Here is a 57,671-nt window from a genome sequence, read left to right on the forward strand (position 1 = left end):
CTCGCGGAAGACCCAGGGATTATCGGCGTCCCGGACGGCGTCGAGGGTGGCGAGCCCGGTCGCGCGGTGATCGGCATGGTTGAGTCCCCAGGCCACCTCGAGCTCCCAGGTCTGGGTCAGCACCACCTCGGGGCGCAGCTGCCGGATGCGCCGGGCGATCTGGCGTCGGGCGTCCAGGGAGGGTTCCAGCGTCCCATCCGGGAGATCCAGGATCACCAGGTCGGAGACGCCGACCAGCTCACAGGCCCGCCGCTGCTCCTCGGCGCGGATCTCCGCGGCTTCCTCGGGGTCTCGGCTGCGCATCCCGGCTTCCCCGGCGGTGAGAAGCAGATAGGAGACCTCGGCGCCGCGCGCGGTCCAGCGGGCGACGGCGGCCGATCCGCCGTACTCCATGTCGTCAGGGTGCGCCACCACGCACAGCACCCGGCGCAGCTCGGAGTCCTGATAGGTGGGCAGGGGAGAGGAGTCTGGGCTCATCGGCCCAGTCTAGAGGCGGACGGCGCGGTGCGCAGGGGCTGGAGCTCTTGGCACCCACGTCCCTGAATCGGCCGCCTGAGAAAGCAGGCTCGCCGTATGATGCCCCTGATGCCCGAGAAGATGTCGCCTCGTCGATCACCGGTCGGAGGAAAGAACATGACTCACAGGATGCTCAATCGCACGTCGTTGGTTCGAGTCATCGCTGCGGTGGCACTGTCAGCGGAAACGCTGGCAATCGTGGGGTTATACGCTGCGTCGATGCTCCTCGCCGGGGGGATCGGGCCTGAGGATCCTGGGACGGAGACGGTAAGCACCTTTGGTGTTCGTGTGTTCACGACCGCGATCTTCCTCCCGTTAGCGGTGGTGTCGGCGCTCACCGCAGTCGCGGTTGTTCGCGAACCAGCCAGGAGGTGGAAGAGAGTGGCCACACTGGTCGCACTGGTGTTGATCACTCTGGGCAACATGGTCCTTGCCGTGTTCGCAATCACCGCTGGCCACCTGGGGTGGGCGCTCTCCCTGGGAGCGGCAACAGTGGTTCTCTCAACGGCTCTGTGGCAGTTGTTCAACTCACATCGGAATCACTCGAACTCGAGATCAGAGGGCGAAGTCGCGGCCCGGAGCTGAGTGATCGTCCTGCTTACGTCACTGGAAGTTTCTGCGGAGCTACAGCCGTCCGCAACGAATCTTCCACGCTGCTTCTCCGTGGACTTTTCCCCACCTCGGGTGAGATCCCGCTCTCCGATGGAGCGGCCCACAGCTCGGCAGCCCCGGCGGACCCCAGCCACAACCCGCGGCAGGGTGAAGGCATGGACCCTGAACCTCGCCTTCTGCTGATCACGGCGAACCGTGTGCTGCGTGACGACGTCGCACTGATCGCGGCCACCGTGGGAGCTGCGCTGGAGTGCCGTGAAAGCTGGGATGCCGTGGCGCCCCGGGACTGGGCGGTCCTGATGTGCGGTGCTGACTCCCCGCCCGCGTCGGCCCGTCACGGGCGCGGCGCGCTGCTGCTGGGAGACCCAGGCGGGGGCCCCGGAGAGGAGCAGCGGCTGTGGAAGATCGCGGCAGAGCACACCGGGCTGCGGCCGGTCCCGCTGCCCGCCGCAGAGGGATGGCTGGCCCGGCACCTCAGCGAGCAGCTCCTGGACCGCAGCCCTGGCCGGGTCGTGGCGGTGGCCGGCGTCTTGGGCGGGGTCGGAGCCAGCACCGTGGCGTATCTCCTGGCGGCGGAGCAGGCAGTGCGCGGGGCGTCGGTGCTGCTCATCGATGCTGACCCGGCGCCGGGGTCTGGGATCGCAACACTCTCAGATGCCCGGTCACATCGGATGGCAGCTGGGGCGGGGATGCCCACCCCAGATGCACGTCGCAGGCCGGAGCCCGTGCCCAGCGCAGAGGGCGTCGCAGAATTCGGGTGGGAGGCGCTTGCCGACCTGGAGGGAGAGATAGCCGCCACGCAGCTGGCCGCCGCGCTGCCGGTTCGGGACGCAGTGCATGTGCTCAGCGGAGCTCCCGGTCGCCAGGTGCGGCAGCGGATGCTGGAACCGGTGGTGCGTGCGGCCCGCAGAGCCTTCGACACCGTGCTGATCGACCTCGGACGGGATCCCGAGACAGAGTCGCTGGTGCGCGAACACCTGGATCAGCTGCTGCTGGTCACCCCGTGCAGCGCACGCGGCGCCGCCGCGTCCCGGCAGCTGGGCGACGCAGACGGAGCCCCGCGGATGCTGGTCGTCAACGGAGCCGCGCAGGCTGGGTGGGATCTCAACGATCTGACGCTCGCCGCGGACCTTCCACTGGCCGGAGCCATCCCCGAACAGCGCTGGCTCCGCCGCGAAGAGGACCTCGGTGCAGCCTATGAGTTGCTGCGCTCGCGGCGAGGCGCCTCCTGTATAGGAGCGCTGCTGGAGGTCCTGGACCTGGAACAACGGGTCCGCCATGAGTGATCAGCAGCTTCAGGCCCTCCGGGAGAAGCTGACCAGCTCTCCGGAGCCGGTGACCGCCGCGCGCATCGCTGAGGCGGTCCGCGCCGCAGGGTTGGCGCTGGGAGCTCGAAGCACCGGTGAGCTGGTCAGGGCGCTGCGCGATGAGCTGGTCGGGTTAGGGCCGCTGCAGCCGCTGGTCGACCAGCCCGGTGTCACCGATGTGCTCATCGATGGGCTCCGGCAGGTCTGGACCGACGGGGAGGCCGGACTGAGGCTGACCGCGGTGAGCTTCGCGACGGAGGCGCAGGTGCGCGGTCTGGCGCGGCGACTGATCGCACTCTCGGGCGGTCGGCTCGATGAAGGCCAGCCCTGCGCCGACGGCCGGATCGGGGACTGCCGGATCCACGCCGTGATCCCGCCGGTCGCGGTGGAGGGCACGATGATCTCGGTGCGCATCTCCCGCGGTTCGACCTCGAGCCTGGATCACCTCGCGCAGCAGTGGGACGCCCCGGAGGTGTGGCTGCCGGTCCTGCGTGGCATCATCGAGGCCCGGATGAACTGTCTGATCTCCGGCTCCACCGGCTCCGGGAAGACCAGCCTGCTGGGAGCGATGCTCGCCGAGTGCCCGCAGCAGGAGCGAATCATCATCGTGGAGGACACCACAGAGCTGCGCCCGGACCACCCGCATGTGCTGCACCTGCAGCAGCGCCGGGGCAACGTTGAAGGAGCCGGTGCGCTGGGAATCGGCCAGCTGGTCCGAGAGACGCTGCGGATGCGCCCGGACCGACTCATCGTCGGGGAGTGCCGGGGCAGCGAACTCAAGGACTTCCTGGCGGCGATGAACACCGGGCACCAGGGGGCGGTGGGGACGGTCCACGCGAACTCTCCTCAAGCGGTGCCAGCCCGGCTCACCGCGATGGGCGCGCTCGCCGAGCTCTCACCGGAATCGGTGGCGCTGCAGGCCGGGGCCGCCCTGGACGCTGTCATCCACATGGAGCGCCGCCGTGGACGTCGGATGCCGGTGGCGATCTCCCTGGTCCATTGCCGAGAACGGGTGCTGCAGATGGTGCCGGCGCTGGTGGGCGGGCTGCTCGGTTCGGCTGGCCGAGCGGACGTGCAGACCCAGAGCGGATGGGACGAGCTGACCCGCCGGATCGGTCTGCGATGACCGAGCCGGCGCAGCTGCTGCTGATCTGCGCTCTCGGGACGGCCGCGGCGATCGCAGGTCTCCTCGGGGTTCCGCCGTCTCGCCGGGCGTCCGATGGCCTGCGCCGCCGGGTGCTCGGAGTGATCCCGCTGGTCAGCGGGATTCTGCGAGGCAGCAGATCTCATGGTGGTGGCGAGGATGAGCTGCGCGGCAGCGCCGAGGTGCTGCTGCACCAATACGCGGCGCTGCTGCAGTCGGGAAGGTCGCAGGCGCAGGCCTGGGCCGACCTCAGTTCACACTGGCGCTCGCGGGACACCGAGCACCCGCTGACCCGGGTCTGTGTGCTGGCGGCCGCGGCGGAGCAGGCGGGACTCGGTGCCGTGGTCGGGCTCCGGCGCAGCCTGGACTCGCTGAGTATCCCGGGGTCTCCGGCCCGGGGGCGGCGCCTGTGGACTGCGGCGGCCACTGTGCACTCCCGGGTCCTCGGGTCCGGTGGCTCGCCCGGCGCTCGGGGGGTCCTCGCAGAGGTCCTCGAGAGTCTGATCAGCAGCCATGCGCTCTCTCAATCCACGGGTGCGCCACTGGCGGGGCTCTGCCGCAAAGCGGCCGACTCCATGGAGGACTCGGCTGCGCTGGAGGCCGCCGTGCGCGCCGCGGCGGCTGGTCCGCGTCTGACCCAAGGCATCCTCGCCGCGCTGCCCGTGGGCGGAGTGGTGCTGGGAGCGCTGATGGGGGCTGCTCCGCTCGCAGTCCTGTTCGGCTCGGTGCTGGGCTGGGGGTGTCTTCTGCTGGGCCTGGGGTGCATGCTCCTGGGCTGGCACTGGAGCAGCGCCATGATCCGGTCGGTGGCGCGGCATGGCTGAGGGGCAGCTGCTTTCGGGACTCTTGTGCGCGCTGCTGGTGGGTCTCCTGGTGCTGCTGGTGTCGGTCCCACCAGTGCCTCACCAGCGACGAACCCCCGCAGGCGGCTTCACCGCGCGGAAGTCCCCCGCGCAGAAGTCCACCGCGCAGAGATCCTCCGCGAGATCCCCAGCGCAGAGTTGCTCCGCGGAGAGATCCGCGCCACCGCGCGCCCCCGAGGCGGCGACGCTTCTGGACCTCACGGCAGCGATGCTGCGCGCCGGTGTCGGGATCGACGCTGCTGTCCAACGGCTGGCCGAGGACGTCCCGGGTTGTGCTCCGCTGGCCCGGGTGCATCGTGGACTGGCCGCAGGTCAGCAGTGGAAGCACGCCTGGTCCTGCGTAGCCGGTGACACCCCGCTGCGCGAGTACGGGCAGGAACTGGCCTTCGCCCACGCCACCGGTGCGCCCACGGCAGAGCTGCTGGAACTCACCGCGACCCAGGCGCGCAGACGGCGCAGACGCGCCGTGGAGGAGCAGGCCGCTCGGCTGGGAGTGCAGATGGTGCTGCCTCTGGGGCTGTGCTTCCTGCCGGGCTTCATCCTGATCGGCGTGATCCCCGTGGTCCTGGGCATGGTCCAGGAACTGACGTAATCTGTGACTCATGTTGGCAGCCTTCTCCGTCGCGCCCGTCGCCGTGGACACCCCCGACGGGTCGCTCAGCGCGGCCGTGGCCGAAGCCGTCCGTGTGGTGCGTGAGTCTGGGCTGCCGCACGAGACCACGTCGATGTTCACCACCATCGAAGGCGACTGGGACGAGGTCTTCGATGTCATCCGTCGCGCCACCGAGGCCGTGGCCGCGGTCAGCTCCCGGGTCAGCCTCGTGGTCAAGGCGGATATCCGCGAGGGATTCACCGGACAGCTCACCGAGAAGGTGACCCGGCTCGAGCAGCGCCTCAGCGGCGACTGAGCTGCTCGAGCTCGCGCGTCAGATTCACTCGAGCCTGCGGCTCCCACCGCTGGACCCCGGTGGCGGTGCGGAACAGCGACGGCGCTGCGAGCAGCCGCTGCAAGACCTGCGCCCTGCCGCGACGGAAGTCCTCCTCGTCCACGTGGCTGTAGTCCGCACGCACGGCTGCGACGTAGCGCGAGTAGTGCTCCGGCGCCTGGGCCAGCACTGCGAGATCGGCGTCCACCAGCACCGCCCCTGAGCGGTCCCCGGTCTGAGGGTCGTGGTGCGCGGTGAGCCGCACCAGCCGTGCGGTCTCCGCCACCGCGCTTGCGGGGAGCAGCGCCTCGAGCCGTTCCTCCGCGAGCCTCGCAGAGAGCTCCTCATCGGTCTCGGGCGCCCCGGCGTAGACGGCGTCATGGAACCAGGCGGCCAGCGCGACGACCGGGCGCTGCTGTGACGTCAGTTCTCCGGCCCGCTGGAGCGCACCCACCCCGTGCAGCACCGAGCCGAGATGGGTCAGTGAGTGGTAGTTCCGGTGTGGCTCGGACCAGCGGCCGAGCAGCTCCTCGCCCAGCGCCAGCCACGGCTCGTCTGCGCCGGCGAGCCGGGAGGCTGGGCCGTCGTCGTCGGTCTCGTGGTGCCCGGCGGAGGGAGCGCTGCGCCGGGCCTGGTCCCACTGCGCGCCCAACCGGTCCCAGGCGCGCGTCAGGTTCCGGCGCAGCTTCTCCGGGCGCTGCGCGGCTGGGATCCGCAACCCGCAGCCGAGCAGGATCCGGGTCAGCTCGCGCCCTGAGACCGGCACCGCCCCACGCCCCACCAGGTCATCGAACCGGTGGGCCGGCACATCATAGTGATCCCGATCGAAGGCGCGGATGCTCACACCTGCGGCCTGGGCGGCCCCGTGCAGCTCCTCGAGCGAGTGATCCGAGATCAGGTGGGAGAACACGGTGCCGTGCGCCGGCCAGGTCGGCGGGTCGATATAGATCGTCATCCCGGCTCCTCCTGACTCTCGACGCCTCGGCGCGTGGATTCCACGCTGCGAAAAACACGAAACACCCTGATCATCCGTATGGGACAGTCTAAGGAGGGTCGCCATCTACCCACTAAAGTGTCTTGCACCACGGTAAAGTGGCTGACTACACATCGCACCGTGTACTCAATCCGTGGGCTGCTCAACGCATCTCGGGACATCCCACGCACCTTGATATCACTCGACTGAGGAGAAGACTCATGAAAATGCGTCGAACAGCAATTGCGGCGACCGCCGCAGCCGCACTGGCCCTGTCCGCCTGCGGAGGGGACGACGAAGGTGGGGACGCAGAGGTCCAGACCGGCGACGAGGACAGCTTCACCAATGAGCTGACCTTCGGCACCGGAGGCACCGCCGGCACCTACTTCCCGCTCGGGGACGAGCTGGCCGCGATCTTCGAGGACAACATCGAGGACGTCTCGGTCACCGCCATCGAGACCGGCGGATCCGCAGACAACCTCGGCGGGATCTATCAGGAGGAGATGCAGCTCGGCCTGAGCCAGAACGACACCGCCGCCAGCGGCGTGGCCGGTGAGATCGAGGACCTCGACGGCATCGAGCTGGACAACTTCGGCTGGATCTCGAACCTCTACCCGGAGGCCGCGCACATCATCGTCCGCGAGGACTCCGGCATCGAGTCCATCGAGGACCTCGAGGGTCAGACCATCGCCGTGGGCGACGTCGGCTCCGGCACCCGCGCGATCTCCGACGCCATCCTGGCCGCCCACGGCATCGAGGAGGGCGACTACACCGCAGAGGTCGCCGACTTCGGCACCTCCACGGACATGCTCGCGGACAGCCAGATCGACGCCTCGATCTTCGTGGTCGGCACGCCGGTCGCCGGTCTGACCCAGCTGGCGGCCTCCACCGATGTCTCGCTGCTCGGTATCGAAGATGAGATGACCGAGACCATCGCCGGTGAGTCAGGGGCCGAGGCCTATGGCATCTCCGCAGACGCCTACGACTTCCTCGACGAGGACGTCACCACCGTCTCGGTCTTCGCCGCGCTGGTCGCCTCCACCACCCAGGTCAGCGAGGATCTCGGTTACGAGATCACCGCCGCCACGCTGGAGAACGCCGGCGACATCACCCTCGAGGTCGGCGAGAACATCACCGAGGAGAACGCCCTGACCGGCATCGGCGACATCCCGCTGCACCCCGGTGCGCAGCGGTACTTCGAAGAGCAGGGCATCGAACTGCCGTGACACGCAGCACCGCTGAGAATCGCTCCCCGGCTCCTGCGGATCAGCAGGAGCCGGGGGTCGGTGCGGAGGAGCGGGCGGCCGAGGTTCTTCGGCAGCACGACACCTCGAGTCGATTCCGGACGGACCTGGGATGGTGGACCTGGCTCGTCGGCGGGCTCTCCGTGGCCTTCACCCTGTACCACCTCTACTACGCTCTCGAGCGGCCCTTCACCGGCTGGATCCACGGCGCCCTGCACCTGGCAGGCGCCACCTCCCTGGTCTTCCTGCTCTACCCAGCGAGCAAGAAGCTGCTCAACGTCCCGCCCAGCGGGGTCCTCTGGAAGGACCTGCTGCTCGGTCGTGGCCGCGGTGTGCCCTGGTATGACGCCGTTCTCGCGGCAGCTGGCATGGCCGTGAACCTCTACATCGTCTTCCGCTACGACTACCTGGTCGGCAACGCCGTGCAGATCCTGGGCTTCAGCGCCCTGGACTACACCGTGGCTGTGGCGGGGACCCTCCTGGTCCTTGAAGCGACCCGCCGCTGCGTGGGTCTGCCGATCGTGATCATCGCCAGCGTTGCCATCGCCTACGGCATCTGGGGCAACATGAGCCCGATCTTCCCGCATCGCGGGCGATCCTGGGATGCCTTCGCCGCGGAGACCTTCCTCTCCACCCGTTCCATCTTCGGCACCCCGCTGCAGGTCTCAGCAAACTTCATTTTCCTGTTCCTGCTCTTCGCCGTGGTCCTGCTGCGCACGAACATCGGCCAGTTCTTCAACGACCTGGCCTTCCGGGCCGCGGGCAAGTACACCGGCGGCCCGGCGAAGGCCGCCGTCGCGGCCTCAGGTCTGCAGGGCATGGTCTCAGGGTCCTCGGTGGCCAACACCGTCGCTTCGGGCTCCTTCACGATCCCGATCATGAAGAAGGCCGGGTTCAAGCCACACTTCGCCGCGGCCACTGAGGCCACTGCCTCCACTGGCGGGCAGCTGATGCCTCCGATCATGGGTGCTGCGGCGTTCATCATGGCGCAGAACGTCCCGAACGTGGAGTACAACGACCTGATCGTGATCGCGATCATTCCCGCGCTGCTCTACTTCCTGGGAGCCTTCCTCTCGGTGCACTTCGAGGCGAAGCGTCAGCAGATCAAGGGACTTCCGGTGGAGGAGCTTCCGAGCATCCGGTCCCTGCTGACCCGGGCGGACCTGCTGCTGCCGCTGGTGGTCATCATCGGCACGCTGATCTCGGGGCTGACCCCCACGCGGGCGGCGCTGCTGGGCATCGCCACAGCCATCGTGCTGAGCTTCTTCCGTTCCTCCACGCGACTGAACCTGCGTGGCTTCGTGGAGCTCTTCATCGCGGCGGCACGGACTGCGCTGCCGGTGATCGCCGCCTGCGCCACGGCAGGCATCGTGGCTGGCACCGTGACGGCGACCGGACTCGGTGGTCAGCTCGGCCGCGGGCTGGTCTCCATCGCCGGAGGCAGCTTCCTGCTGGTGCTCTTCTTCGTGATGATCGCCTGCATCATCCTGGGCATGGGCCTGCCGACCACCGCGAACTACGTGGTCACCGCCTCCGTGGCGGCGCCGATCCTGTACAACAACTTCGACGTCCCGCTGATCGCGGCGCATATGTTCGTGTTCTTCTTCGGCATCCTGGCAGACATCACGCCACCGGTCTGTCTGGCCGCCTATGCCGGTGCCGGCATCGCCGGGGCGAACCCGATGGCGGCCGGTGTGGCGGCGGTGAAGATCGCGCTGGCCGGGTTCCTGATCCCGTACGTGTTCATCCTGCAGCCGGCGCTGCTGCTGCAGGGCACCTGGGACGAACTGGCAACGTCTCTGCTCACCGTGATCGTGGGGATGATCGCGCTGGCCGCAGGCCTTGCCGGGTATCTGCTGCTGCGCGCGAACGTCGTCGAGCGGGTGCTGCTCATCCTGGGCGGTCTGATGCTGATCTACCCGGATCTGTTGATCTCGGTCGGCGGCATGGCGGCCCTCGCGGTGGCCGTGGTCCTGCAGGTCGTCCGGCGCGGCCGCGGGGACGGGTCGTCTGAGACGACTGAGCCCCAGGACGACGGCGCACGGGTCACCGCCCGCGGCGGTGGCTCCGTGGAGAACCCCGCACCGGGGATGGCCTGAGTCCAGGCGCCGCGGTGGAGTCCCTCAAGCGCTGCACGCGGGATGCTGAACCCGCTGCGCTGAAGGCCTGAAACGCTCTACTCCGAACAGACACTGAGGGCCCGACCGGATTCCGGTCGGGCCCTCAGCGTCTGAGGAGAACCCGGGCTACTCTCCGCCCAGGCTGAAGCTGGCTTCGAGCTCCTGATCCGAGTAGGTGCGGAACGCGACCATGGTCTCGGTGTCATGGACCGTGGCCACCTTGGAGATCTTCGCCGGGACCAGGTCGCTGAGATCCTCCAGGTTCGGAGTCTTCACCATCGCCACCAGATCCCACTTCCCGGTGACCGAATACACGGCCTGGACCTCGTCGATATTGGCGATGTCCTGCGCGGACTCGGGGATCCGGTGCGGATCGGTCTTCATCATCACGAATGCGGTGACCATGGTCTTTCTCTGCCTCTCAGTAGATGAGACGTCGCGAGCACTGCCGACTCTTCAGGGTACTGATGTCAGGATAGTGCGCCGCAGGCACGGGTCAGGCCCGGAAGCGCTCCTGCCTGGTGGCATGGGCGTCGATGACCTTGCGGCGCACGCCGTGGCCGAGCCCTGGTGCGGTCGGGACCTGCACCACTCCCTGGTCCGCGGTGACCGGAGGATCGATGATGTCTTCCGCGTAGTACTTCCCGGAGGCTGACACATCTGAGGGCAGCGTGAAGCCGGGCAGTGAAGAGATCGCCACATTGGCCAGCCGGCCGACGCCGAACTCGTGCATGCCTCCGCACCAGACCGGCCAACCAGCCTCGGAGGCGAGGCGATGGGCGTCTCGGGCTGCACTGAGCCCGCCCATCCGGGAGACCTTGATGTTGAGCACGTTGCCCGCCTTCAGGGCCAGCGCGGTGCGCAGGTCATCGAGGGTCTCCACCGACTCGTCCAGGCAGACCGGGGTCTCCAGCGCGGCGGTCAGCCGCGCGTGATCCAGGAAGTTCTTCGGGGCGAAGGGCTGTTCGATCATAGTCAATCGGTAGGGGTCCAGGGCGCGGAGCACCTCGAAGGCTGCCTCACCGCCGGGTTCGGTGGATCCCGGGTAGGCCCCGTTGGCGTCGACGTGGACATCGAGGTCGGGGAAGGCTTCGCGCACCGCGCGCACCGGCTCCACATCCCAGCCCGGGGCGATCTTCAGCTTCACTCGCGGGTAGCCCGAGTCGACATGCCGGGCCACCTCGGTGAGCAGCGCCTCGATGCTCGGCTCGATGCCCAGGGACACCCCCGCGATGACGCTGTCGCGTTCACCGCCGAGTGCTGCTGCCAACGGGATTCCCTGCGCCTGCGTCCACAGGGTCCAGGCGGCCATCTCGATCCCGGCCTTGGCGAAGTAGTTTCCGCGGACCTTGGCGTAGAGTCCGGCGATCTCATCGGGGTGCTCCCACTGGGCGCCGAGCACGGCGGGGATCAGATGCTCGACGGCGGTCTGCCACGCCGTCGTCGTGGTCTCGGGGGCGTAGAAGGGTCCAGCGGGTGAGGCGATCTCACCCCAGCCCACGGATCCGTCCTCGGCGATCATCTCCACCAGCAGGTGACGCAGCGAGGACTTCCGGTGCGAGCTGGTCTCGAAGGCATGCCGCAGGGGGAGCTCGACGTCATGGAGCACTATCTCGGTGGCGCGCATCAGATATACAGTCCCATCTCTTGGATCAGTGATTCCCTCTCGGTCAGCCGGCGTCGGCTTCCCTTGGCGCTTGCCGTGGTCAACGCAGTGAGCAGGTGGATCACTGCGGCGACGCCGGTGGCGGAGTCCGTGACGGAGGCGGAGTCGGTGGGCACGATCACTGCTTCGCTGGCCGGTTCCACCACGGGTGCCTCCGCTGAGTCGGTCACCACGACCACCGTGCCACCGCGCTGGGAGAAGGCCTGCACCAGCTCTGCAGTCTCGCGGCGGTAGCGGCGCATCGAGAACGCGACCAGGACATCGGTGCCGCGCACATCGGTGAGCACGTCGAGTCCGCGGGTGCTCTGGCCATCGATCAGCCAGACCTGCGAGAGCCCGTGAGAGAGATCCAGATCCAGCAGGTGCGCGAAGGCGGCGGACCTGCCATGACCGACGATGAACCGACGGCGGGCCCCGGCGATCAACGCGGCGGCTCGGGCGACGGAGTCCTCGGTCTCGAAGCTGGCAAAGACCCGGTCCAGGTTCTCGCGCTCCTTGCGGATCAACCTCGCCTGCAGGGTCTTGGCCGAGGCGCGAGGAGTCATGCTGGCTCCGAAGCGTGCCGCGGGATTATCCGGCCCCCGAAGCTCCTCCGGCACCTGCTCCTCTGGCACCTGCTCGTCCGGCGCCGTGCCCGGGTCCTGGCCCGGCACATCGTCGCGGCTGTTGCTGGTTCGGTTGCTGCTCACGATGGCCTCGTGAAGCTGTAGACGGCCAGATCCTCATCTACGCGGCGGCAGGAGACTGCCACGAATCCCTGGTCGAAGATCTCGCTGAAGCGGCTCCGGAGCGTCTCGACGACTGCCGGATCGGTGGGCTGCTGGGCGGGAACGGCGAGCGCCATCGAGTCGCCATGAGACCGGGTCTCTCCGGGAGCGGTGAGCGGCTGCTCCGCCAGTTCGGCGTCGAACTCATGGGATGCGCCGGGCAGCCTCGGGGCGCTGTCACCCCCGAGGCGCCATTCCACGGTGATGCGATCGGTGCCCGGGCCGGCCAGGGCGTCCCGGGTGAACCAGCGGCCCTGTGCACCGAGCACGTCCAGGTTGAAGTGCGCGTTGCGGCTGATCATCGGGTTATAGGTCCAGCGCATCCGGCTTGAACCCTGCCGGTGCGCGACGGCGGCCTGGACGTTCTTCAGCGCACGGCCCACCCCCTGTCCCTGCAGGTCCTGGGCGACCACCGCGGCCTGGGAGAAGTGATAGATGTGCGGGTCTTCCGGATCGGTCTCCACGGCGGTCCAACCGAACGCCATCCCGCGCACGGCGCCCGCGGCGTCGAGCGCGCCGACGACGGTGCCCCCGTAGGTGAGCAGGTTCTTCAGCAGCCGGGCGTTGATGCCCTGATCCTCCCCGCTGTAGGAGAAGACATCGCGATAGAGCCTGCAGGCAGCTTCCAGCTCGGCGACTTTGGTGAGGCCCCTGACCTGAACCCCGTCTGCCAGGCTGACCGATTCCGGCATGGCGGGGGCAGCGGGTGCGACGGCATCCTGGTCTCTCATGCGGTCCTCTCGAAGCCTGGTCAATGTTCTTACGTTGCGTATCATAGTCCCATGGATACCCCTTCTCCCACTGCTCTGCTTGATCTGGCGAGGAATCGCTACGAGAACACCCTGGAACTTCTGGAACGCATGGTCGGAGTCGAGTCTCCCACCGGCGACGCGGCGGGAGTCACTGCCGTCGCGGATCAGGTGCGCGAGCTCTTCGCCGAACATGATGCCGAGGTCTCTGCCCAGACCGGGGAGTGGGGGACCCACCTGGTGCTGGACATTCCGGGAGCCGGGGAGCAGCGGGATGCTGCTCCGGTGCTCTTCGTCGGGCACTCTGACACTGTGTGGCCCACCGGAACGCTGCAGAACATGCCGTTCCGCGTCGAGGATGGCATCGCCTATGGGCCCGGGATCTTCGACATGAAGTCCGGGCTGCTGATCATGCACCAAGGCCTGAGCGTGAGCACCGAACTGGGGCTCTCCCGGCCGCCGGTGCGCGTGATCGTGGTCGGGGATGAAGAGATCGGTTCCCCCAGCTCGCGGGAACTGCTGCTGACCAGTGCGCAGGGGGTCAGTGCGGTGCTCGGCTTCGAGTCGCCACACCCGGGTGGGGCGCTGAAGGTGGGTCGGCTGGGCAGCACCAGGCTCCGGCTGCAGATCACCGGGCGCGCCTCGCATGCCGCACTGGACCCCGAGGGTGGGATCAACGCGATCGAGGAGCTGGTGGATCAGATCCTGGCGCTGCGGAGGATCATCGGTGCTGCCCAAGAGGCCGCCCCGGGAGACGTGCTGTGCAATGTCGGCACCATCACCGGGGGAGGGAAGACCAACGTGGTGCCCGCGGCGGCATCTGTGGAGGTGGGACTGCGGTTCCGCACCCCCGAGGTCGAGGAGCAGGTGCTGGCGGCGATCCGGGGACTGGCTCCGGTGCGTCCAGATGCCCAGCTGCAGGTGCACACCTTGTCCCAGCGCCCCGCCTGGCAGGCCGACGCCGCGGATGAGCAGCTGCTTGCCGCTGTGGAGGCCGCTGCCCAGGACGCCGGACTTCCCGGCGTGGGCGGTCGTCCCGCGGCTGGCGCCGGAGACACCAATTTCCTCGGTTCAGGGCTGCCGACCCTCGACGGGTTCGGTCCTGACGGTGCAGGAGCCCACGCCGATCACGAACAGGTCCGGCTGGAATCGATCCCGGAACGGATCGCGCTGCTGGCGGCGCTGCTGTCCCGGCTCTGATCCAGGCTCACCCGGGAGGCCCGGCGCGCGCCGCACCACGACTGAGCAGTGCGGAGAGGTCCACGCCACCGGGGTCGATCAGTCGTTCGGGAAGGATCGGCACTGCGGTGCGCACCAGCACCTCGGTGCCGTGTTCGCCGGTCACGGTGCAGCTGGTGAGCTCCACCGCATTGTGCAGGGCGACAGTTTCCGCCACGGTGCACGGGCTGCCGGTGCTCAGCCCGCGTGCCGCATCGGCTCCGGCGAGCGCCGCCAGGTCCGCCCCGCGGGCAGCCTGCGCGGAGGAGACCGCGACCAGGCTCGCAACCTGCGCCGCCGCGAGCAGCAGGAGCAGCACCATGATCAGCCCCAGCGCCGCCACCGTTCCCGAGCCGCGCTCCCCGGTGGTGCGTCTGAGGTGTCTCACGGAAGGGTCTCGACCCGGGCGGTGGCCCGGGCGTCCTGGGTCATCGCGACCTCGATCCCTCCCAGGATTCGCACGGGACGTGTCAGCGAGACCGTGACGAAATCCTGGTCGTGGCTGAGCGCGAAGGACGCCTCCTCGCCAGCGATCCGTCTGGCGGTCCGTTGCGCAGCCTCCGGTCCCTGCCCACGCGCGAGCTCGCGGGCCGCGGCGCCGGCGCCAGCCTCCAGGCTGACCTGGGCCGCTCCGTGCAGCCCGAGTGAGAGCACGAGCAGCAGCACCAGCACCACCGAGGGCAATGCGAGGGCGAACTCGGCGCTGATCGAGCCGCGCTCAGAAGGAGAGCGCACGTTCGATGATGCCGGTGAGCAGTCCACGGGCCGTGCCGGAGCTCAGCACCGCGACCAGCAGTCCCGCGAAGCCGACTGCGGCGAGCATGACGATGCCGTACTCGGCAGTTGCGAGGCCGTCTTCCTCCTGATGCAGCTGCCGCGCCCACAGGGCGGACTTTATCGCGGGAGTGCGCGTAGGATCCATCTCCCTGGTGACGCGTGTGATGACCGTGGCTTCCATGACTGTGCCTTCCGTGATGGGTGAGAGCTGCTGACTGCAGATGCTCTCCAGTGTGGGAGGCCAGATCAACCATCTTCTATGGGAGCTTGAGGCTGTGGAGAGGTCTCAGGTGGCGGCTGAGATCACGGTCACTGGGGTAAAGGACGTGGCGCCACCGGTGCGGGCACTGAGGGACCGTCGCTGCCGCGGTGCGGCCCAGCAGTCCTGAGCATGCTCACCATAATGCCGCCACCGACCAACAGCCCCAGAAGACTCGTTGACCTCAGCCAGCCTTCGACGAGGCTGGCGGAGATGTTCATCCAGAGCAGCAGCAGCGCTGTGGTCATCAGAAGAACCCCGACCCACACCGCCGCCACTCCAAAGGCCGTGCGGCCGGTGACGGTGACTGCGAGGTAGAGGTAGTGGGAGAGCACCAGCCCCGCCGCGGCGAAGAACGTGATCTCCGTCAGCACCACGCGAAACACGCCCATCTCATCGGGCACGGGTGCGTTTGTGTCGGTGAAGATGGGAAAGAACAATCCCAGCAGCACCAGCAGCAGAGGGCCGGTGACAGCAAGGTGAAGAAGCTTCATCGGGTAGGTGCGGTATTGGGACTTCAGCATGTTTGTCCTGGGTCGGGGCGGACCGAATGCGGCCCAGCTTCGGCGGTGGTCCAGTGCTGGTCCTCTCGACAGGGGCACCTCACAGGCGGACCGACCGAACCCTACGAGATCCTTCAATCTCTCACCAGCCTCGACTCCTCCGTGTGGCTCCGGATGCGCTCACCGGGGAGCGCATCGATCAGACGCCGTGTATAGGGGTGTTGAGGAGCCTCGAACAGATCCGCGGTGGGCGCGGTCTCCACGATCCGTCCCTGGTCCAGGACAGTGACGCGGTCGGCGATCTGTCGGACCAGGCTGAGATCGTGAGAGATGAAGAGGAAGGTCAGTCCTTCGGCTCGCTGGAGCTCCATCAGCAGGTCCACGATCTGGCGCTGGATCGACACGTCAAGGGCGCTGGTAGGTTCATCAAGCACCAAGACGCCCGGCAGATTTACCAGCGCCCGCGCGATGGCCGCCCGCTGCCGCTGACCTCCCGAGAGCGCCTCGGGGCGCCGCTTCCAGAGCTCCGGCGCCAACGCTACCTGCGTCAGGACTTTGCGAGCGCGCCGCGAACGTTCTGCGCGGCTGAGTCGGTGGTGGATGCTCAGAGGCTCCTCGACGAGTTCCTGCACACTCATCCTCGGGTTCAAGGCAGCCAGGGCGTTCTGGTAGATCAGCTGCAGCCGCTGCGCCTGGGGGTTCGTCGGCGGTGGACGATGCTGCAACCTCTGGCCACTCACGCGGACGGACCCGGAGTCGAAGGAGCTCAGCCCTGCGAGGATCCGTGCAAGGGTCGTCTTGCCGGAGCCGGACTCCCCGACCAGGGCGTGGATCTCTCCGGCACGGACCGAGAGGTTGACGTCCTCAAGGACGGGTGTGGAGGCTCCTGGGTATATCTTGTGCACGCCGCTGATCTCCACGGCGGGTTCCCGGGTGAGGCTCTTAAGCTCGGCGTCGAGATCCTCTCTGGTGGGTGACTCGAGGCTGGTGGGGAGTGCCTGCTCGTAGCGGGGTCCCGTGGCGTAGCGGTCGGGGGAGAGTACTGGCACGTCACGGAAGAGCTGCCGGGTGTATTCGTGCCGGGGCCCGGCATGGAGCTGATCGACCTGAAACTGATCCACAATCTCACCCTGGTTGATCACCGCGATGTCATTGCTGTGGTCGGCAGCCAGTGCCAGATCGTGAGTGATCAGCAGGACCGAGAGTCCGTGTTCCTCCTTGAGATCATCTAGGAGTCGAAGAATCGTGCCTTGGACGGTGACGTCCAACGCGCTGGTCGGTTCGTCGGCGATGAGCAGCTTCGGGTTTCCGGAGATGGCCAGTGCGATCAGGATCCTTTGGAGCTGACCTCCGGAGAGCTCGTGGGGGTAGCTGCGAAGCTTCGTCGCCGGGTCCCGGATGCCCACCCGATCCAGCAGCTCCTCCGCCGCGTCTCGGGCTTGGTTCTCGGGCATCTTCCGGTGCAGTCGAAGGTCGGAGACCAGCCGCGCCCCGATCCGCTGCACCGGGTCCAGGGAGCTGAGAGGGTCCTGCGGAATGTAGCCGAGCTCGGATCCGCGCAGCTCTCGCCACTGTCGTTCCGTCTTTCCCCGCACGCTGTGACCGGCAAGTCGAATGTCGCCGCCGAGGATCTCCCCGTTGCGCGCCAGCAGACCCACGGCGGCGGCGGCGAGGGTGCTCTTTCCAGACCCGGACTGCCCCACCAGCGCCAGAGTCTGTCCTTGTTTCAAGCTGAACGAGGCGTCGGACACGACCGCCGCGGCGGCCTTCCCACGTCGCCTGTACCCGATGCTCACCTGGTCGAATTCGAGGCTGTAGGTCATTGGACTGCCTTTCGCTGCGCGGAGAAGATGACGGCGATCCGGCTGATCGCCAGAACTGTCACGACGATGACGACGCCGGGAAGGACGGTCATCCACCAGGAGGAGGCCAGATACTCACGTCCCTCTGAGACGAGGAGGCCCCATTCGGGCTGTGGCGGCGGAGCCCCGAATCCCAGGAAGCTCAGCGCGGTGATCCAGAGGATGGCGGCGCCGAACTGCAGCGCCGTCATGGAGAGCACCGGACCATAGGAGCTCGGCAGGATATGGCGCACCAACAGTCGACCGGGCCGCACCCCGAGGTGTCGGGCGGCCTCCACGAAGGGAAGGTTGCGTACTCGCAGAACCTCGGAGCGCATGAGCCGTGCGAAGGTCGCTACCGAGGCGATGCCGACCGCCACTGCCGCGTTGAGAGTGCCGAAGCCCAGCGCGACGATCACGACCATGGCCAGCAGCAGTCCCGGAATCGAGAGCAGCACGTCCACGATCCGGCTGATCACGGAATCCAGGATGCCGCCGAAGTACGCGGCCAGCAGGCCCAGTGTGGATCCGATGCTGAGGCCCACCAGGACAGCCACGGAGGCGCCGAAGAGGGTCTGCTGGGAACCGAAGACCACTCGAGAGAGCAGATCGCGCCCGAGGTAGTCGGTGCCGAACCAGGCAGTGGAGCTGGGAGATTGGAGCACGCCTACTCCCGAGACCTCATAGGGTGAGCCCGGTGCAAGGACTCCAGGGGCAACGACGGCGACGCCCAGCAGCGCGAGGAACAGCACCGCCGCTGTGTCGCCGAGGCGCGCCACACTCAGGTGCGCGGGCACGCGTCGTCGGACGAATCCGCGGTGAGGTGCGTTGGATGCTCGGGGGAGTCTTGGACGGGAGTCGTGCTGGGTGCTCATGACCGGGATCCTGTCTTGTCCGTGGTGGGAAGCCCGCTCGCAGACTCCAGCCCCGTGTTCTCTGTCTTCGTCCTCGGGCTGACCCGGGTCCGGGGGTCTAGCAGCGGGTAGGTGAGGTCGGTGAGGATGTTGACTACGGTGAAGATCACCGCGACCAGCATGACTACCGCGAGCACCACCGGACCATCCTGGGATCGCACCGCCTGCTCCGTCACGAATCCAAGCCCGGTGCGATTGAAGACGGTCTCGACGATGACGGCACCGGTCAGCAGCTCTCCGATCGTGAGCCCCAGCAGGGTGATGGCAGGAATGGATCCGTTCTTGGCGATGTGTCCGAAGATGATGCTGCGCGGTGCATAGCCGCTGGAGCGCAGGACGTTGACGAAAGGCTCATCGGAGGCTCGGTCGAGGCCTTGGATCAACACCTGCGCCACTGGTGCGCAGGCACCTGCCGCCAGGGTGACAGCGGGCAGGATCAGGGACTTGAAGCCCTCATCTCGAATGGAGGAGAACCAACCGAGGTTGTAGGCGAAGACCTGCAGCAGGACCAGCGCCACCAGGAAGTTCGGCGTGGACAGAGAGACCACAGGGAGATTCCTGACAAGGGTGCGCAGCGTCTGCCACGGGGCGAAGACCGCGGTGAAGGCGAGACCGAACGCGAAGATCGCGGTCAGCAGCAATGCCAGCGAAGCCAGTGCGGCGGTCTCCGTGATGCCCTGGGCGATCAGATCCGTCACCCGGCGCCCGGTGCTCAGCGAGAACCCGAGGTCTCCTTGGAACACCCGGCCGAGGGAGACCGTGAACTGCTCGTACCAGGGCCTGTCGAGGCCATAGTAGGCCAGAATGCCAGCGGCCTGATCCTCCGGAATAGGGTTCTGCGGGTTGTCGATCCGGCTGCGGATCGGGTTTCCCGGCAGTAGGAACAGGACCGTCCAGACGAATACATACGTCGCGAAGATCACCAGGACCCCTTGGAGGCTGCGGCTGATCACGGTGCGTGAGGTGAGGTTCACAGGTCAGCGCCCCTCAGTCATCGATCCACGTGGAGTAGAAGACTGGCCGGGCCTCGGAGGTGAACTCGAGGTCCTGCACGTGCGGCTGAGCGCCGAAGACCTGAGAGTCATCGAGGATCGGGAGCAGGAAGGCGTCGTCGATGAGCGTGTCCTGGATCTCGGCCAGCACACCTTCTCGGGCTGCGGGGCCGGTCTGGTGCAGCTGGTCCTGATACAGCTCACCGAGCTCCTGGGCCGCTGGATCGTCTTCCTCCAGGAAGAGCGCGTTTGACTCATCGACCGTGTAGTTGACGGTCTGCCGCACCCACGGGTCCGCCTCGGGCCAGCCGTTCCGACGAACCGCAATCTCTGGGTCAAGGATGACGTCGGAATAGGAGGAGTAATCGGTCTCCTCGATCTGCAGCTCGACACCGATCTCAGCCAGCTGAAGCTGGATCAGCTGGAACAGCGGACCGGCAGTGGCGTCGAACACATCAATGTAGGTCACTAGGGAGAGCCGTTCTCCGTCCTGATCGATGCGGTACCCCTCCTCGTCGAACTCCTCGAAGCCGGCGCCGTCAAGCAGCTCTGCCGATCGCTCGGGGTCATAGGCCAGGGACTCAGACTTGTCGATGAACCCGAAGGTGTCCTCGGTGACCACGCTCTTGGCAGGCCTCCAGCTCTCGGTGTAGAGCTCGTCGATGATCGCTTCACGGTCGATCCCCGACTGCAGTGCGCGGCGAACGTCGACATCGTTCACAAACGGAGCGGACTGGCGGATGTCCCAGACATTCGAGTTCCCGGTTCCCTGCTCTGAGATGATCTCGATGCCCGCATCCAACAGGCCCTGTTCCTCGCTGGGCTGGAGGTAGCGGATCAGATCAGCCTCCCCCGATCTGAGCGATCCGAGACGGACGCTGTCTTCGGTGACCGGCAGGATGGTGATGGTCTCCAACAGCGCCTCGCCCTGATGTTCGGAGCTCGGCGGCGCCCAGTCATAACCCTCGCGCCGGGTCAGCGTGATCTCCTCGCCGTAGGTCTCGGACTCCACACTGAACGGTCCGCTGCCGATGATCCCGGAGAGCTGCTGCTGCTCTTCGATGGGAGCGTCGATGGTCGCATCTGCCACGATCGAGGTGCGCCAGAACGAGAGCACGTCCAGGAACGGTGCATACGGCTCCTCCAGCTCGACGGTCACGGTGCGCGCCGCCTCGTCGGTCTCGATGCCGGCGATGGCGGGGAACCAGTTATTCGCCGGGATCGCCTGCTCCGTGTCTCCGTCGTGCTGCCACTGGAGATTCCGCTTGACGTTGTCCACGTCCAGAGGCGTTCCGTCGCTGTGGGTCACGCCTTCGACGATCGTGAAGGTGTAGGTCAGCCCGTCCTCGCTGACGTCGAAGGCCTCGGCCAGGTAGGGCTCCAGCTCACCGGTCTCAGGGTTCTTGTGAATCAGCCGATCGGTGATGTTGGTGATGTACGCGCTGTCCTGCCAGGTGCCCGAAGCCTGGAGCTGGGTGTCACGGCTGAGCTCGGCGTCCAGGTAGACCAGTTCACCGCCGGCTTCGGGGGATCCGTCGTTTTCACCCGTGCTGCCCTGAGCTGCGCAGGAGGTGAGCAGCAGGGACAGTGGGAGGAGCCCGAGGAGTGGTCCTCGGACGAGTCGGAGGTGGGGTGTCTGTGACATGGCTGTCCTTAGGGTCAAGGGGAATCTGGGTGCGCTGAATCGCCCCGCCCTCGGGCGGGGGTGAAGAAGGCTCAGGGATCGAGGCCTCTATAGAGGGGTGCCCGCTGCGCGGCGCGGACTCAGTCGGTGAGAGAAGAGGCGCGACAGCTGCCCCGTGCGTCCTCGTCCTGCTGCTGCGGCTGCTCGGCGAGAGGGGAGTCGCGGAACTGCCACGGGTACGCCAGGGTCCCGAGCAGCTCATAGCCTCCGACCCACTGCTCCTTGCGTGGAAGCGGGTTGTGCGAGGAGATCGTCCTGGCGTTGCGCCAGTGCCGGTCCAGCAGCTTGCTCACCGAGGTGCTGGACGCCCCGGTGGCGTCGAAGATCGATGTGGTCGCTTCCAGGACCAGCGGGATGGCGACCACCTGGGCCTGGTAGACCGAGAGGTTTGCTCGATCAGCGGCACCCTCGGCGTCCTCGTTCCGGTGGCGGGCCTGCCAGGCGAGCTCGATGTCCGTCGCGGCGTCGAGCACGGAGGCCTGGACCGCCTTGACCTTTGCGGAGGCGCGACCGATCACAGCCTGATTAAGCGGATCAGACGCGGGGGTGGCGCCCGCCGGCGCGCCCAGTGGGCGTCTGGTGCTGGACTGGATGTGGGCCACGACATCATCTACCGCGCGGCGTCCGATGCCGGCGAGCACCGCCAGCAGGTGCAGCTGATAGAAGCCGATCATATGTGTGATGGGCCGCTGGTCTGCCGCGTGGATCGTCAGATGGGTCTCTTCGACCGGGACTTGGTCGAAGGTGGTGGTCCCGGTGCCGGTGAGTCGTTGTCCGAAGCCGTCCCAGTCGTCGATGCGCACGAGGCCAGGAGCGTCGGTGCGCACTGGGAAGCTCGCGAACTCGCTCCCGAAGCGGGCCGTGACGTTGACCCAGTCTGCGAACAAGGTCCCGGTGCTGTAGAACTTCTTGCCGTCGAGCCTCAGCGTCCCATCCGAGCCTCTGCTCAGAGTGGTGGTCTGCTTCTCCCAGCTTTCAATGCCCTGCTCGCTCTGGGCGTTGCCGATGATCGCGCGGTGTTCCACGACCTGTTGCGCCCAGAAGCTCCTGCGTTCGGGGTCCGCGCTGCTCAGATGCGATTCCAGGAAGGCGAAGTGTCCGCGCCACAGGTGTGCCACATGGGGGTCCGACTGGGCGAGGTCTATGAGCAGCCGGAACAGGGTCGGAGCCGGGACGCCTTCCCCGCCGAGGTCGCGGGGTACACGCAGAGCGCCGAAGCCGGCGTGACGCAGCCATTCGACCTGCTCGAAGGGCAGGATGCGTCCCTGCTCACGCTCAAGGGCCCCCTGCGCGATCCGGTGGAAGACCTCGGAGTAGCGTCCACTCAGCTCCTGGTAGCTTGGAATGGCGTCTGCATGCACGCCGGGATGATCAAGTGTCATGGTGGTCCTCAGATAAAGAAGTCAGATGCTGGCACGGTGCGCTCAGGCGGGGGTTAGGCGCGCATCGAAGCGCGCGGCCGGAATGCGCAGATTCCTGGGATCCAGATAGCGGGTGGAGGGATGTGTGCTGTGCGGGCTCGGTCCGGCACCCAGAAGGCGCTCGCGGAGTGTCTCCCCGGGGGTGTATTCGGACCGCGTGAGGCCGCGTCGTTGCAGCACCGGGACGACGAGGTCAACAAAGTCCCTGATCGTGCCGAAGCTGATCTGATTGCCGATGTTGAACCCGTCAAGGCCGGATTCCTGGGCCCACTGGGTGAGCGCATCTGCAGCCTGGATGCCCGTGCCCACGACGCGAAGCCCGTTCCGGGCTCTTCCGCCGGCCCCGGCTGCGCCGCGCAGGTCCTTGACCTGTTGTCCCTCGCGCCACCCACGGATGAGGACTTCATGTCCTGGGTCTCTGCGTCGGATGATGTCGGCGACGAGCGCGTCATCCGGATACCGATGGAGACTCGGAACGCGCCCGTTCTTCTGGAGTGTGGCCCAGTCGCTGCGATGACGGTCGATCTCGGCGGCCTTGGCGTGGGCCTGCTCCTCGGTGGGTGCCACGATGACCTGGGCCGCGGCCAGGAAACGCAGCTGATCTGGGTCTCGGCCGGCAGCAGCGGCGTGGGACCTGATGGTGTCCACGTTCTTCCGGATCGCCTCTGGTGAGTTCCCGCCCAGGAAGACCACCTCGGCATGTCGACCGGCGAAGGCCATCCCGGTCAAGGAGCTGCCCGCTTGGAAGATCACCGGCAGGCGCTGCGGGGTGGGCGCCACCAGATGCGGCCCGCGCACCGCGAAGCGAGGTCCCGCGTGGTCGATGTAGCGCACCTTCTCCGGGTCGGCCCAGGTGCCGGTCTGAGTGTCGCCCAGCACGGCGTCGGCGTCCCAGGAGCCGAGCAGCAGCTTGTAGACCACGTCGAGGAACTCATCGGCGATCTCGTAGCGCTCATCGTGTTGGATCTGGTCGTGGAGGCCGAAGTTCTGTGCGGCGTTCTTCAGGTAGGAGGTCACGACGTTCCAGGCGATCCGTCCCTCCGAGAGCGCATCCAGTGTCGCCAGTCGTCGAGCGAAGGTGAAGGGCGGCTCGTAGGTGGTGGAGAACGTCGCTGCAAGGCCCAGATGCTTGGTCGACTCGGCCAAGGCCCCGAGGAGGACCAGCGGATCCAGAGCGGGGATCTGATAGCCCTGACTCACCGGGCTGCTCAATCCGTCGTCGGCGTTGTCGTAGGCGCCCACCACATCGGCGAGGAAGAGCTGGTCGAATCGGCCCTGCTCGAGGATGCCGCCGAGCTCTCTCCAGAAGGAGAGGCTGTCGACGCTGTGGCGTCGGTCCTCTGGGTGGGTCCAGGTTCCCGGTGAGAGGTGGACCACGGAGCCCATCTCAAAGAGGCTCAATATCAACGGTCGGTCGTGATGAGTCATACGCTTCTGCCTTTCGCCATCGGTCCTGGCGGGAGCACCGTTCCGCCGTGATTGTCCACGGCTTTGGTTGCTGCGACGTCACTGAGCCAGATCTCTCAGTCGCTCTTAATGGTTGCTATAGCTACGACACTAGACCGCAAGAGGGTCAATGTCACATATTAAGTATTAAATGTTCACATAGAATATTTTACGCGTCAGCACCGGCTCAACGGCGCGGAAGGAGCCCCTCGCGCCCGCCGGAGACCCAGCGCGGGTCGAAGCTTCGATCCCCGGAGACCTCGGCCGCCAGCCCGTTGAGCTCGGTGAGGGCCGCATCGGGAAGTTCGACGTCCACCCCACGCTGCAGCTGATCCCAGTGCGCGGCCGTCCGCGTCCCGGGGATCGGAGAGATCTCCACGCCCAGCGCGGCCGCCCGCTGATAGAGCCAGGCCAGGGCCAGCCCAGCGGTGGGCAGCTCGAGGCGTGCCGCGATGTCACGCACCCGTGTCACGAGCGCGGCGTTGTGCGGCAGGTTCTGGGGCATGAACCAGGGGAAGTTCTGGCGGATGTCGTCCGCGGGAAGTGCCTCGGACTCGAAGGAGTCGGTGAGCAGGCCTCGGCCCACGGGGGAGTAGGGCACGAACCCGATTCCGAGCCGCGCGCAGGTCGGCAGCACATGGGTCTCCACGTCCCGGGCGAAGATGCTCCACTCGCTCTGCACCGCTGTGATCGGGTGCACGGCGTGGCCGCGGGCGATCTCCTCGCCGGTGGCCTCCGAGAGCCCGATGGTACGGACCTTGCCGGCGGTGACCAGCTCGCCCAGGGCTCCGACGCTCTCCTCGATCGGCGTGTCAGGATCCACCCGGTGCAGGTAGTAGAGATCCAGGTGATCGGTGCCCAGACGGCGCAGGCTCTGATCGATCTGTTCCTTGATATACCCCGCGTCGCCTCGGGCCCGGCGCTTGCCGACCCCCGCGCCCTTCTCGATGCCCACCTTGCTCGCCAGCACGAACTCCGAGCGGCGGTGCCTCAGGAAGGTGCCCAGAATGCGCTCGCTGGCACCGTCGCCGTAGATGTTCGCGGTGTCCAGGAAGGTGACCTCCCGCTGCGCCACATGCTCAAGCAGGGAGATCGAGTCCGCCTCGGTGATCGCCCCATAGGCCCCGGCCAGAGACATCGCGCCGTAGCCCAGCGCTGAGGTCTGCAGCCGGTGCTGTCCCGTTCCCAGGGTGATGGAGCGCAGAGTCATGGGTGGATCCTTCCGTGGTGCATGGACAGAAACTTCAGCAGGGAACAAGACGACGACGGCGGCGCGGCGGCCGGGTCGGCGGCAGACTCAGCGCCGCATCACCTTGCGCGCCGCCCAGTTGCCCACCAGCTGCAGCGACTGGACGAAGAGGATCACCACAATCACCGCCAGCCAGGTCACTTCGGGGCGGAACCTGTTGTAACCCTCCACGATGGCGAAGTTGCCGATGCCGCCGCCGCCGATGATCCCCGCCAGCGCCGACATGTCGGTGAGTGCGATGATCACGAAGGTATACCCCAGGATCAGTGGGCCCAGCGCCTCCGGCAGCAGCACCGTGAGTATGATGCGCAGTCGGGAAGCACCCATGGCTCGGGCCGCCTCGATCACCCCGGGGTCGATCGAGACCAGGTTCTGCTCCACGATTCGGGCGATCGCGAAGGTGGAGGCCCAGATCATCACGAAGATCACCGCATCATTGCCGATCCCGGCTCCGATCACGAAGATGGTCACCGGCTGCAGGGCGGCGATCAGGATCACGAACGGGATCGGCCGGATCAGGTTCACGATGAAGTTCATCGCCATATAGGCGTACTTGTTCGAGAGCAGCCCGCCCTCCCGAGTGGTGTAGAGCGTGAGTCCGATGGTCAGCCCGATGAACCCGCCGAGCAGGAAGGCCCAGGCGACCATGTAGATGGTGTCGAAGATCGCCTCGAGCAGCTCGGGCCCGTAGTAGCTCCAGTCCAGAGCTCGATATGTGTCGATCATCCGTGCACCTCCTGGACTTCTCCGGCTGAGTTCAGCGCGGCCACGAAGGCCTCGACCGAACGGGAATCTCCTTCGAGGGCGAGCGTGAGCAGGCCGTAGGAGGCGTTCTTGGTGGTGTTCATGCCGCCGTGCACGATCTCGAAGGAGACCCCATGCGACGCAGCCTCGCCCAGCACCGAGCTGACCGCCGCCGCGTTCTGCAGCGAGACCACCACGAGCCGTCCGGTGGCGTGCCCGCGGATCCGCTGCACATCTTCGGCCGTGGGCCGGTTCTTCAATGCGGCGCCGACGAAGCTGGCGTCCTTGGTCTCGCGCGGGCTGGAGAAGACGTCATAGACCAGTCCGGATTCCACGATCCGACCCTGGTCCATCACGGCGACCCGGTCCGCGATCGAGCGGATGACCTCCATCTCGTGGGTGATCGCCACGATGGTGATGCCCAGCTCCTCGTTGGCGCGACGCAACAGCCGCAGCACCTCTCCGGTGGTCTTCGGGTCCAGCGCAGAGGTGGACTCGTCCGCCAAGAGGATGTCCGGCTTGGCGGCCAGCGCGCGGGCGATGCCGACGCGCTGCTTCTGCCCACCGGAGAGCTGCTCCGGGTACTGGGTTGCCTTCTCGCTGAGTCCCACGAACTCCAGCAGCTCCTCCACCCGGGCCTCACGCTCGGCCTTCTTCCATCCGGCCACCTTCAGTGGATACGCCACGTTGCCGGCGACATTGCGGGAATGGAAGAGGTTGAACTGCTGGAAGACCATCCCGATCCGGGAGCGGACCTTGGTCAGCTGCCCCTCCCGCATTGCGGAGATCTCCTGGCCCAGCACATGGACGGACCCGGCGGTGGGGCGCTCGAGTCCATTGACCAGGCGGATCAGGGTGGACTTCCCGGCCCCGGAGAACCCGATGACCCCGTAGACCTCACCGCGGTCGACGCGCAGGCTCACGTCGTCGACCGCGGTGACGGTCTTGTCTCCCGACCCGAAGGTCCGGGTGACGTTGTTGAACTCGATCAGCGGAGCTGAGCTCACGCGTCCTCGTCCGCTTCTGCATCGTCGTCGGAGCCATTCTCGTCCTCGGACTCGGCACCAGCGTTGCGCAGCGAGTCCTCGTAGTCCACCAGCGCCTCCTGCAGCTGCTCGGGGGTCACCTCGGAGGCGGGGACCGAGGTGCCTGCCGAGAGCTCGTCCTCGATCGCCAGCACCCGCTCATCGTGGTAGACCGCCGCGATCTCACGCAGCGCCTCGTTCTCGCTGTCCTCGGCGCGCGTGACGAAGGCGTTGATGTAGGGGAACGCCGAGGCGTCGGTGGGGTCATCGGCGAAGATGCCGTCACCCTCAGGGTCCAGCTCGGCGTCCTGGGCGAAGTTGTTGTTGATGACCGAGCCCTCCACCGATTCCAGCGCGTTGACCGTCTGCTGGGCGGCGACCGGCTGCACCGTCACGGTGGAAGCCTCCTCATCGATGTGGCGGGGCTCGGGCTGGCGGGTCTCCTCGGAGAGCTCCAGCAGCCCGGCCTCCACCAGCACGTTGATCGCGCGCCCCTGGTTCACCGCATCATTGGGGATCGCAATGGTGTCCCCGTCGGCGAACTCGCTGACGTCGGTGTATTCGTTGGAGTACAGGGTCAGCGGCACAGCGGCAGTGGAGCCGATCGGCTGCAGGTCCTCACCGGAGCTGACGTTGTAGTCAGCCAGGTAGGCGATGTGCTGGAACCAGTTGGCGTCGATGTCACCACTGGTCAGCGCCGGGTTGGGCTGGGTGTACTCGGTGAACTCGACGAGTTCGATCTCGTAGCCCAGCTCCTCCTCCGCGATCCGCTCGACCTCGCGGTGGCTCTCGGTGGCGCCGACGACGCCGATGGAGAACTCCTGCTGATCTTCTGGCGCGGCCTCGGCCGCGTCGCCGCGATCGAAGGCGCTGCAGCTGCTCAGCACCAGCGCGAGTGTGGCGCTGAGGGCCAGTGCACTGATTCCACGGCGACGCTGGTTGGAGAGGGGTCCGGCGGGGGTCTGCTGGTGAGTCATGAGTGATCCTTCGGTCAGTACGGGCGGATTCTCGCCCGAAATGAAGACAGGGGTGTCTAGGGAAATGTGCCTGGAGTGCTCGCGAATGTTCACGCACGAGCGAAGAACGCACCGATGGGTGCGCGGGAGGGGAATGTCCTTTCGACGCTGCTCTTGCCTGTTCCGGTCAGCACCTCAGCTGAGGCCCATGGGCCACACTTCTGGTGAGAACAAGCCGCTTCGTGATCCGGGACCACCCTTGAACATGGGGTTGGTGAGTGACCGTGAACGGATCGTCGGGTCACCGCCGACGGCGGATCCCCAGGTCACTTCTCTTGAAGCAGGTTCCATCATAACTCAGGTTTCTCGGCCTCAGGACGGGGATTCATGTTCCGTCACAGAGGGCAGTGTGTTCAGTCTCGCACCGGGGGAGACGTCAGACGCCCGCGGGACCACTCCCGCCGGCCGGACGCCTCACCCCGTCGAGACGCCCGAACCGGGTCTGGGCGCCTCGGGACGGGCTGCGAGCATCGCGCGCAACAGGTTCAGCGCCGGCTGCTTCTCCAACGGGTTGTTCTTATTGCCGCATTTCGGCGACTGCACGCAGGAGGGGCAGCCGGTGGCGCAGTCGCAGCCGGCGATCGTCTCGGCGGTGGCGCCGATCCACTCGGCGGCCAGCTCGAACCCGCGCCGGGCGAAACCGGCCCCGCCGGGATGTCCGTCATAGACGAAGATCGTGGGCAGCTCGGTGTCGCGGTGCAGTGCGGTGGAGACCCCGCCGATGTCCCAGCGGTCCCCGGAGGTCAGCAGCGGCAGCAGCCCGATCATCGCGTGCTCGGCGGCGTGCAGCGCACCGGGCACATGCTCCGGGATCACCCCGGCGTCGGCGAGCTCGGTCTCCGGAGCGGTGATCCACATCGCCTGGGTGCGCAGCGAGGAGGGCGGCAGATCCAGCGGCTCGTCGGAGAGCACCTCGGAGGATCCCAGCGCCTTGCGCTGGAAACCGACCACGGTGCTGGTCACCTCCACCATCCCGGAGTGCAGCCGGTAGCGGCCCCAGTCCATGGCTTCTTCGGTCTGCAGCACCTCGATCGAGGTGGTGGCCCGGGCCTGGGTGTAGTACGGCGGGCTGGCCGGACACACCAGCACGGCGCTGTTCTCCCGGTCCAGCTCTTCGACGATGTAGCTGCGGCCCTGGTGGACATAGACGGCCCCCGGATGCGCCTGCGGCTGCGCCTGGGCGGAACCCATGTCCCCGATCACGGTGCCGTCTTCAGAGTTCACGATCGTGTAGGGCCCACCGCCGTCGGAGCGCAGCTTGACCCAGGCGGCGGCGGAGACGTCGTCGTGGGAGAAGAACCAGCCCCGCGGTCGGCGCCGCAGATGTCCCTGCTCGGTGAGCGAGTCGATCAGCCAAGCCGGGAACAGCTCCAGGTCCGGCGTGGTCAGCGGCAGCTCCTGCGCGGCGGCCAGGATGTGCGGGGCTGCCACATGCGGGTTGGACGGGTCGGTGACCGCATCCTCGACGGCGGTCTCGAAGATCGCCTCCGGGTGATCCAGCAGGTATGAGTCCAGCGGGTCATCGCCCGCGATGAAGAACGCGGCGCCACGCTGTCCTGACCGTCCGGCCCGGCCCAGCTGCTGGAAGAACGAGGCGCGGGTGCCGGGCCACCCCGCGATGATCACCGCATCCAGGCCCGAGATGTCGATCCCGAGCTCCAGGGCGGGAGTCGAGGCGACACCGAGCAGCCGCCCTTGGCGCAACGCGTCTTCGAGCTCGCGGCGCTCCTCCTTCAGGTACCCCGAGCGGTAGGCCGCCACCCGTCCACGCAGGTCAGGGTCCACCTCCGCGAGGGAGTCCGCGGCGATCTGGGCGATGGTCTCGGCTCCGCGGCGGGACTTGATGAAGCTCAGCGTCCGGTGCCCGGCGACCACCAGGTCGGTGAGGATGTCGGCGGCCTCCACGGTGAGGCTGCGTTTCAGCGGCGCCGCGTTGTCCCCGGTCAGCGCGGAGTTCGAGGCCTCCCACAGGTAGACATCCACCGCGCCGTGCGGCGAGGCGTCTTCGGTGATGGCCTGGACCGAGGTCTCGGGGTGGCCGATCAGCCGGGAGAACGACGTCGCCGGGTCACCGCTGGTCGCCGAGGCGCCGGTGAAGACGGGGTCAGCCCCGTAGTGCGCGCAGATCCGACGCAGCCGGCGCAGCAGCAGCGCGATGTGGGAGCCGAAGATCCCTCGGCAGCTGTGCGCCTCGTCGATGATCACGTAGCGCAGCCGGGCGAAGAACCGGGCCCAGGCGCGATGGTTGGGCAGGATGCCGACGTTGAGCATGTCCGGGTTGGTCAGCACCACATTGGCGTGCTGCCGGACCCAGCGTCGCTCCTGCGGGTCGGTGTCCCCGTCATAGGCGGCGGCGCGGATGCCGCCCTGGGTCCCGGCGGGCCCGGTGGCCTCGGCCAGCTGGGTCAGCGCGTCGAGCTGGTCCGCGGCAAGTGCCTTGGTGGGGGAGAGGTAGAGCATGGTCGTGCCCGCCCCGGGTGCGGTGCCCGATTCGGCGCTCCGGCTCCCGGCTGAGCCTGCTCGGGCGGCGCCGAGGCCCGCCGTCGTCGAGCGTCCGCGTCGGCCCCCGCAGATCTCCGCCAGTCCGGGCAGCTGGGTGCCCAGCGACTTCCCAGAGGCGGTGCCGGTGGCCAGGATCGTATGGTGCCCGGCGTGCAGCGCCTCGGCCGCGCGCACCTGGTGGGTGTAGAGCCCGGTGACCCCCAGCTGCCGGTACCCGGCGCGCAGCTCCTCGGGGACCCACTCCGGCCAGGCCGCAGTGTGCGCCGCACGAGCTGGGAGGGTGCGGACATGGCGCAGCGGACCGGCATCGCCGATCTCTGCCGGCAGACCTGCACGGCGCAGCAGCTCATAGGGGTCCTGATCGGGCATCACCCTCAGGCTACGTCAGGATGGGGCTCGCAGCCCTGCGCCGCCCAGACTCAGGCGCGCTCGCCCAGGGAGCGGATATGTGCCGGGAGCCGGTCGTGGGAGCCGTACATGAAGTGGTTCTCCATCCGTTCGGAGTAACGGCTGGCCTCGGTCTGACGTCCCACCGCCTCGGCGGTCTCCCGGATATGCATCGGGGAGGCGCCGCAGCAGACCCCCAGATAGTGGACGCCCAGCTCGTAGGCCTCCCTGGCGAAGGCGCCGATCTCGTAGCGGTTGGTGAACAGCGGATCCAGCGCGGTGGGGAAGGTCCGGCCGTGCGGGGAGGACACCCCGGCTTGCACATCGGAGAGGTTGAAGAAGGTGGGTTCGCTCGGCGTGGTGCGGTAGGGCACCGGCAGGGCGGCCACATGGCAGGAGACTGCCGCTCGGATCTGACGCAGCCAGGGCATCATGGTGTCCGGTCCGCGGAAACAGTTCAGGCCCACCACATCGGCCCCGGCCTGCTCCAGGCGCTGAGCGGTCTCCACCACGCCAGGTCCATCCGCCATGGCCTCGGCAGCCATCGGTGCCAGGGTCAGCACCACCGGCAGACCGGAGGACCGGGCGACCTCGAGCGCGGTCAGCGCCTCCCCGGCGTAGTAGAAGGTCTCCCCGATGATCAGGTCTGCGCCCTCATCCACCGCCCAGCCGACCATCTCTTCGAACATTCCGCGAACCTCGTCCTGGCGGCTCGGGTCGGCAGGATCCCAGATGTTGGTGTTGGAGATGTTCCCGGCCATCAGGTCACCGGGCCGGGTGTCGGCGACCTCGCGGGCGATGCGCAGCGCCGAGCGGTTCAACGGCTCCAGCAGCTCTTCCTTGCCGATCACTCGCATCTTCTCGCGGTGCCCGTTATAGGTGAACGCCTCGACGATGTCAGAGCCGGCCCGCTGGAAGTCCCGGTGCAGGCTGCGCAGCGCGTCGGGGTTCTCCAGCGACACCTCTGGGACGAACTCCCCGGCGGTGAGGTAGCCGCGCCGCTCGAGTTCGAAGAGGAACCCCTCGGCGCACAGCAGCGGCCCGGCGTCCAGGCGGTCGGTCAGCGGGTTCCCGTTCATGGCGGCTCCTTCGGCGAGTCTGCGGAGCTGCACACCTCAAGAGTCAGGTGAACAATTGAACTTAATGCAGCTGTGCGCCGATGCTACCCGAGGTGCGGCGGGGTGCCTAGTCGTTGAGGTCGTCGAACTGCGAGTGGCTGGGCTGCAGCCGGGATCCGGAGGTCGCACCATAGACGTGGACATCGCCGAGCAGGGTCCAGCCCAGGAACTCGTAGAGCTCCTGGCCGTCCGCGGTGGCCACGAGCAGGCCCTCTTCCACGTCGTGCTCATGGGCGATCGCGATCAGCGCGCGGGTGACGAAGGTCCCCAGGCCCTGGCGACGGTAGTCGTGGTTGGTGTAGATCCGGTCCAGGATGGCGTAGTGCCCCACCGTCGCCACGCGCCCGCGGGCGGCGATCTTGTCCCCGTCGTGCACCGTGAGGCGGGTCCATCCCTCGTGGTCCTCGCGGCTGGTGGTGTATCCCTCCGGGGTGATCGGATCCTCGACGTCCTGAGTCTCCATGTCCACCACCATCAGCTTCTCCTCGTCGCTGATCAGCTGCAGCCCGTCCACCGGGTTCTGGCTCAGCGAGGGCGCACCGGGCTCGGCGATCACGGTGAGCAGCCGAGCGGAGTCCTTGGACACCGCCGAGGCGATCTTGCGCAGATCTGTGTCCTGGGGGGAGTAGAGCACGTACTCCCACTCATCGGAGTCCCCGGAGCGCAGAGCTGAGTGCACGTTGCCCTCGTGCTGGACGTCGTAGTCGTGAGTTCGCGCCCATCCGGTCACCCAATGGCGGACAAGGTCATCGCTGAGCTCAGAAGTCATAGTCCGACCATACAAAGAAAAACCAGTCCACGTGAGAGGACCGGACAACGAGTTCATAAAGATGTTGTTCAGAACTACCCTTGAGAGGTGAGCATGTCCCGGATCGTCCTGTATTACACCTTCATCCCCCTCTCAGACCCGGAAGCGGTCAGACTCTGGCAGCACACGCTGTGCCGGGAGCTCGGCCTGCGGGGCCGGATCCTGATCTCGCCGCAGGGGATCAACGGCACCGTGGGCGGTGAGATCAAGGCGGTCAAACAGTACGTGAAGCAGACCCGGGCCTACGCCCCCTTCGCGGACATGGCCTTCAAGTGGTCCGAGGGTGCAGCAGAGGACTTTCCGCGGCTCTCGGTCAAGGTGCGCCCCGAGCTGGTCGCCTTCGGCGTGCCCGAGGAGATCGAGGTCGATGAGCGCGGCGTCGTCGGCGGCGGTGAGCACCTGCAGCCGCAGCAGGTCCACGACCTGGTGGAGCACAAGCGCTCGCAGGGGGTGGAGGTCGCGTTCTTCGACGGCCGCAACGCCATGGAGGCTCAGATCGGCCGGTTCAAGAACGCCGTGGTCCCGGAGACCGAGACGACTCGGGACTTCATCGCCGAGCTGGACTCCGGAAAGTATGACCATCTCAAGGACCAGCCGGTGGTGACCTACTGCACCGGCGGGATCCGCTGTGAGGTGCTCTCGGCGCTGATGCGTCGGCGCGGCTTCGAGGAGGTCTACCAGATCGACGGCGGGATCGTCCGCTACGGGGAGACTTTCGGGGACCAGGGCCTCTGGGAGGGAGAGCTCTACGTCTTCGATTCCCGGATGAACACCCGCTTCTCCGAGCAGGCGAAGACCCTCGGGCAGTGCGTGTGCTGCTCCGCGGCGACCAGCACCTTCTATAACTGCATGGACCGTGGCTGCTCCACGCTGAAGCTCTACTGCGAGGAACACCGCCACATTCCCGAGACCACCCGCTGCGCGAACTGCCAGGACCGCCTGGAGCAGGACCCCGATGACCCCAACGCCGGAGCCCTGGGAAAGGTGCGCCGCGCATGAGCCGCGCAGACCGTGCCGAGGAGCTTCCCGCGCCGGTGGCCGACCGGGAGCTGATCGCTGCGCTGCGCGCTGACCTGGACGCCGCACGGTTCACCAACGAGAGGATCGCGCAGCTGCTGAGCGCCGACGCGCTCGCCGCGCTGGACCGGGATCAGTTCCTGCCTGCGGAGCTGGAGCTCTCAGAGCTGCTGGCCGCCGAGCCTGCTCCCGACCCCTGCGCGGTGCTCGCCCAGCTCTGGCTGCTCGGGCACCCGATCCCCGCCGGGCAGCTGCAGGCCGCGCTGCCGCAGCTCGGCGTGCAGGGGCTGCGCCGGCTGAACCTGGTGCACCAGGTGTCCGGCGAGCCGCAGCTTGGAGAACGCTACCGCCCCAGTGTTGACCTGCAGCCCTATCAGGCAGAACAGTCCCAGGGACTCACCGATCTCTGGGTGCTCAGCGACCTGCCCGCCGCGCAGCGTCAGGCCGCGCTGCATCCGGAGCATGTGCTCGGCATCGGCGGAGCGAGCCTGACCCTGGCCGCCAGCATCCACCGCGCCCCGGTGCCGCATGCCCTGGAGATCGGGACCGGCTGCGGGATCCAGCTGCTGCACCTGCTCGATCACGCCGAGCACGTGGTCGCCACAGACCTCAGCCCACGCGCCCTGGCCTTCACCGAGTTCAACTTAGCTCTCAACGCGCCTGCGCTGGACCTGGACCCGGAGGACCTCGGTGCCCGCGTGGAGCTCATCCAGGGCAGCCTGTTGGAACCGGTGGCCGGACGCAGATTCGACCTGATCGTCTCCAACCCGCCTTTCGTGATCACCCCGCGCACCGCGGATGAGCAGACACAGGCCCGCTACACCTACCGCGACGGCGGCCGGGCCGGGGATGAGCTGATGGCGGAGCTGATCTCCGGACTGCCCGAGCACCTGACCGACTCCGGAACCGCGCAGCTGCTGGGCAACTGGGAGATCCAGGACCAGCAGGCATGGGACGCGCGACCCCGCCTGTGGTGTGAACAGCTCCCGGCAGAGATGGACGCCTGGTTCATCCAGCGCGACCGGCAGGAGGGCTCGCAATACGCCGAGACCTGGCTGCGCGACGCCTCCACGCAGCGCGACCCCGAGCAGTACCGCCAGGGCTACACCGCGTATCTGCAGGACTTCGGCTCCCGCTCGGTGCTCGCCGTGGGATTCGGGATGATCTTCCTGCGCCGGCGCGGCGCAGACCAGGCCGAGAACCTGCCCTGGAGGAGATTCGAGGAGCTCACCGGGCCCGTGGAGCAGCCGCTGGGACCGGTCATCGGTGCGACCGCCGCCCGGGCCCAGCGCGCCGCCGCGAACCCTGAGGCGGTGTTCGAGACGGCGCTGTGCGTGGGCGCCGATGTCACCGAGGAGCGCCACCAGCGCTTCGGCGCTGCCCACCCCGAGGTGATCCTGGCACGTCAGGGCTCGGGGCTGCGCCGCAGCCGTCCCGTCTCCAGCGCCGCGGCGGGTCTGCTGGGCGCCTCCGACGGGGAGTATCAGACCGGAGCGCTGATCACCGCGGTCGCGTCACTGACCGCTGCCGAGGCTGAAGACCAGGAGGATCTCGAGCAGGCGCTGCGCCGTGAGGTCCTCGAGCTCTACGTGGAGGGCTACCTCAGGGAGTCTTGATTCCCCGGCCTCGACGTGTTCTGCTCGCTGATATATTGAGCACTCGACGGCCAGCCCACTGCTGAGCGCCCGAAGCTGCACCGCAAGAAGTCCCTCAAGGAGATCAGTGCCCGAAGGCAAGAAACTCGTCATCGTCGAGTCCCCGGCGAAGTCCAAGTCCATCGCCAAGTATCTCGGCGATGAGTTCATCGTGGACGCCTCCGCCGGGCATATCCGTGACCTGCCACAGCCCTCCGAGCTGCCCACGGACATGAAGAAGGGCCCCTTCGGACGGTTCGCGGTGAACCCCGACGACGGCTTCGCGCCCTACTACGTGATCTCTGACTCCAAGAAGAAGAAGGTCACCGAGCTCAAGCGTGCGCTGAAGGAAGCCTCTGAGCTCTACCTCGCCACTGACGCCGACCGCGAGGGTGAAGCCATCGCCTGGCACCTGCTGCAGGTGCTTAAGCCCAAGGTCCCGGTCTACCGGATGACCTTCACCGAGATCACCAAAGAAGGCATCACACGGGCGCTGCAGAACGTGCGCCAGATCGACGACGACCTCGTCGACGCGCAGGAGACCCGACGCATCCTGGACCGGCTCTACGGCTACGAGATCTCCCCGGTGCTCTGGCGCAAGGTCGGCAAGGGCCTCTCCGCAGGCCGTGTGCAGTCCGTGGCCACCCGGCTGGTGGTCGAGCGCGAGCGCGAACGCATGGCCTTCATCCCGGCAGGCTACTGGGACCTCTCCGGCAGCTTCGCCACCGCCGCCGGTGAGGAGTTCACCGCCAAGCTCAACGCCGTGGACGGCGCCCGGGTGGCCACCGGATCGGACTTCAACGACCGTGGCGAGCTGAAATCCACCCGGTCCAAGACCGAGGTCAGCGTCCTGGACCGGGAGGCCGCGGAGGCCCTCGCGGAGGGACTGACCCAGGCGCAGTTCACCGTGGACTCGGTGGATGACAAGCCCTACTCGCGCCGCCCGCAGCCCCCGTTCATCACCTCCACGCTGCAGCAGGAGGCCTCCCGACGGCTGCGCTTCTCCTCCCGGGCGACGATGCAGGTGGCGCAGCGGCTCTACGAGAACGGCTACATCACCTACATGCGTACCGACTCGGTGACGCTCTCCACCGAGGCGATCACCGCGGCTCGCCGGCAGATCACCGAGCTCTACGGCTCCGATCACGTGCCCTCCAGCCCGCGGCACTACGCCAAGAAGAACGAGACCGCACAGGAGGCGCACGAGGCGATCCGCCCTTCGGGGGATCACTTCCGCACCCCCGGCCAGGTCGCCCAGGAACTCTCCAAGGATGAGTTCAAGCTCTACGAGCTGATCTGGAAGCGCACCGTCGCCTCCCAGATGGCCGACGCCAAGGGCTTCACCGCCTCGGTCCGGCTCAGCGCCCAGGTCTCCGAAGGAGCCCAGGCCGGGACCACCGCCACCTTCGGCGCCTCCGGCACCGTGATCACCTTCCCCGGGTTCCTCGCCGCCTATGAGGAGGTCCGTGAGAGCTCCGCAGAGGACGAGGACGCCAAGGCCGGCAAGACCGATAAGCGGCTCCCCAAGATCGAGACCGGGGAGCGCCTGACCGGGCGCGACGTCCAGGCCAAGGGCCATGAGACGACCCCGCCGGCGCGCTACACCGAGGCCACGATCGTCGCGGAGCTGGAGAAGCGCGAGATCGGACGTCCCTCCACCTATGCGCCGACGATCTCGACCATCATGGACCGCGGCTACGTCACCAAGCGCGGGTCGGCGCTGATCCCCTCCTGGACCGCGTTCAGCGTGATCCGCCTGCTGGAGGAGCACTTCGGCCGGTACGTGAACTACGACTTCACGGCTCGCATGGAAGAAGACCTGGACCAGATCGCCCGCGGCGAGCTTCAGCGCGAGGCATGGCTGCAGGGCTTCTACTTCGGCGCCGAAGACGGCGTCGAAGGGCTCAAGCACGTCGTGGAGAACCTCGGGGAGATCGACGCCCGGGCGATCAACTCCATCGAGATCGCTCCCGGAGTGAACCTGCGGGTGGGTCGCTACGGCCCCTACCTGGAGCGGCCGAACCCCGATGGCGTGGTCAACGCCGAGGGAGAGCTCGAGCCCCAGCGTGCGAACCTGCCCCAGGACCTGGCCCCCGACGAGCTCACCTCCGCCAAGGCCGAGGAGCTCTTCGAACAGGCCCAGCACTCCGGGCGGGTGCTCGGCACCGATCCGGAGACCGGTCGCGAGATCGTCGCGAAGGACGGACGATACGGCCCCTACGTCACCGAGGTCATCGAAGAGCTGACCGAGGCCCAGCTCGAAGAGCATATGGCGGCGATGCCGACCGAGTACTACAAGAACGGCAAGCCCAAGCCGAAGAAGAAGCCGGCCAAGGTCAAGCCCCGGACCGGTTCGCTGCTCTCGGACATGACGCTGGAGACCGTGACGCTGGAGCAGGCGCTGCGCCTGCTCTCGCTTCCACGCGTGGTCGGCGTCGACGAGGACGGCGAGGAGATCACGGCGCAGAACGGCCGCTTCGGCCCCTACCTGAAGAAGGGCTCGGATTCGCGCTCCCTGGAGACCGAGGACCAGATGTTCTCGATCACCCTCGAGGAGGCGAAGGCCATCTACGCCCAGCCCAAGCAGCGCGGCCGGCGGGCCGCGGTGCCGCCGCTTGCCGAGTTCGGCGCCGATCCGACCTCCGAGAAGCAGGTGGTGGTCAAGGACGGCCGCTTCGGCCCCTACGTCACCGACGGGAAGACCAACGTGACGGTCCCGCGCAGCGTCTCACTCGAGACGCTGACCAAGGAGCACGCGTACTCGCTGCTCGCCGAGAAGCGAGCCGCAGGCCCGAAGAAGCCCGCGGCCAAGAAGCCCGCGGCCAAGAAGCCCGCTGCGAAGAAGGCTCCGGCCAAGAAGAAGGCACCAGCCAAGAAGACCACCGCGAAGACCGGATCCTAGTCAAGGAGTCACCTGATGCGTCTGGGCGTGCTGGATATCGGTTCGAACACCGTGCACCTGTTGCTGGTCGATGCTCACCTCGGAGCCAAGCCCGAGGCCTTCGCCTCCCATAAACGACCGCTCTCCCTGGTCAAGCACCTCGACGAGCAGGGAGCGATCACCGAAGAGGGCCAGCGCGAGCTCACCGGCTTCATCGCGGAGGCCGCGCGCTTCGCCGCCCGGCACCGCGCCGAAGACCTGCTCTCGTTCTGCACCTCCGCACTGCGCGAGGCCGCGAACGGGGAGGCGGTGCTTCAACGGGTGGCTGCTGAGACCGGTGTGGAGCTCACCGAGCTCAGCGGCGCTCAGGAGTCGGCGATGACCTTCTTCGCGGCCCGGCGCTGGCGCGGCTGGAGCGCCGGGGACATCCTGAACTTCGACATCGGGGGCGGTTCCTTCGAGATCGCCTACGGTCGCGACGAGCTGCCCTCCACGGCGGTCTCGGTGCCGCTGGGAGCAGGACGACTCACCCGGGACTGGCTGGGCGAGGACCCGCCCAGCAAGGATCAGGTCAAGGCGTTGAAGAGCTATGTCCGCGAGGAGCTCGAGGCGGCGCGCCGCGAGTTCCCGACCCTGAGCGGACATACCGAGGTGCTCGCCACCTCGAAGACCTTCCGCTCGCTGGCTCGGATGACCGGTGCCGCACCCTCCGCGGAGGGCCCCTATGTGCCTCGAGGCCTGGCCTACGCCGAGCTGAAGCCGCTGGTGAAGCGCCTGGCGACGATGAGCGCGGCGGAACGGGCAGAGCTTCCCGGGGTCTCCACCCTGCGCGCCCGACAGGTCTTCGCCGGGGCGCTGGTGGCCGAGCAGGCGATGAAGGTCTTCGGCATCGAGACGCTGCAGATCTGCCCCTGGGCGCTGCGCGAGGGACTGATCCTGCGTCGGCTGGACTCGCTGGTCCGCGAGGGAGCCGTGGCTGTGCCCACCGCCCCCGGCGTGGGACACGTCAACCTCGCCCGCGAGCTGCGCAAGCCCTCCCGCGGCGAGATCCCCGGAGGACGGCCGTTGGCGGCGGCGGTGGAACATGCCCACTGAAGACGTCCAGCCGCGCCCGCCCCACGAGCTGCCCCGGATTCCCGTGGCGCTCTCCACCTCCTCGGTCTACCCGATGGGAGTCGCGGAGGGATTCTCCATCGCGGACGACCTCGGCTACGACGGCATGGAGGTCATGGTGACCCACCGCAGCGAGTCGCAGCAGGCCTCCACGCTCAACGAGCTCTCCTGGCGCTTCGGCCTGCCGATCATGGCCATCCACGCTCCGACCCTGCTGCTCACCCAGCAGGTCTGGGGCTCCGCCTGGGAGAAGCTCAAGCGCAGCGCCGCACTCGCGCAGGAGGTCGGGGCCGGCGTCGTCGTCGCACACCCGCCCTTCCGCTGGCAGGTCGGCTACGCCGAAGGCTTCGCCGAGGGGATCGAGCAGCTGGAGCAGGAGACCGGCGTGCTCTTCGCCGTGGAGAACATGTACCCGTGGCGGGCCGGGACCCGGGAGGCCACCATGTACCTTCCGCACTGGGACCCGGTGGACCAGCCCTACCCCCACGTGACCTGGGACTTCTCCCACGCAGCCACGGCTGAGGCCGACTCGCTGGAAGCGGTCCGCGCCCTGGGGCAGCGACTGCGCCATGTGCACCTGACCGACGGCTGGTCCAACGGCTTCAAGGACGACCACCTCATCCCCGGCCAGGGAGAACAGCGGGTGGCCGAGGCCATGGAGCTGCTGGCTCGTCCGGACTTCGCCGAGACCGGCTTCAACGGCGTCGTCGCCGTGGAGGTCGCCACCCGCACCGCCCGCAACGTCGGAGATCGCGAGCGCTGGCTCGCCGAATCCCTGGCCTTCGCCCGCACCCACCTCGGCCAGGAGTGACGATGCCCACCAATACCAGCACCAGCACTCCCGCCGCGCCGCAGATCGCGATGCTCGGCCTGGGCTCCATGAACGGGGCGATCCTGGCGGGTCTGCTGGAGTCGACGGTGACCCCGGAGCAGGTCCAGGCCACGACCCGCAGCGCCGCCACCGCCGGGGAGCGCGCGGCCCACTATGGGATCCGGGTGCTCGCCGAGCAGGACGACGCCGAGGCCAACCGGCGCGCCGCCGCCGAGGCCGACATCGTCTTCCTCGGGGTCAAGCCGCACCGCATCCTCGATCTCGCCGCAGAGATCGCCGAGGCGCTGAAGCCGCAGGCCGTGGTGGTCTCCGTGGCGGCCGCGATCAGTGTCGAGATGCTCGAGGCCGCACTGCCCGCGGGTCAGCCGGTGATCCGGTCGATGCCGAACACCCCGCTCTCGGTGGGGCTCGGCGTGGTCGGGCTGGTCCCGGGCAGCCACGTCAGCCCAGCAGACACCGAGACGGTGGCTGAGCTGCTCGGTGCCAGCGGTGCGGTGCATGTCATCGAAGAGTCGCAGATCGACGCGCTCACCGGGATCTCCGGCTCCGGGCCCGCCTATGCCTTCTACCTCGCTGAACAGATGGCGCGGGCCGGGGAGGAGCTGGGACTGGATCCGGCGCTGGCCGCGGATCTGGCCGCCCAGACCATCTACGGAGCCGGAAAGATGCTGGTGCAGCACCAGTCAGCCGGCACCGCCGACGCCGCGGGGCTGCGCCAGGCGGTCTGCTCACCGAACGGGACCACCGAGCGCGCCATCGACGCCTTCGACGAGCACGGGCTGCCTGCGGCCGTCCGCGCCGCCGTCAACGCCAGCGCGCGCCGCTCGGCGGAGATCACCGATGAGCTCCGCAGCGCAGACTGAGTCCGGCACGGGCCGCCGGACCGGGCCCTGGACCTATCTGAAGCGGTGGCTCGGGCGACTCACCGGAACCTCGCCGGCGCGAGCGGCCATGCTGATCTTCGGGGTGACCATCGCCGTGTTCGCCTCGCTGCTGAACATGCCCTGGGCCACCGCCTCGGGCTCCTCGGCGACCTTCCACGATGCGCTCTTCGTGGCCACCTCTGCGGTGACCGTCACCGGGCTCACCCCGGTGAACACCGCTGAGCACTGGTCCTTCGCCGGTGAGCTGGTGATCCTGATCGGGATCCAGGTCGGCGGCCTGGGCATCATCACCATCGCAGCGCTGCTGGCGATCTCGGTGACCCGCAACCTCGGGCTGCGGACCCGGCTGGTGGCCCAGGAGGGCGGCATCTCCACCGGATCGATGGGGGAGACCGGCCAGGTCATCCGAACCGTCGTGATCTGCTCCGCGGTGGTGGAGGCGCTGCTGATGCTGGTGCTGATTCCGCGCTTCATCCAGATCAACGGAGACATCTCCAGCGGTGTCTGGGACGGCACCTTCTACGCCATCTCCGCATTCAACAACGCCGGCTTCGTGGCGCACGCCGAGGGCTTCGCCGGCTTCGGCAACGACCCGGTGGTCATCTGGACCATCATGGTCGGGGTCTTCCTGGGCAGCCTGGGCTTCCCGGTGCTCTTCATGCTCTGGACCAACCGCTGGCACGTCCGGCGCTGGAACCTGCACACCAAGCTGACCCTGGAGGTGACGCTGCTGCTCATGGTGATCGGCGCGGTGCTCTACGGGGTCATGGAATGGTCCAACAGCTCCACCATCGGCGATATGAGCGTCGCGGAGAAGCTGCAGAACTCGCTCTTCGCCTCGGTGAACATGCGCTCCGGAGGGTTCTCGGTGGTCGAGTCGAACCTGCAGAACTCCGAGACCATGCTGATCTCAGACGCGCTGATGTTCGCCGGCGGCGGGTCCGCCTCCACCGCCGGAGGCATCAAGGTCACCACCATCGCGGTGATCTGGCTGGCATTCCTGGCCGAGGCCCGCGGCGACACCGAGTCCACCGCACACGGACGCACCATCCCACCCTCGGCGGTGCGGGTGGCTGTCTCGGTGGTGGCCATGGGTGCGACCCTGGTGCTGATCTCCACCGTCTGGCTGATGTACATCACCGGACTCGACATGGGACGCCCGCTCTATGAGTCGGTCTCCGCCTTCGCCACCGTGGGTCTCACCAGCGGGCTCACCGAGGACCTGCCGCCGGAGGGGCTCTACGTGCTCGCCGCGCTGATGTTCGCCGGCCGCGTCGGGATCATCACCTTCGCCGCCTCGCTGACCGTGCGTCAGCGCAGCCGGGTCCGCTACCGCTACCCCGAGGGTCGTCCGATGATCGGCTGAGGTCCCCCTGGAATCCGGGCGGATCCCCGGAAGCGGGGCGTCTTCCCGGTGCCGCCGGGGTGAGTCCGGGGGTTTACCCTGGAGTCAGCACTTCAAGACTCGGCTCCGCAGGGCCGAGCAGCCTCTTCGCGGAAAAGGACGCATTCGTGGCCAAGCTGAACCCCCAGAGCAACAAGCCGGTCCTGGTCGTGGGCCTCGGCCGCTTCGGCATCGCCTTGAGCAACCAGCTCGTGAGCCAGAACAAGGAAGTTCTCGCCGTGGAGCGGGACCGCAGCCTGGTCCAGAAGTACGCCGACATGCTCACCCATGTGGTCGAGGCCGATGCCACCGATATCGAGGCGCTGCGTCAGGTCGGTGCCCAGGAGTTCGACTCCGCCGTCGTCGGCGTCGGCACCTCCATCGAATCCTCGGTGCTGATCGCCGCGAACCTGGTCGATCTGGGGGTGAGCCAGGTCTGGGCCAAGGCGATCAATCCGACCCACGGCAAGATCCTCACCCGGATCGGGTGCCACCATGTGATCTACCCGGAGCATGACGCCGGGGTCCGCGCCGCGCACCTGGTCTCGGGTCAGATGCTGGACTTCATCAAGTTCGACGACGACTTCGCGATCGTGAAGATGCGCCCGCCGCGCGAGCTGCACGGGAAGACCATCGACCAGTGCCAGCCCCGGCGCCGGCACAAGGTCAACGTGGTGGGTGTGAAGTCACCGGGAAAGGACTTCGTCTACGCCCAGCCCGACACCCTGGTCTCCGCAGGAGACACCATCATCGTCTCCGGAGACGTCTCCCAGCTGGAGTATTTCGCCGACCACGCCTGAGGAGGCCACCCGTGGGAGAACTTCCTGTCGCTCTCGTATGGGACGAGGCGCTGCTCGAGTACCGCTTCAACTCCGACCACCCCATGGATCCGGTGCGGCTGGACCTCACCGCCCGGCTGTGCCGGGAGTTCGGCCTCTTCGACGGCGCGCACGTGCAGCGCCTGGAGACCGGGATCGCCTCGGACGCCGTGCTGGGCACGGTGCACTCGGGCGACTACGTCAGCGCCGTGAAGAACGCCGCCGAGCGCGGGCACGCCTCGGAAGATCACGGTCTCGGCACCGAGGACACCCCGGTGTTCAGCGAGATCCATCTCGGTGCGGCCCGCATCGTCGACGGCACCCGGCAGTGCGCCCAGGCGCTGGTGGAGGGATCCGCGGTGCGTGCGCTGAACTTCGCCGGAGGGATGCATCATGCCGCGAGATCCCGGGCGGGTGGCTTCTGCGTCTATAACGACTCCGCGGTGGCCATCGCGCTGCTGCTCGAGCAGGGCACCCGCCGAGTGGTCTACATCGATGTGGACGCCCATCACGGCGACGGCACGCAGGACATCTTCTACGACGATCCCCGCGTGATGACCATCTCGATCCATCAGACCGGGGTTGCGCTCTACCCGGGCACCGGGTTCCCCAACGAGACCGGAGGGCCCGGCGCCGAGGGCTCCGCCGTGAACATCGCGCTGCCGGAGAACACCGGCGACGCCGGCTGGCTGCGCGCCTTCCACGCGGTCATCCCGCAGCTGGTGGCGGCCTTCGAGCCCGAGGTCATCGTCTCCCAGCACGGCTGCGACTCGCACCGCGATGACCCGCTGTCTGATCTGCAGCTCAGCGTGGACGCGCAGCGGCAGAGCGCGCTGGACATCGCCCACCTCGCCGATGAGCACTGCGAAGGGCGCTGGATCGCCACCGGCGGCGGCGGCTACGCCGTGCACACCGTGGTCCCGCGCAGCTGGACCCATCTGACCAGTGTGATCGTGGGGGCGCCGCTCTCCCTGAAGACCCCGGTGCCGGGGTCCTGGCGGGACTATGTGCGTGAGCGCTACCAGGTGCTCATACCGGAGACCATGGGCGACGACGCCGAGCTGTGGTGGCGCTCCTGGGAGCTCGGCTACGACCCATCCGATGCCGTGGATCGCGCGGTGATGCAGACCCGCAAGGAGATCTTCCCGCTCTACGGCCTCGACCCCTGGTTCGACTGATCCTGGGCGGATCCGCCGATTCTGTGCCAGCAGGGCGTTGCGGCTACACTGTTCCGAGACCTTTTTCTCGTTGTTTACCTACAGACAAGGACTGCACCCCATGGGCTCAGTGATCAAGAAGCGCCGCAAGCGCATGGCGAAGAAGAAGCACCGCAAACGTCTGCGGAAGACTCGTCACCAGCGCCGCAACAAGAAATAAGACTTCTTGGACGCGTGAAGAAACCCCGGCAGCCCACAGGCGGCCGGGGTTTCTTCGTCGGATCAGGAAACCACCGAGAGGGGAGGACCCGTCATGGGTCACACGGTCGAGGTCGAGGTGCTCACCAAGCAGGGCTGCCACCTCTGCGAAGAGGCTGTGGCGGTCACCCGCGAAGCCTGCGCGGAGTTCTCCGTGACATTCATCGAACACGACATCACCGAGGACGCGACGCTGCTGGCCAGCTTCGCCGAGGAGATCCCGGTGCTGCGCATCGATGGGCGGGTCAGGGACTTCTGGCGCATCGACCCGCAGCGTCTGCGACGGCTGCTCCGAGAGGCCACTGCGGGGTCCTGAGGACAATCAGCCCCCGGACACGAAGAAGGACCCACCTCATCGTGAAGTGGGTCCTTCTTCGTGTCACTGAGCCTCAGTGGCCCTCGTCGTCTGGATCGTGGTGCGCTGCGCCGCTGCCCCAGGTGTCCGGACCATGCACGAGGTGCTCGGCCATGGACTCGTCGAAGCCGTTGGGGAGCAGGTGCCGGTACTCCGGGAGGACCCCGTCGAAGACCGAGGCCATGATCTGCTCGGACTCGCCGTCCACGCTGACGGTGATCTCATGCATCTCGCCGGGATCGCCCTGGAAGGACTCCACGACGAGCTCCTCGTCGAGCTCCAGGGAGACCTTCTCGCCGGCCGGAAGCGTCGCGGAGAAGCTCTCGCCGTCGACGTCGAGCTCCACCTCGACGTCCTCGGCGCCGCTGTTGATGATCGAGCCCATCGCCCGGGCGGGGTTGCCGGCCTCGTCGGTGACGAAGGCCATGTGGCGGAACTGCACGTTCTCGACGTCGGCGCGGGTGCCGTCGGAGGCGGCGTACTGCTGAGTGGTGGCTTGGTAGTTGACGGCGCTGCAGCCGCTGGCGCCCAGGAGCGCGGCAGCTGCCACAGAGACCGCTGCCAGGCGGCGGGTCTTATCGGCTGAGAACTTCACGGGGAGAGTCTCCTCACGGGCTTGGGGCGATGCAGATCAGCTCCAGGGTACGCGGTGTCGGTGCCCGGAGATCGGTGTGCGTCGCAGATGTCGTCCACGTCAGCGCGGAAATCCTCGCCTTCGTGTCGGTCTGAACTGAGCACAATTCTACAGGATGTCGAAATCAGATGGCGGCGAACCCTATGTGGTGACGGCGCAGGCGCCCCGGTGCGACACGCGGAGCCGATTGTGACGCGTGATAAACTTGAGGTCGGGAAAGGGGAATCATTACATGAATTTTGAGGTCGGCGAGACGGTCGTATACCCACACCACGGTGCGGCGACGATTGAAGAAGTGAAGACCCGCACCATTCGCGGCGAGGAGAAGATGTACCTCAAGCTCAGGGTCTCCCAGGGAGACCTGACCATCGAGGTGCCAGCAGACAACGTGGACCTGGTCGGTGTGCGTGATGTCGTCGGTGCAGAAGGTCTGGAGCACGTCTTCGACGTGCTGCGTGCCGAGTACACCGAGGAGCCCACCAACTGGTCGCGCCGGTACAAGGCGAACCTTGAGAAGCTCGCCTCCGGCGATGTGAACAAGGTGGCCGAAGTAGTGCGTGACCTGTGGCGGCGCGAGAACGATCGCGGTCTCTCCGCCGGGGAGAAGCGCATGCTGGCCAAGGCCCGGCAGATCCTGGTCTCTGAGCTGGCGCTGGCGAAGAAGCTCGACGAGGAGGACGCCGCAAAGCTCCTCGACGAGATCCTTGATCAGGCCCCGACGGCTGCAGAGCCCGAGAAGGTCGCCGAGTAGATATGAGCCAGGTGGGACCACAGGTCGCACCGGCAGCCAGGGAAGCTCCTCAGGGAGCCCCGTCGATGAATCGCCCGGACGCCGGGACAGGGACACCTGTCGCAGCGCGCCGGGCGATCATCGTTGTGGCCGCCGGCAGCGGAGAGCGGCTTGGCCGCGGCATACCGAAAGCCTGCGTGGAACTGGCGGGACGCCCGATCCTCGCCCATGTGATGCAGCGCCTCCAGGAACTCACCCAGGGCCCCATGAACCGAGGCGGGACGGCTCCAGGCCCGGAGACTCCAGACCCAGAGGCTCCGGGCCTGGACGCCGTGGTGCTCGTGCTGCCTGCGGATAGGAGCAGCGTCGAGACGCTCACCGCCGTGGGGGAGCAGTTCCGCACCGCCACGGGGGTCCCTGTCCACGTCACCCGGGGCGGCGCCAGCAGATCCTCCTCGGTGCGCGCCGGAGTCCATGAGCTGCTGCGCGCGGCAGCGGGCACGTGGGATCCTGCGTCCACCTCGGTGCTGATCCAGGACGCCGCCCGGGCGATGACCCCGGCGGGCGTCTATGAGACGGTGTTCGCCGCCGTGGAGGCAGGCGCCCCCGCCGTCGTCCCGGCTCTGCGGGTCACCGACACCATCAAGCGGGTGCACACCGAGCCTGGCGAGTCCACCGGTGCGGAGACGGTCCTCGAGACGGTGCCGAGGTCCGAGCTGCGCGCGGTGCAGACCCCGCAGGGCTTCACCCTTCAGCTGCTGCAGCGGGCCTTCGACTTCATCGGAGACCTCCCGGACGCCCAGGCGGAGACGCTGACCGATGAGGCCATGATCGCTGAGGCCATGGGAGTCGAGGTCGCTGTGGTGCCTGGTTCCGAGCAGGCCGTGAAGATCACCAGCCCTTCCGATCTCGCGGCGGCCGAGTCGCTGATCCAGACCACCGGCGCCTCGGCCCAGCCGGTGCTCCCGCGGGTGGGGATCGGGCACGACGTCCATGGCTTCGCCCCGGAGGACCAGCCGAGGGACCTCTGGCTGGCGGGGCTGTACTGGCCGGGCCAGCAGGGACTGACCGGACACTCCGACGGCGACGCCGTGGCCCACGCCTGCTGCGACGCGCTGTTCAGCGCCGCTGGCCTGGGCGATCTCGGCGTGCACTTCGGGGCAGACACCATCGGCACCGCCCGCCCGGAGCTCGAAGGCGCCTCGGGGGCGCAGCTGCTGGCCGAGGCCGCGCGCATCCTGGCCCGGGAGGGCTTCGGCATCGGCTCGATCGCGGTGCAGTTTGTGGGGCAGCGCCCCAAGTTCGGCCCGCGCCGAGCTGAGGCGCAGCAGGTGCTCAGCGCCGCGGCAGGAGCGCCGGTCGCGATCAGCGCCACGACCTCGGACGGACTGGGCTTCACCGGGCGCGGCGAGGGCATCCTGGCCACCGCCACCGCTGTGGTCTACACGCTGCGAACCGAGGACCGGATAGGCTGAGCGCGTGGGACTGCGACTCTATGACACCAAGACGGCGACCGTGCGGGATTTCGAGCCCCTGGAACCGGGACGGGTGTCCCTGTACTACTGCGGCGCCACCGTCCAGGGGCGTCCCCACGTCGGGCACGTGCGATCAGCGGTGGCCTTCGACATTCTGATCCGTTGGCTCGAACACAGCGGCTTCGATGTGCTCAGCGTCCGCAACGTCACCGACATCGACGACAAGATCCTGGAGAAGTCGGCCCAGTCCCACCTGCCAGAACATGCCGCGACCCCGGACTACCCGGCGCAGGAGCCCTGGTTCGCCCTGGCGTACCGCTTCGAGCAGGCGTTTCATCAGGCCTATGACGCGCTCGGAGTAAAGCGCCCACGCTACGAGCCGCGTGCGACCGGGCATATGACCGAGATGTTCGCGCTGATCCAGCGGCTGATCGACGCCGGGCATGCCTACCCGGCCCAAGACGGCTCCGGCGACGTGTACTTCGATGTCCGCTCCTGGCCCCGCTATGGGGAGCTGACCCATCAGCGGGCCGAGGACATGCAGGACGCGGCCGACGCCGACGCACGGGGCAAGCGCGATCCCCGCGACTTCGCACTGTGGAAGGGCCACAAGTCCAGCGACCCGGTGACCGCCCGTTGGGACGCGCCCTGGGGCGCCGGGCGTCCCGGTTGGCACGTGGAGTGCTCCGCGATGGCGACCAAGTACCTCGGCAGCCGCTTCGACATCCATGGTGGCGGCCTGGACCTGCGCTTCCCGCACCACGAGAACGAGCTGGCGCAGTCCGCGGCCGCGGGCGACGATTTCGCACGCTTCTGGCTGCACAACGGGATGGTCACCTACGCCGGAGAGAAGATGTCCAAGTCCCTGGGCAACACCATCGCACCGGAGGAGATGCTCGCCGCGGCCCGACCGCGCGCAGTGCGCTACTTCCTGGGGCAGGCGCACTACCGCTCCCAGCTGGACTACCGACCCACCTCCCTGCAGGAGGCCCAGTCAGCGGTCGAACGGGTCGAGACCTTCCTGGCTCGTGCCCAGCGCAGCCTCGGAGACCAGGACCTGGGCGGTGGTCAGACCGTGCCCGAGGCCTTTGCCGCGGCGATGAACGACGACCTCAACGTTCCCCAGGCGCTGGCGGTGCTGCATGAGAGTGTGCGGGCCGGCAACACCGCGCTCGACGCCGGGGACACCGAAGCTATGACCCGCAGCGCGGCAGCCGTGAGCACCATGATGCGGGTGCTCGGACTCAGCGATGTCCCCGAAGCCGGGGAGTCGGGCAGCTCTGAGGCCGAAGAGTCTCTGGCTGAGCTGGTCGAGGCGCTGCTCAATGAGCGTGTGCAGGCGAAGTCCGCCAAGGACTACGCCCGCGCCGACGCTCTGCGCGACCGGCTCACCGATGCCGGGATCGCGCTGGAAGACTCCAAAGATGGAACCCGCTGGGCGCTTGCCCGGACGGGTTCGACCACCAGCCCCGCCACTGGGGCGAGGAAAGGCTGATCATGGCAAGAGATTCACGGCCCAAGTCGGCCGCGATCCGACGAGAGAAGAAGGGCCCCCAGACCGGGTCCGGCGGTCAGGGGCGGCGCGCGCTGCGCGGCAAGGGCCCCACGCCGAAGGCCGAGGACCGGGTGTATCACAAGGCGCACCGGCAGAAGATGCTCGCCGAACGGGCGGCCACCAAGTCCAGCAGCAACTCACCGCGCCAGCGCGGCTCCGGGTTCGGCGCCGAGGACATGGTCGCCGGACGCAACTCGGTGCTCGAGGCGCTGCGCGAACGAGTCCCTGCCAAGGAACTCCACGTCGCCACGGACGTCGAGTCCGACGGTCGGGTCCGCGAGGCTCTGCAGTTCGCCGCCGAGGCCGGTGTGCGGGTCCGCGAGGTCACTCGCCGCCACCTCGACAACGCCACCGGGGGAGCGGTCCACCAGGGACTCGCGCTGCTGCTGGAGCCCTATGACTACCTCGACGCGCTGGATCTGGCCGAGGACGAGCTGGAACGCGCGGCCAAGGGACACATCGCCCACCAGCCGCTGTTCCTGGCGTGCGACTCGATCACCGATCCGCGCAACCTGGGCGCGATGCTGCGCGCCGCCTCCGCATTCGGCGCCCACGGGGTGCTGATCCCGGAACGGCGCAGCGCCGGGGTGACCGCCACGACCTGGAAGACCTCTGCGGGAGCCGCGGCACGGATCCCCGTGGCACGGGCGAAGAACCTCACCCAGACGCTGAAGGAGGCGAAGCAGCTCGGATACTTCGTGCTCGGCCTCGACGGCGGGGGCGATATCTCGCTCCAAGACATCGAACTCGCCCAGGAGCCGGTGATCATCGTGGTCGGCTCCGAAGGCAAGGGACTCTCTCGCCTGGTCCGTGAGACCTGCGACCAGATCGTCTCCATCCCGATCACCTCGGCCACCGAGTCGCTGAACGCCTCCATGGCGGTGGGCATCAGCCTCTACGAGATCGCGATGCGGCGCCAGGGGGCTCAGCGGTAGATGCGCAGCTTCCGAGGCGAGGAGCAGCCAGGGTTCCTGGATCTGGTGGGGACCTGGCTGTCCCAGCAGTCCTGGTTCAAGGCTGCACCAGGTCGCCGCGTGATCACCCGCGTCGGTGGTCTGCGGCTTCCCGCCCCGGAGGGTGAGCCCGACCAGAGGGTGCACCTGGAGCTGCATGTCTTTCTGGTGGAGCACGCCGCCGGCCAGGAGCGGCTCGCGGTGCCGATGGCGCTGCGCAGCAGGCCCTCCGCGCTGGCCGGTAAGGCCGCATTCATCGGTCGCCTTCGCGCAGCTGATGGAGACCTCTGGGTCTACGACGGCGCACACGATCGTGCCTTCCTGGCAGCCATCCACGAGATGGTCCGCCGCGGACAGGGCAGCCGCAATGGGCGCTCCCGCGGCCAGGCCTTCGAGGACTTCGCCGACTGGCCCGCCTTCAGCGCCACCTTGCAGCGCACGGTGCTCGAGCCGCCCACCGCAGCGATGACTCGCACTGCGATCACCCTCGAGGCCGGCACCGGGCAGGACCAGCGCACCATCATCGACTTCCCCCGCAGACCAGATCAGCGCTCCGGTGCCCTGGACACCGTGGTGCGGATGGGACGCACGGGCAGCCGCACGGTCTCTCGCGTTCTGGGAGTGGTCACTGGAACCTGGCCCGAGGCGGACTCCGAAGCGGCGGAGCAGCCGTGGGTCTCCTGTGACCTCGGCGTCATCCGTGAAGCCTCTCTTGGTGCCCCGGCTGCCTCGGCCCAGGTGGATGCCGCGCTGCTCGAAGCATCGGACTTCCAGAGCGAAGCTGAACAGATCGGGCGCACCCTCGGGAACTTCCACGCTGATCTGGCCGGGACCTTCGGGGCCTATCCGCAGACGGATCAGCAGCGCATGAACACGATCGACCAGGCCGTGGCAGCGCTGGAGCACAGCTGGTCCCAGGTGCACACGACCCTCGAGGAATCCGAAGCCGATGTGCTGGGTGCGACAGTAGACCGTCTGATCACCCAGCTTCGCGAGACCGATCAGGCGATGAGCCTGCAGAAGATCCACGGCGCACTGAACCTGGAGCGCATCCGGGCCGCCGGCCCCGAAGGTCCCTGGATCATTGACGAGCAGGGCGGTATGTCGGACCACGCTTTGCCGCTTCGCGACGTTGTCGCCGTGCTGATCTCCATCGCGGAGCTCACGATGCAGCGGATGACCACGGAATCACCACCGGAATCAACACCGGCATCGGCACAGACACCGAGATCGGCGCAGGCCGATGTGTCGGAGCTGGACGGCGAACTCTGGTGCGAGCAGGTGACCACCGCTCTGCTGCAGGGATACCGACACAGCGACGCTGCCGAGGCGGGTCTGGACTCGACCCTGTTCCACGCCGCGGTGCTCACCGAGGCGCTGGACCTGGTGCAGCGCAGCGAGGGTCGATGGATATTCGGTCGTTCCCTGGCGTTGAACCCCGAGTGAACCCCCAGTTCACGGGGATCCAGGGGTGTGACCGAGGTCGCAGCGGATCTGGTTTGCGCGCTGGTCTGAGCGTGTGTAAAGTTCTATCTCGTGCTCACGGGGGCACAGCGGAAAGCCGAGAGGCGGACCGGCTGGAACTCGGAGCGGATTTGATAACCACATAGCTTCACCCCCACCAGTGAGTTCCTCGCTTCGGCGGCCTGGGTTTTCGGACCAATCAGGCCCCACGCCAGCGAAGGGAAACCACTGATCAGGGGGTTCTCGTTCTACTGTTTTTATGGTGTTCATCTGGTGTTGACCTCGAGTTGACGCCAGCGAGGATCACGACGTAGAGTTGAGAACCGCGCAGACGACGAGCACCACGGTCTGGCAGACAGCGAATCTTCGCTGCAGCCGCGTGATGCGGATCGAGTCAGTCAACACGGTGGAAACGCCGAATTGACGATGCGGAAGCTTGTTGGTAAGCTTACAAAGTTGCTTCGGAGCGATTCAGGAAAACATAACTCCTGATGGTGCCGGTAGCGGTTGTTGTTTGAGAACTCAATAGTGTGCCAAGTTTGTTGATACCAAATTATTTATTTGGTTATAACAGTGACATTACCACCCCCGTGGTAGTGATCGCAAATTTAGCCAAGGATTCATTAAACAGGTGTCTGTGGCTGGTGATGAACGGATCGTGAGGGCCTTGTTTTTCTGGCAGGGTCTGGTCTGTTTGTTGTTGGTTGTGGATGCTTTCTCTTATTAATTTTTTAATGGAGAGTTTGATCCTGGCTCAGGATGAACGCTGGCGGCGTGCTTAACACATGCAAGTCGAACGATGAAGACCGTGCTTGCACGGTTGGATTAGTGGCGAACGGGTGAGTATCACGTGAGTAACCTTCCCTTAACTCTGGGATAAGCCCGGGAAACTGGGTCTAATACCGGATACGACCAGTCCTCGCATGGGGTGCTGGTGGAAAGATTTATCGGTTTTGGATGGACTCGCGGCCTATCAGCTTGTTGGTGAGGTAATGGCTCACCAAGGCGATGACGGGTAGCCGGCCTGAGAGGGTGACCGGCCACACTGGGACTGAGACACGGCCCAGACTCCTACGGGAGGCAGCAGTGGGGAATATTGCACAATGGGCGAAAGCCTGATGCAGCGACGCCGCGTGCGGGATGACGGCCTTCGGGTTGTAAACCGCTTTCAGCAGGGAAGAAGCGAAAGTGACGGTACCTGCAGAAGAAGCGCCGGCTAACTACGTGCCAGCAGCCGCGGTAATACGTAGGGCGCGAGCGTTATCCGGAATTATTGGGCGTAAAGAGCTCGTAGGCGGTTTGTCACGTCTGCTGTGAAAGCCCGGGGCTCAACCCCGGGTGTGCAGTGGGTACGGGCAGACTAGAGTGCAGTAGGGGAGACTGGAATTCCTGGTGTAGCGGTGAAATGCGCAGATATCAGGAGGAACACCGATGGCGAAGGCAGGTCTCTGGGCTGTTACTGACGCTGAGGAGCGAAAGCATGGGGAGCGAACAGGATTAGATACCCTGGTAGTCCATGCCGTAAACGTTGGGCACTAGGTGTGGGGAACATTCCACGTTTTCCGCGCCGTAGCTAACGCATTAAGTGCCCCGCCTGGGGAGTACGGCCGCAAGGCTAAAACTCAAAGGAATTGACGGGGGCCCGCACAAGCGGCGGAGCATGCGGATTAATTCGATGCAACGCGAAGAACCTTACCAAGGCTTGACATGGACCGGACCGCTGCAGAGATGCAGTTTCCCTTCGGGGTCGGTTCACAGGTGGTGCATGGTTGTCGTCAGCTCGTGTCGTGAGATGTTGGGTTAAGTCCCGCAACGAGCGCAACCCCTATCCTATGTTGCCAGCACGTGATGGTGGGGACTCATGGGAGACTGCCGGGGTCAACTCGGAGGAAGGTGGGGACGACGTCAAATCATCATGCCCCTTATGTCTTGGGCTTCACGCATGCTACAATGGCCGGTACAATGGGTTGCGATACTGTGAGGTGGAGCTAATCCCTAAAAGCCGGTCTCAGTTCGGATCGAAGTCTGCAACTCGACTTCGTGAAGTTGGAGTCGCTAGTAATCGCAGATCAGCAACGCTGCGGTGAATACGTTCCCGGGCCTTGTACACACCGCCCGTCAAGTCACGAAAGTGGGTAACACCCGAAGCCGGTGGCCTAACCCTTGTGGGGGGAGCCGTCGAAGGTGGGACTCGCGATTGGGACTAAGTCGTAACAAGGTAGCCGTACCGGAAGGTGCGGCTGGATCACCTCCTTTCTAAGGAGCTGGACCCGAGTCGGGTCCGCCACTTGATGTCACCGTTCGTGTGACTGGTGGTTTGCTCAAGGGTGGAATATCAACGAATCGTCATCATGGTCTTGGCGCTGGTTTCTCCGGTACACCTGATCCTCACCTTGTGTGGGGTTCGGGTTGGGAAGAGAGTCAGTGCCTGGTGGTCATGGTGCTTGGCACACTGTTGGGTCCTGAGACAACAATGGTTGTTTCATGATCTGGCCCTCGGCTTCAGGTAGCCGGCCCCGGTAAGTGGGGTTGGTGATGGTGGTGGGGGTTGTTGTTTGGGAACTGCATAGTGGACGCGAGCATCTTTGTTCTTAATTGAACGAAAGTACTCGAATCATGCTGGTCACACCGTGTGGTGTGGTCAGTGTTTTTTGTGTCAATTTTTAGTCGAGCACTTAATTTTGTGAGTGTCATCGCAGCTACTGTGATGATGGTCGTAAGTGTTTTAGGGCGCATGGTGAATGCCTTGGTAGTAGGAGCCGATGAAGGACGTGGGAATCTGCGATAAGCCTGGTGGAGTTGATAACCGAGCGTTGATACCAGGATTTCCGAATGGGGAAACCCCGCATGCTGTTGTGGTGTGTGACCACCGGTTGAATGTATAGACCGGTTGGAGGGAACGTCGGGAAGTGAAACATCTCAGTACCGACAGGAAGAGAAAACAATGTAGTGATTCTGTGAGTAGTGGCGAGCGAAAGCGGATGGGGCTAAACCGGTTGCGTGTGATACCTGGTAGGGGTTGCGTGGCCGGGGTTGTGGGACATCTCGTTGAGGATCTACCAGTCCTTGGGGTTGAGGTGCGGGCGTATAGACGAAGAAGGTTGAGTCCTTCGCCGTAGAGGGTGTGAGTCCCGTAGTCGTAATGCGTTCCGCCGGCCTGTAGATGTATCCCGAGTAGCACGAGGCTCGAGGAATCTTGTGTGAATCAGCCAGGACCACCTGGTAAGCCTAAATACTACCTACTAACCGATAGTGAATCAGTACCGTGAGGGAATGGTGAAAAGTACCCCGGGAGGGGAGTGAAATAGTACCTGAAACCATGTGCCTACAATCCGTCAAAGCATCCTTTAGGGGTGTGATGGCGTGCCTTTTGAAGAATGAGCCTGCGAGTTAGTGCTCAGTGGCGAGGTTAACCCGTGTGGGGAAGCCGTAGCGAAAGCGAGTCTGAATAGGGCGTTTTTAGTCGCTGGGTCTAGACCCGAAGCGGAGTGATCTACCCATGGCCAGGTTGAAGCGCGTGTAAGAGCGCGTGGAGGACCGAACCCACCTAGGTTGAAAACTGGGGGGATGAGCTGTGGGTAGGGGTGAAAGGCCAATCAAACTCCGTGATAGCTGGTTCTCCCCGAAATGCATTTAGGTGCAGCGTTGCGTGTTTCTTGCCGGAGGTAGAGCTACTGGATGGCCGATGGGCCCTACAAGGTTACTGACGTCAGCTAAACTCCGAATGCCGGTCAAGTCAGAGCGCAGCAGTGAGACTGTGGGGGATAAGCTTCATGGTCGAGAGGGAAACAGCCCAGACCACCAGTTAAGGTCCCTAAGCGTGTGCTAAGTGGGAAAGGATGTGGAGTTGCTTAGACAACCAGGAGGTTGGCTTAGAAGCAGCCACCCTTGAAAGAGTGCGTAATAGCTCACTGGTCAAGTGATTCCGCGCCGACAATTTAGCGGGGCTCAAGCACACCACCGAAACTGTGGCATTTAGTCCCTTGAGGATTAGATGGGTAGGGGAGCGTCGAACACTGCGGTGAAGCAGCAGCGTAAGCTCGTCTGTGGAGTGTGTTCGAGTGAGAATGCAGGCATGAGTAGCGAAAGACACGTGAGAAACGTGTCCGCCGAATGACTAAGGGTTCCAGGGTCAAGCTAATCTGCCCTGGGTTAGTCGGGACCTAAGGCGAGGCCGACAGGCGTAGTCGATGGACAACGGGTTGATATTCCCGTACCGGTATAAGACCGCCCATGGTGAACTGGTGATACTAACTGCCCGAATCGTGCTAGAGCGGTCCCCTTGTGGGATCGACGTGTACGAGGAGCGCAGGACCTGAACCGGGGAGCCAAGCGTATTAACAGGTGTGACGCAGGAAGGTAGCTGAGCCCAGCGATGGTTGTCTGGGTCTAAGAGTGTAGCCCGAGTCCTAGGCAAATCCGGGACTCGTTATAGGGGTGAGACTTGATGGGACTCCACTGTGTGGGGGATTCAGTGATCCTATGCTGCCAAGAAAAGCATCGGCGCGAGGGCTTGTACCGCCCGTACCCATAACCGACACAGGTGGTCAGGTAGAGAATACTAAGGCGATCGAGAGAACCACGGTTAAGGAACTCGGCAAAATACCCCCGTAACTTCGGGAGAAGGGGGACCACCCTGGTGATCCAGGCTTGCTTTGGTGAGCTGGTGGTGGTCGCAGAGACCAGGGGGAAGCGACTGTTTACTAAAAACACAGGTCCGTGCGAAGTCGTAAGACGATGTATACGGACTGACTCCTGCCCGGTGCTGGAAGGTTAAGAGGAAGGGTTAGTCCTTGTGGCGAAGCTCTGAATTTAAGCCCCAGTAAACGGCGGTGGTAACTATAACCATCCTAAGGTAGCGAAATTCCTTGTCGGGTAAGTTCCGACCTGCACGAATGGAGTAACGACTTCCCCGCTGTCTCAACCGTGGACTCGGCGAAATTGCACTACGAGTAAAGATGCTCGTTACGCGCAGCAGGACGGAAAGACCCCGAGACCTTTACTATAGCTTGGTATTGGTGTTTGACATCACTTGTGTAGGATAGGTGGGAGACTGTGAAGCGGCCACGCTAGTGGTTGTGGAGTCATCGTTGAAATACCACTCTGGTGTTGTTAGGCATCTAACTTCGGGCCCTGATCGGGTCCAGGGACAGTGCCTGGTGGGTAGTTTAACTGGGGCGGTTGCCTCCTAAAGAGTAACGGAGGCGCCCAAAGGTTCCCTCAGCCTGGTTGGCAATCAGGTGTCGAGTGTAAGTGCACAAGGGAGCTTGACTGTGAGAGCGGCAGCTCGAGCAGGAACGAAAGTTGGGACTAGTGATCCGGCGGCACCGTGTGGAAGGGCCGTCGCTCAACGGATAAAAGGTACCTCGGGGATAACAGGCTGATCCTGCCCAAGAGTCCATATCGACGGCATGGTTTGGCACCTCGATGTCGGCTCGTCGCATCCTGGGGCTGGAGTTGGTCCCAAGGGTTGGGCTGTTCGCCCATTAAAGCGGTACGCGAGCTGGGTTTAGAACGTCGTGAGACAGTTCGGTCCCTATCCGCTGCGCGCGCAGGAGATTTGAGAAGGTCTGTCCTTAGTACGAGAGGACCGGGACGGACGAACCTCTGGTGTGTCAGTTGTACTGCCAAGTGCACCGCTGATTAGCTACGTTCGGGATGGATAACCGCTGAAAGCATCTAAGTGGGAAGCCGGCTTCAAGATAAGATCTCCGTCACCTTTTGGTGTGAAGGCTC

Annotated in this window: 49 protein-coding genes and 2 rRNA genes (2 of these 51 running past the window's edge); 27 read left to right on the top strand and 24 right to left on the bottom strand. The window is 66.4% G+C overall.

What is annotated here, in order from left to right; all coding sequences use genetic code 11:
* Positions 1-477, bottom strand: partial view of a PIG-L deacetylase family protein gene (locus HNR24_RS11665; protein WP_182495866.1) — the 5' portion only. It extends 261 nt beyond the left edge of the window; 477 of the gene's 738 nt are visible here — the first part of the coding sequence; it begins with the start codon at positions 475-477; its stop codon lies off the left edge, out of view.
* Between the two features lie 108 nt (positions 478-585).
* Here HNR24_RS11665 and HNR24_RS11670 point away from each other — a divergent pair, with 108 nt between their 5' ends.
* From HNR24_RS11670 to HNR24_RS11695, 6 genes are all read left to right on the top strand, one after another.
* Positions 586-1,101 carry a hypothetical protein gene (locus HNR24_RS11670; protein WP_182495867.1) on the top strand — a complete coding sequence of 172 codons (516 nt, stop codon included), beginning with the start codon at positions 586-588 and terminating at the stop codon, positions 1,099-1,101.
* Between the two features lie 182 nt (positions 1,102-1,283).
* A complete protein-coding gene (locus HNR24_RS11675) occupies positions 1,284-2,414 on the top strand; it encodes a CpaE-like family protein (RefSeq protein WP_182495868.1) in 1,131 nt (376 codons plus the stop codon).
* On the top strand, positions 2,407-3,561 hold the full coding sequence (locus tag HNR24_RS11680) for a TadA family conjugal transfer-associated ATPase (RefSeq protein ID WP_182495869.1): 1,155 nt from the start codon (positions 2,407-2,409) through the stop codon (positions 3,559-3,561). The genes HNR24_RS11675 and HNR24_RS11680 overlap by 8 nt, the downstream gene beginning before the upstream one ends.
* A complete protein-coding gene (locus HNR24_RS11685) occupies positions 3,558-4,403 on the top strand; it encodes a hypothetical protein (RefSeq protein ID WP_182495870.1) in 846 nt (281 codons plus the stop codon). The genes HNR24_RS11680 and HNR24_RS11685 overlap by 4 nt, the downstream gene beginning before the upstream one ends.
* On the top strand, positions 4,396-5,034 hold the full coding sequence (locus HNR24_RS11690; RefSeq protein ID WP_182495871.1) for a type II secretion system F family protein: 639 nt from the start codon (positions 4,396-4,398) through the stop codon (positions 5,032-5,034). Before HNR24_RS11685 ends, HNR24_RS11690 begins: the two co-directional genes overlap by 8 nt.
* A 10-nt stretch (positions 5,035-5,044) precedes the next feature.
* Positions 5,045-5,350 (top strand): thiamine-binding protein, encoded by a 306-nt coding sequence (locus HNR24_RS11695; protein ID WP_058889584.1) that lies wholly within the window; start codon positions 5,045-5,047, stop codon positions 5,348-5,350.
* Here HNR24_RS11695 and HNR24_RS11700 read toward each other — a convergent pair.
* A complete protein-coding gene (locus HNR24_RS11700) occupies positions 5,337-6,323 on the bottom strand; it encodes a DUF4031 domain-containing protein (protein WP_182495872.1) in 987 nt (328 codons plus the stop codon). The genes HNR24_RS11695 and HNR24_RS11700 overlap by 14 nt on opposite strands.
* A gap of 245 nt (positions 6,324-6,568) precedes the next feature.
* Here HNR24_RS11700 and HNR24_RS11705 point away from each other — a divergent pair, with 245 nt between their 5' ends.
* Together HNR24_RS11705 and HNR24_RS11710 are read left to right on the top strand one after the other, a co-directional pair.
* Positions 6,569-7,567, top strand: a complete 999-nt coding sequence (locus HNR24_RS11705) for a TAXI family TRAP transporter solute-binding subunit (RefSeq protein WP_259392452.1) — start codon at positions 6,569-6,571, stop codon at positions 7,565-7,567.
* A complete protein-coding gene (locus tag HNR24_RS11710; protein ID WP_182495874.1) occupies positions 7,564-9,684 on the top strand; it encodes a TRAP transporter permease in 2,121 nt (706 codons plus the stop codon). Before HNR24_RS11705 ends, HNR24_RS11710 begins: the two co-directional genes overlap by 4 nt.
* 147 nt (positions 9,685-9,831) lie before the next feature.
* Here HNR24_RS11710 and HNR24_RS11715 read toward each other — a convergent pair whose 3' ends face one another.
* The 4 genes from HNR24_RS11715 to HNR24_RS11730 form a co-directional block, all read right to left on the bottom strand.
* Entirely contained in the window at positions 9,832-10,110 is a 279-nt protein-coding gene (locus tag HNR24_RS11715; RefSeq protein WP_058889587.1) for an Lrp/AsnC family transcriptional regulator, read from the bottom strand.
* A gap of 91 nt (positions 10,111-10,201) precedes the next feature.
* Entirely contained in the window at positions 10,202-11,332 is a 1,131-nt protein-coding gene (gene menC / locus HNR24_RS11720) for an o-succinylbenzoate synthase (protein WP_182495875.1), read from the bottom strand.
* Complete coding sequence (locus tag HNR24_RS11725) at positions 11,332-12,060, bottom strand: MurR/RpiR family transcriptional regulator (protein WP_220477228.1); 729 nt, start codon at positions 12,058-12,060, stop codon at positions 11,332-11,334. Before HNR24_RS11725 ends, menC begins: the two co-directional genes overlap by 1 nt.
* Positions 12,057-12,869, bottom strand: a complete 813-nt coding sequence (locus HNR24_RS11730) for a GNAT family N-acetyltransferase (protein ID WP_182495876.1) — start codon at positions 12,867-12,869, stop codon at positions 12,057-12,059. Before HNR24_RS11730 ends, HNR24_RS11725 begins: the two co-directional genes overlap by 4 nt.
* A 51-nt stretch (positions 12,870-12,920) precedes the next feature.
* Here HNR24_RS11730 and HNR24_RS11735 point away from each other — a divergent pair, with 51 nt between their 5' ends.
* A complete protein-coding gene (locus HNR24_RS11735) occupies positions 12,921-14,087 on the top strand; it encodes a M20/M25/M40 family metallo-hydrolase (RefSeq protein WP_182495877.1) in 1,167 nt (388 codons plus the stop codon).
* 7 nt (positions 14,088-14,094) lie between these two features.
* Here HNR24_RS11735 and HNR24_RS11740 read toward each other — a convergent pair whose 3' ends face one another.
* The 17 genes from HNR24_RS11740 to HNR24_RS11820 all read right to left on the bottom strand — a co-directional run bounded on the left by HNR24_RS11740 (position 14,095) and on the right by HNR24_RS11820 (position 32,752).
* Entirely contained in the window at positions 14,095-14,493 is a 399-nt protein-coding gene (locus HNR24_RS11740) for an Rv3654c family TadE-like protein (RefSeq protein WP_058889591.1), read from the bottom strand.
* Positions 14,490-14,840: a TadE family type IV pilus minor pilin gene (locus HNR24_RS11745; protein WP_182495878.1), complete on the bottom strand. Its 351-nt coding sequence runs from the start codon at positions 14,838-14,840 to the stop codon at positions 14,490-14,492. Before HNR24_RS11745 ends, HNR24_RS11740 begins: the two co-directional genes overlap by 4 nt.
* On the bottom strand, positions 14,824-15,027 hold the full coding sequence (locus HNR24_RS11750) for a DUF4244 domain-containing protein (RefSeq protein ID WP_083505045.1): 204 nt from the start codon (positions 15,025-15,027) through the stop codon (positions 14,824-14,826). Before HNR24_RS11750 ends, HNR24_RS11745 begins: the two co-directional genes overlap by 17 nt.
* A 164-nt stretch (positions 15,028-15,191) precedes the next feature.
* Complete coding sequence (locus HNR24_RS11755; RefSeq protein WP_182495880.1) at positions 15,192-15,665, bottom strand: hypothetical protein; 474 nt, start codon at positions 15,663-15,665, stop codon at positions 15,192-15,194.
* A 113-nt stretch (positions 15,666-15,778) separates the two neighbouring features.
* Positions 15,779-17,467: a dipeptide ABC transporter ATP-binding protein gene (locus HNR24_RS11760; RefSeq protein WP_058889593.1), complete on the bottom strand. Its 1,689-nt coding sequence runs from the start codon at positions 17,465-17,467 to the stop codon at positions 15,779-15,781.
* Positions 17,464-18,360: an ABC transporter permease gene (locus HNR24_RS11765; protein ID WP_182495881.1), complete on the bottom strand. Its 897-nt coding sequence runs from the start codon at positions 18,358-18,360 to the stop codon at positions 17,464-17,466. Before HNR24_RS11765 ends, HNR24_RS11760 begins: the two co-directional genes overlap by 4 nt.
* Positions 18,357-19,373, bottom strand: coding sequence for an ABC transporter permease (locus HNR24_RS11770; RefSeq protein WP_198144760.1), 1,017 nt, complete (start codon positions 19,371-19,373; stop codon positions 18,357-18,359). Before HNR24_RS11770 ends, HNR24_RS11765 begins: the two co-directional genes overlap by 4 nt.
* A gap of 13 nt (positions 19,374-19,386) precedes the next feature.
* Entirely contained in the window at positions 19,387-21,036 is a 1,650-nt protein-coding gene (locus tag HNR24_RS11775) for an ABC transporter substrate-binding protein (protein WP_182495882.1), read from the bottom strand.
* A gap of 119 nt (positions 21,037-21,155) precedes the next feature.
* Positions 21,156-22,457: an acyl-CoA dehydrogenase family protein gene (locus HNR24_RS11780; RefSeq protein WP_058889595.1), complete on the bottom strand. Its 1,302-nt coding sequence runs from the start codon at positions 22,455-22,457 to the stop codon at positions 21,156-21,158.
* A 42-nt stretch (positions 22,458-22,499) separates the two neighbouring features.
* Positions 22,500-23,924, bottom strand: coding sequence for an NtaA/DmoA family FMN-dependent monooxygenase (locus HNR24_RS11785; RefSeq protein WP_083505032.1), 1,425 nt, complete (start codon positions 23,922-23,924; stop codon positions 22,500-22,502).
* 205 nt (positions 23,925-24,129) lie between these two features.
* A complete protein-coding gene (locus tag HNR24_RS11790) occupies positions 24,130-25,152 on the bottom strand; it encodes an aldo/keto reductase (RefSeq protein ID WP_058889596.1) in 1,023 nt (340 codons plus the stop codon).
* An 87-nt stretch (positions 25,153-25,239) separates the two neighbouring features.
* Entirely contained in the window at positions 25,240-25,917 is a 678-nt protein-coding gene (locus tag HNR24_RS11795) for a methionine ABC transporter permease (protein ID WP_058889597.1), read from the bottom strand.
* The gene (locus tag HNR24_RS11800) at positions 25,914-26,942 is read right to left on the bottom strand and encodes a methionine ABC transporter ATP-binding protein (protein ID WP_058889598.1); all 1,029 of its coding nucleotides are present in this window, start codon (positions 26,940-26,942) and stop codon (positions 25,914-25,916) included. Before HNR24_RS11800 ends, HNR24_RS11795 begins: the two co-directional genes overlap by 4 nt.
* Positions 26,939-27,937, bottom strand: coding sequence for a MetQ/NlpA family ABC transporter substrate-binding protein (locus tag HNR24_RS11805; RefSeq protein WP_058889599.1), 999 nt, complete (start codon positions 27,935-27,937; stop codon positions 26,939-26,941). Before HNR24_RS11805 ends, HNR24_RS11800 begins: the two co-directional genes overlap by 4 nt.
* A gap of 453 nt (positions 27,938-28,390) precedes the next feature.
* A complete protein-coding gene (sftH, locus tag HNR24_RS11810; protein WP_083505033.1) occupies positions 28,391-30,847 on the bottom strand; it encodes a DNA 3'-5' helicase SftH in 2,457 nt (818 codons plus the stop codon).
* Between the two features lie 50 nt (positions 30,848-30,897).
* A complete protein-coding gene (locus HNR24_RS11815) occupies positions 30,898-31,944 on the bottom strand; it encodes a homocysteine S-methyltransferase family protein (RefSeq protein WP_182495883.1) in 1,047 nt (348 codons plus the stop codon).
* Positions 31,945-32,050: 106 nt separating this feature from the next.
* Positions 32,051-32,752, bottom strand: coding sequence for a GNAT family N-acetyltransferase (locus HNR24_RS11820; protein ID WP_058889601.1), 702 nt, complete (start codon positions 32,750-32,752; stop codon positions 32,051-32,053).
* Positions 32,753-32,839: 87 nt separating this feature from the next.
* On the opposite strand from HNR24_RS11820, the gene trhO reads away from it, so the two are divergent.
* The 11 genes from trhO (at position 32,840) to HNR24_RS11875 (ending at position 45,085) form a co-directional block, all read left to right on the top strand.
* Positions 32,840-33,790: an oxygen-dependent tRNA uridine(34) hydroxylase TrhO gene (trhO, locus tag HNR24_RS11825; RefSeq protein ID WP_182495884.1), complete on the top strand. Its 951-nt coding sequence runs from the start codon at positions 32,840-32,842 to the stop codon at positions 33,788-33,790.
* Entirely contained in the window at positions 33,787-35,424 is a 1,638-nt protein-coding gene (locus HNR24_RS11830; RefSeq protein ID WP_182495885.1) for a DUF7059 domain-containing protein, read from the top strand. The genes trhO and HNR24_RS11830 overlap by 4 nt, the downstream gene beginning before the upstream one ends.
* Positions 35,425-35,530: 106 nt before the next feature.
* Positions 35,531-38,344, top strand: a complete 2,814-nt coding sequence (topA, locus tag HNR24_RS11835; RefSeq protein WP_310735440.1) for a type I DNA topoisomerase — start codon at positions 35,531-35,533, stop codon at positions 38,342-38,344.
* A gap of 15 nt (positions 38,345-38,359) precedes the next feature.
* Positions 38,360-39,418, top strand: a complete 1,059-nt coding sequence (locus tag HNR24_RS11840; RefSeq protein WP_058889606.1) for a Ppx/GppA family phosphatase — start codon at positions 38,360-38,362, stop codon at positions 39,416-39,418.
* The gene (locus tag HNR24_RS11845; RefSeq protein WP_058889607.1) at positions 39,408-40,247 is read left to right on the top strand and encodes a sugar phosphate isomerase/epimerase family protein; all 840 of its coding nucleotides are present in this window, start codon (positions 39,408-39,410) and stop codon (positions 40,245-40,247) included. The genes HNR24_RS11840 and HNR24_RS11845 overlap by 11 nt, the downstream gene beginning before the upstream one ends.
* Positions 40,248-40,249: 2 nt before the next feature.
* On the top strand, positions 40,250-41,131 hold the full coding sequence (gene proC / locus HNR24_RS11850) for a pyrroline-5-carboxylate reductase (RefSeq protein ID WP_182495886.1): 882 nt from the start codon (positions 40,250-40,252) through the stop codon (positions 41,129-41,131).
* A complete protein-coding gene (locus tag HNR24_RS11855) occupies positions 41,109-42,518 on the top strand; it encodes a TrkH family potassium uptake protein (protein WP_058889608.1) in 1,410 nt (469 codons plus the stop codon). The genes proC and HNR24_RS11855 overlap by 23 nt, the downstream gene beginning before the upstream one ends.
* A 146-nt stretch (positions 42,519-42,664) precedes the next feature.
* Positions 42,665-43,336 (top strand): potassium channel family protein, encoded by a 672-nt coding sequence (locus HNR24_RS11860; protein WP_058889609.1) that lies wholly within the window; start codon positions 42,665-42,667, stop codon positions 43,334-43,336.
* Between the two features lie 50 nt (positions 43,337-43,386).
* Positions 43,387-44,532, top strand: coding sequence for an acetoin utilization protein AcuC (locus tag HNR24_RS11865; protein ID WP_375139292.1), 1,146 nt, complete (start codon positions 43,387-43,389; stop codon positions 44,530-44,532).
* Positions 44,533-44,632: 100 nt separating this feature from the next.
* Positions 44,633-44,731 carry a 30S ribosomal protein bS22 gene (locus HNR24_RS11870; RefSeq protein WP_081652675.1) on the top strand — a complete coding sequence of 33 codons (99 nt, stop codon included), beginning with the start codon at positions 44,633-44,635 and terminating at the stop codon, positions 44,729-44,731.
* Positions 44,732-44,824: 93 nt separating this feature from the next.
* Positions 44,825-45,085 (top strand): glutaredoxin family protein, encoded by a 261-nt coding sequence (locus HNR24_RS11875; protein ID WP_058889610.1) that lies wholly within the window; start codon positions 44,825-44,827, stop codon positions 45,083-45,085.
* 73 nt (positions 45,086-45,158) lie between these two features.
* Here the strand turns inward: HNR24_RS11875 and HNR24_RS11880 are convergent, their stop codons facing one another.
* Entirely contained in the window at positions 45,159-45,719 is a 561-nt protein-coding gene (locus HNR24_RS11880) for a hypothetical protein (protein ID WP_058889611.1), read from the bottom strand.
* A 271-nt stretch (positions 45,720-45,990) separates the two neighbouring features.
* On the opposite strand from HNR24_RS11880, the gene HNR24_RS11885 reads away from it, so the two are divergent.
* The 7 genes from HNR24_RS11885 to HNR24_RS11915 form a co-directional block, all read left to right on the top strand.
* Complete coding sequence (locus HNR24_RS11885) at positions 45,991-46,509, top strand: CarD family transcriptional regulator (RefSeq protein ID WP_058889612.1); 519 nt, start codon at positions 45,991-45,993, stop codon at positions 46,507-46,509.
* Between the two features lie 65 nt (positions 46,510-46,574).
* Positions 46,575-47,963 carry a 2-C-methyl-D-erythritol 2,4-cyclodiphosphate synthase gene (gene ispF, locus HNR24_RS11890; RefSeq protein ID WP_182495887.1) on the top strand — a complete coding sequence of 463 codons (1,389 nt, stop codon included), beginning with the start codon at positions 46,575-46,577 and terminating at the stop codon, positions 47,961-47,963.
* A 4-nt stretch (positions 47,964-47,967) separates the two neighbouring features.
* Positions 47,968-49,458 (top strand): cysteine--tRNA ligase, encoded by a 1,491-nt coding sequence (cysS, locus tag HNR24_RS11895; RefSeq protein ID WP_058889614.1) that lies wholly within the window; start codon positions 47,968-47,970, stop codon positions 49,456-49,458.
* Between the two features lie 2 nt (positions 49,459-49,460).
* On the top strand, positions 49,461-50,453 hold the full coding sequence (gene rlmB, locus HNR24_RS11900) for a 23S rRNA (guanosine(2251)-2'-O)-methyltransferase RlmB (RefSeq protein WP_058889615.1): 993 nt from the start codon (positions 49,461-49,463) through the stop codon (positions 50,451-50,453).
* Positions 50,454-51,917, top strand: coding sequence for a maltokinase N-terminal cap-like domain-containing protein (locus HNR24_RS11905; protein ID WP_058889616.1), 1,464 nt, complete (start codon positions 50,454-50,456; stop codon positions 51,915-51,917).
* Between the two features lie 749 nt (positions 51,918-52,666).
* Positions 52,667-54,191, top strand: a 16S ribosomal RNA gene (locus tag HNR24_RS11910).
* A gap of 458 nt (positions 54,192-54,649) precedes the next feature.
* A 23S ribosomal RNA gene (locus HNR24_RS11915) occupies positions 54,650-57,671 on the top strand; it runs 89 nt beyond the window's last position.
* Together the 16S and 23S rRNA genes form the textbook arrangement of a ribosomal RNA operon.

Source organism: Nesterenkonia sandarakina (assembly GCF_014138825.1).
Classification (GTDB): Bacteria; Actinomycetota; Actinomycetes; order Actinomycetales; family Micrococcaceae; genus Nesterenkonia; species Nesterenkonia sandarakina.

Bases quoted from the DNA above. Each gene is read 5' to 3' on its own strand.
- HNR24_RS11670 (WP_182495867.1), top strand. From the start codon at position 586: ATGCCCGAGAAGATGTCGCCTCGTCGATCACCGGTCGGAGGAAAGAAC.
- HNR24_RS11675 (WP_182495868.1), top strand. From the start codon at position 1,284: ATGGACCCTGAACCTCGCCTTCTGCTGATCACGGCGAACCGTGTGCTG.
- HNR24_RS11680 (WP_182495869.1), top strand. From the start codon at position 2,407: ATGAGTGATCAGCAGCTTCAGGCCCTCCGGGAGAAGCTGACCAGCTCT.
- HNR24_RS11685 (WP_182495870.1), top strand. From the start codon at position 3,558: ATGACCGAGCCGGCGCAGCTGCTGCTGATCTGCGCTCTCGGGACGGCC.
- HNR24_RS11690 (WP_182495871.1), top strand. From the start codon at position 4,396: ATGGCTGAGGGGCAGCTGCTTTCGGGACTCTTGTGCGCGCTGCTGGTG.
- HNR24_RS11695 (WP_058889584.1), top strand. From the start codon at position 5,045: ATGTTGGCAGCCTTCTCCGTCGCGCCCGTCGCCGTGGACACCCCCGAC.
- HNR24_RS11700 (WP_182495872.1), bottom strand. From the start codon at position 6,323: ATGACGATCTATATCGACCCGCCGACCTGGCCGGCGCACGGCACCGTG.
- HNR24_RS11705 (WP_259392452.1), top strand. From the start codon at position 6,569: ATGCGTCGAACAGCAATTGCGGCGACCGCCGCAGCCGCACTGGCCCTG.
- HNR24_RS11715 (WP_058889587.1), bottom strand. From the start codon at position 10,110: ATGGTCACCGCATTCGTGATGATGAAGACCGATCCGCACCGGATCCCC.
- menC (WP_182495875.1), bottom strand. From the start codon at position 11,332: ATGCGCGCCACCGAGATAGTGCTCCATGACGTCGAGCTCCCCCTGCGG.
- HNR24_RS11730 (WP_182495876.1), bottom strand. From the start codon at position 12,869: ATGAGAGACCAGGATGCCGTCGCACCCGCTGCCCCCGCCATGCCGGAA.
- HNR24_RS11735 (WP_182495877.1), top strand. From the start codon at position 12,921: ATGGATACCCCTTCTCCCACTGCTCTGCTTGATCTGGCGAGGAATCGC.
- HNR24_RS11750 (WP_083505045.1), bottom strand. From the start codon at position 15,027: ATGGATCCTACGCGCACTCCCGCGATAAAGTCCGCCCTGTGGGCGCGG.
- HNR24_RS11755 (WP_182495880.1), bottom strand. From the start codon at position 15,665: ATGCTGAAGTCCCAATACCGCACCTACCCGATGAAGCTTCTTCACCTT.
- HNR24_RS11760 (WP_058889593.1), bottom strand. From the start codon at position 17,467: ATGACCTACAGCCTCGAATTCGACCAGGTGAGCATCGGGTACAGGCGA.
- HNR24_RS11765 (WP_182495881.1), bottom strand. From the start codon at position 18,360: ATGAGCACCCAGCACGACTCCCGTCCAAGACTCCCCCGAGCATCCAAC.
- HNR24_RS11775 (WP_182495882.1), bottom strand. From the start codon at position 21,036: ATGTCACAGACACCCCACCTCCGACTCGTCCGAGGACCACTCCTCGGG.
- HNR24_RS11780 (WP_058889595.1), bottom strand. From the start codon at position 22,457: ATGACACTTGATCATCCCGGCGTGCATGCAGACGCCATTCCAAGCTAC.
- HNR24_RS11785 (WP_083505032.1), bottom strand. From the start codon at position 23,924: ATGACTCATCACGACCGACCGTTGATATTGAGCCTCTTTGAGATGGGC.
- HNR24_RS11790 (WP_058889596.1), bottom strand. From the start codon at position 25,152: ATGACTCTGCGCTCCATCACCCTGGGAACGGGACAGCACCGGCTGCAG.
- HNR24_RS11795 (WP_058889597.1), bottom strand. From the start codon at position 25,917: ATGATCGACACATATCGAGCTCTGGACTGGAGCTACTACGGGCCCGAG.
- HNR24_RS11805 (WP_058889599.1), bottom strand. From the start codon at position 27,937: ATGACTCACCAGCAGACCCCCGCCGGACCCCTCTCCAACCAGCGTCGC.
- sftH (WP_083505033.1), bottom strand. From the start codon at position 30,847: ATGCCCGATCAGGACCCCTATGAGCTGCTGCGCCGTGCAGGTCTGCCG.
- HNR24_RS11815 (WP_182495883.1), bottom strand. From the start codon at position 31,944: ATGAACGGGAACCCGCTGACCGACCGCCTGGACGCCGGGCCGCTGCTG.
- HNR24_RS11820 (WP_058889601.1), bottom strand. From the start codon at position 32,752: ATGACTTCTGAGCTCAGCGATGACCTTGTCCGCCATTGGGTGACCGGA.
- HNR24_RS11830 (WP_182495885.1), top strand. From the start codon at position 33,787: ATGAGCCGCGCAGACCGTGCCGAGGAGCTTCCCGCGCCGGTGGCCGAC.
- HNR24_RS11840 (WP_058889606.1), top strand. From the start codon at position 38,360: ATGCGTCTGGGCGTGCTGGATATCGGTTCGAACACCGTGCACCTGTTG.
- HNR24_RS11845 (WP_058889607.1), top strand. From the start codon at position 39,408: ATGCCCACTGAAGACGTCCAGCCGCGCCCGCCCCACGAGCTGCCCCGG.
- proC (WP_182495886.1), top strand. From the start codon at position 40,250: ATGCCCACCAATACCAGCACCAGCACTCCCGCCGCGCCGCAGATCGCG.
- HNR24_RS11855 (WP_058889608.1), top strand. From the start codon at position 41,109: ATGAGCTCCGCAGCGCAGACTGAGTCCGGCACGGGCCGCCGGACCGGG.
- HNR24_RS11870 (WP_081652675.1), top strand. From the start codon at position 44,633: ATGGGCTCAGTGATCAAGAAGCGCCGCAAGCGCATGGCGAAGAAGAAG.
- HNR24_RS11875 (WP_058889610.1), top strand. From the start codon at position 44,825: ATGGGTCACACGGTCGAGGTCGAGGTGCTCACCAAGCAGGGCTGCCAC.
- HNR24_RS11885 (WP_058889612.1), top strand. From the start codon at position 45,991: ATGAATTTTGAGGTCGGCGAGACGGTCGTATACCCACACCACGGTGCG.
- ispF (WP_182495887.1), top strand. From the start codon at position 46,575: ATGAATCGCCCGGACGCCGGGACAGGGACACCTGTCGCAGCGCGCCGG.
- rlmB (WP_058889615.1), top strand. From the start codon at position 49,461: ATGGCAAGAGATTCACGGCCCAAGTCGGCCGCGATCCGACGAGAGAAG.
- HNR24_RS11905 (WP_058889616.1), top strand. From the start codon at position 50,454: ATGCGCAGCTTCCGAGGCGAGGAGCAGCCAGGGTTCCTGGATCTGGTG.